The 56,328-nt window shown below is 65.0% G+C and carries 55 protein-coding genes (2 of these 55 running past the window's edge); 20 read left to right on the forward strand and 35 right to left on the reverse strand.

What is annotated here, in order from left to right:
- The 6 genes from AB0J29_RS15995 to mftA form a co-directional block, all read right to left on the reverse strand.
- Positions 1-237, reverse strand: the beginning of a protein-coding gene (locus AB0J29_RS15995) for a non-ribosomal peptide synthase/polyketide synthase (RefSeq protein ID WP_364785695.1). It extends 17,460 nt beyond the left edge of the window; 237 of the gene's 17,697 nt are visible here — the first part of the coding sequence; the start codon lies at positions 235-237; its stop codon lies beyond the left edge, outside the window.
- A gap of 430 nt (positions 238-667) precedes the next feature.
- Positions 668-2,023, reverse strand: coding sequence for a GAF domain-containing protein (locus AB0J29_RS16000; protein WP_364785699.1), 1,356 nt, complete (start codon positions 2,021-2,023; stop codon positions 668-670).
- Positions 2,024-2,152: 129 nt separating this feature from the next.
- Positions 2,153-3,580 (reverse strand): mycofactocin system GMC family oxidoreductase MftG, encoded by a 1,428-nt coding sequence (gene mftG, locus AB0J29_RS16005; protein ID WP_364785702.1) that lies wholly within the window; start codon positions 3,578-3,580, stop codon positions 2,153-2,155.
- Between the two features lie 42 nt (positions 3,581-3,622).
- Positions 3,623-5,023 carry a mycofactocin biosynthesis glycosyltransferase MftF gene (gene mftF, locus AB0J29_RS16010; protein WP_364785705.1) on the reverse strand — a complete coding sequence of 467 codons (1,401 nt, stop codon included), beginning with the start codon at positions 5,021-5,023 and terminating at the stop codon, positions 3,623-3,625.
- Between the two features lie 230 nt (positions 5,024-5,253).
- On the reverse strand, positions 5,254-6,807 hold the full coding sequence (gene mftC, locus AB0J29_RS16015; protein WP_364785901.1) for a mycofactocin radical SAM maturase: 1,554 nt from the start codon (positions 6,805-6,807) through the stop codon (positions 5,254-5,256).
- A 14-nt stretch (positions 6,808-6,821) separates the two neighbouring features.
- Positions 6,822-6,896, reverse strand: coding sequence for a mycofactocin precursor MftA (mftA, locus tag AB0J29_RS16020; protein ID WP_245720762.1), 75 nt, complete (start codon positions 6,894-6,896; stop codon positions 6,822-6,824).
- Positions 6,897-7,267: 371 nt separating this feature from the next.
- Between mftA and mftR2 the strand changes: the two genes are divergently transcribed.
- Entirely contained in the window at positions 7,268-7,906 is a 639-nt protein-coding gene (mftR2, locus tag AB0J29_RS16025; protein ID WP_364785708.1) for a mycofactocin system transcriptional regulator MftR2, read from the forward strand.
- A gap of 43 nt (positions 7,907-7,949) precedes the next feature.
- Complete coding sequence (locus AB0J29_RS16030) at positions 7,950-9,005, forward strand: ferredoxin--NADP reductase (RefSeq protein WP_364785711.1); 1,056 nt, start codon at positions 7,950-7,952, stop codon at positions 9,003-9,005.
- 77 nt (positions 9,006-9,082) lie between these two features.
- On the opposite strand, the gene AB0J29_RS16035 is transcribed toward AB0J29_RS16030, so the two are convergent.
- The 3 genes from AB0J29_RS16035 to AB0J29_RS16045 form a co-directional block, all read right to left on the reverse strand.
- Positions 9,083-9,823, reverse strand: coding sequence for a DNA alkylation repair protein (locus AB0J29_RS16035; RefSeq protein ID WP_364785714.1), 741 nt, complete (start codon positions 9,821-9,823; stop codon positions 9,083-9,085).
- 80 nt (positions 9,824-9,903) lie between these two features.
- Positions 9,904-10,665: an aspartate/glutamate racemase family protein gene (locus AB0J29_RS16040; RefSeq protein ID WP_364785717.1), complete on the reverse strand. Its 762-nt coding sequence runs from the start codon at positions 10,663-10,665 to the stop codon at positions 9,904-9,906.
- Positions 10,666-10,744: 79 nt separating this feature from the next.
- Positions 10,745-11,944: an FAD/NAD(P)-binding oxidoreductase gene (locus AB0J29_RS16045; RefSeq protein ID WP_364785720.1), complete on the reverse strand. Its 1,200-nt coding sequence runs from the start codon at positions 11,942-11,944 to the stop codon at positions 10,745-10,747.
- Between the two features lie 397 nt (positions 11,945-12,341).
- Between AB0J29_RS16045 and AB0J29_RS16050 the strand changes: the two genes are divergently transcribed.
- The 3 genes from AB0J29_RS16050 to AB0J29_RS16060 all read left to right on the forward strand — a co-directional run bounded on the left by AB0J29_RS16050 (position 12,342) and on the right by AB0J29_RS16060 (position 14,631).
- Positions 12,342-12,698: an SPW repeat protein gene (locus AB0J29_RS16050; protein ID WP_364785723.1), complete on the forward strand. Its 357-nt coding sequence runs from the start codon at positions 12,342-12,344 to the stop codon at positions 12,696-12,698.
- A 5-nt stretch (positions 12,699-12,703) separates the two neighbouring features.
- Positions 12,704-13,327, forward strand: coding sequence for a helix-turn-helix domain-containing protein (locus tag AB0J29_RS16055; protein ID WP_364785726.1), 624 nt, complete (start codon positions 12,704-12,706; stop codon positions 13,325-13,327).
- A 146-nt stretch (positions 13,328-13,473) separates the two neighbouring features.
- Positions 13,474-14,631 carry a lipase family protein gene (locus AB0J29_RS16060; RefSeq protein ID WP_364785905.1) on the forward strand — a complete coding sequence of 386 codons (1,158 nt, stop codon included), beginning with the start codon at positions 13,474-13,476 and terminating at the stop codon, positions 14,629-14,631.
- Between the two features lie 73 nt (positions 14,632-14,704).
- Here AB0J29_RS16060 and tuf read toward each other — a convergent pair whose 3' ends face one another.
- The 6 genes from tuf to AB0J29_RS16090 all read right to left on the reverse strand — a co-directional run bounded on the left by tuf (position 14,705) and on the right by AB0J29_RS16090 (position 20,590).
- Positions 14,705-15,895, reverse strand: a complete 1,191-nt coding sequence (gene tuf, locus AB0J29_RS16065) for an elongation factor Tu (protein ID WP_364493719.1) — start codon at positions 15,893-15,895, stop codon at positions 14,705-14,707.
- Between the two features lie 117 nt (positions 15,896-16,012).
- Positions 16,013-18,115 carry an elongation factor G gene (fusA, locus tag AB0J29_RS16070; protein WP_364785729.1) on the reverse strand — a complete coding sequence of 701 codons (2,103 nt, stop codon included), beginning with the start codon at positions 18,113-18,115 and terminating at the stop codon, positions 16,013-16,015.
- A 230-nt stretch (positions 18,116-18,345) separates the two neighbouring features.
- Positions 18,346-18,816, reverse strand: coding sequence for a 30S ribosomal protein S7 (rpsG, locus tag AB0J29_RS16075; protein WP_014353063.1), 471 nt, complete (start codon positions 18,814-18,816; stop codon positions 18,346-18,348).
- A 1-nt stretch (position 18,817) separates the two neighbouring features.
- On the reverse strand, positions 18,818-19,192 hold the full coding sequence (gene rpsL / locus AB0J29_RS16080; protein WP_014353064.1) for a 30S ribosomal protein S12: 375 nt from the start codon (positions 19,190-19,192) through the stop codon (positions 18,818-18,820).
- Positions 19,193-19,487: 295 nt separating this feature from the next.
- Positions 19,488-20,045: a DUF3558 domain-containing protein gene (locus tag AB0J29_RS16085; RefSeq protein WP_364785732.1), complete on the reverse strand. Its 558-nt coding sequence runs from the start codon at positions 20,043-20,045 to the stop codon at positions 19,488-19,490.
- A gap of 11 nt (positions 20,046-20,056) precedes the next feature.
- Positions 20,057-20,590 (reverse strand): DUF3558 domain-containing protein, encoded by a 534-nt coding sequence (locus AB0J29_RS16090; protein WP_364785735.1) that lies wholly within the window; start codon positions 20,588-20,590, stop codon positions 20,057-20,059.
- 29 nt (positions 20,591-20,619) lie between these two features.
- Between AB0J29_RS16090 and AB0J29_RS16095 the strand changes: the two genes are divergently transcribed.
- Complete coding sequence (locus AB0J29_RS16095; RefSeq protein WP_364785738.1) at positions 20,620-20,937, forward strand: hypothetical protein; 318 nt, start codon at positions 20,620-20,622, stop codon at positions 20,935-20,937.
- A 96-nt stretch (positions 20,938-21,033) separates the two neighbouring features.
- Here AB0J29_RS16095 and hppD read toward each other — a convergent pair whose 3' ends face one another.
- Positions 21,034-22,242 carry a 4-hydroxyphenylpyruvate dioxygenase gene (gene hppD, locus AB0J29_RS16100; RefSeq protein WP_364785741.1) on the reverse strand — a complete coding sequence of 403 codons (1,209 nt, stop codon included), beginning with the start codon at positions 22,240-22,242 and terminating at the stop codon, positions 21,034-21,036.
- A gap of 159 nt (positions 22,243-22,401) precedes the next feature.
- Between hppD and AB0J29_RS16105 the strand changes: the two genes are divergently transcribed.
- Both AB0J29_RS16105 and AB0J29_RS16110 read left to right on the forward strand, forming a co-directional pair.
- Positions 22,402-22,926: an Lrp/AsnC ligand binding domain-containing protein gene (locus AB0J29_RS16105; protein WP_364494026.1), complete on the forward strand. Its 525-nt coding sequence runs from the start codon at positions 22,402-22,404 to the stop codon at positions 22,924-22,926.
- Between the two features lie 44 nt (positions 22,927-22,970).
- The gene (locus AB0J29_RS16110; protein ID WP_364785744.1) at positions 22,971-24,137 is read left to right on the forward strand and encodes a low temperature requirement protein A; all 1,167 of its coding nucleotides are present in this window, start codon (positions 22,971-22,973) and stop codon (positions 24,135-24,137) included.
- Between the two features lie 40 nt (positions 24,138-24,177).
- Here the strand turns inward: AB0J29_RS16110 and AB0J29_RS16115 are convergent, their stop codons facing one another.
- Together AB0J29_RS16115 and AB0J29_RS16120 are read right to left on the reverse strand one after the other, a co-directional pair.
- Positions 24,178-24,513, reverse strand: coding sequence for a hypothetical protein (locus tag AB0J29_RS16115; protein WP_364785747.1), 336 nt, complete (start codon positions 24,511-24,513; stop codon positions 24,178-24,180).
- Positions 24,514-24,594: 81 nt separating this feature from the next.
- Positions 24,595-25,569, reverse strand: coding sequence for an NADPH:quinone oxidoreductase family protein (locus AB0J29_RS16120; protein ID WP_364785750.1), 975 nt, complete (start codon positions 25,567-25,569; stop codon positions 24,595-24,597).
- Positions 25,570-25,716: 147 nt separating this feature from the next.
- Between AB0J29_RS16120 and AB0J29_RS16125 the strand changes: the two genes are divergently transcribed.
- Together AB0J29_RS16125 and AB0J29_RS16130 are read left to right on the forward strand one after the other, a co-directional pair.
- Positions 25,717-26,040: an ESX-1 secretion-associated protein gene (locus AB0J29_RS16125; protein WP_364785753.1), complete on the forward strand. Its 324-nt coding sequence runs from the start codon at positions 25,717-25,719 to the stop codon at positions 26,038-26,040.
- Positions 26,037-27,179 (forward strand): transglycosylase SLT domain-containing protein, encoded by a 1,143-nt coding sequence (locus AB0J29_RS16130; protein ID WP_364785756.1) that lies wholly within the window; start codon positions 26,037-26,039, stop codon positions 27,177-27,179. Before AB0J29_RS16125 ends, AB0J29_RS16130 begins: the two co-directional genes overlap by 4 nt.
- Here the strand turns inward: AB0J29_RS16130 and AB0J29_RS16135 are convergent.
- On the reverse strand, positions 27,173-27,373 hold the full coding sequence (locus tag AB0J29_RS16135) for a DNA-binding protein (RefSeq protein WP_364785759.1): 201 nt from the start codon (positions 27,371-27,373) through the stop codon (positions 27,173-27,175). The genes AB0J29_RS16130 and AB0J29_RS16135 overlap by 7 nt on opposite strands.
- Before the next feature lie 136 nt (positions 27,374-27,509).
- On the opposite strand from AB0J29_RS16135, the gene AB0J29_RS16140 reads away from it, so the two are divergent.
- Complete coding sequence (locus tag AB0J29_RS16140) at positions 27,510-28,277, forward strand: acyl-ACP thioesterase domain-containing protein (RefSeq protein WP_364785762.1); 768 nt, start codon at positions 27,510-27,512, stop codon at positions 28,275-28,277.
- A gap of 43 nt (positions 28,278-28,320) precedes the next feature.
- Here the strand turns inward: AB0J29_RS16140 and AB0J29_RS16145 are convergent, their stop codons facing one another.
- Positions 28,321-29,991: an FAD-dependent oxidoreductase gene (locus tag AB0J29_RS16145; RefSeq protein WP_364785765.1), complete on the reverse strand. Its 1,671-nt coding sequence runs from the start codon at positions 29,989-29,991 to the stop codon at positions 28,321-28,323.
- A 182-nt stretch (positions 29,992-30,173) separates the two neighbouring features.
- Between AB0J29_RS16145 and AB0J29_RS16150 the strand changes: the two genes are divergently transcribed.
- Positions 30,174-30,665 (forward strand): histidine phosphatase family protein, encoded by a 492-nt coding sequence (locus AB0J29_RS16150; RefSeq protein WP_364785768.1) that lies wholly within the window; start codon positions 30,174-30,176, stop codon positions 30,663-30,665.
- Positions 30,666-30,677: 12 nt separating this feature from the next.
- Here the strand turns inward: AB0J29_RS16150 and AB0J29_RS16155 are convergent, their stop codons facing one another.
- Positions 30,678-30,881, reverse strand: coding sequence for a hypothetical protein (locus tag AB0J29_RS16155; RefSeq protein WP_364493755.1), 204 nt, complete (start codon positions 30,879-30,881; stop codon positions 30,678-30,680).
- Positions 30,882-30,975: 94 nt separating this feature from the next.
- Between AB0J29_RS16155 and AB0J29_RS16160 the strand changes: the two genes are divergently transcribed.
- The 6 genes from AB0J29_RS16160 to AB0J29_RS16185 all read left to right on the forward strand — a co-directional run bounded on the left by AB0J29_RS16160 (position 30,976) and on the right by AB0J29_RS16185 (position 34,958).
- The gene (locus AB0J29_RS16160; protein WP_364785771.1) at positions 30,976-31,344 is read left to right on the forward strand and encodes a VOC family protein; all 369 of its coding nucleotides are present in this window, start codon (positions 30,976-30,978) and stop codon (positions 31,342-31,344) included.
- Positions 31,345-31,488: 144 nt separating this feature from the next.
- Positions 31,489-31,959 carry a MerR family transcriptional regulator gene (locus AB0J29_RS16165; protein WP_364785775.1) on the forward strand — a complete coding sequence of 157 codons (471 nt, stop codon included), beginning with the start codon at positions 31,489-31,491 and terminating at the stop codon, positions 31,957-31,959.
- Between the two features lie 109 nt (positions 31,960-32,068).
- The gene (locus AB0J29_RS16170; protein WP_364785778.1) at positions 32,069-32,362 is read left to right on the forward strand and encodes a putative quinol monooxygenase; all 294 of its coding nucleotides are present in this window, start codon (positions 32,069-32,071) and stop codon (positions 32,360-32,362) included.
- 87 nt (positions 32,363-32,449) lie between these two features.
- On the forward strand, positions 32,450-33,238 hold the full coding sequence (locus tag AB0J29_RS16175; protein WP_364785781.1) for a GNAT family N-acetyltransferase: 789 nt from the start codon (positions 32,450-32,452) through the stop codon (positions 33,236-33,238).
- Positions 33,235-34,224, forward strand: coding sequence for a pirin family protein (locus tag AB0J29_RS16180; protein WP_364785784.1), 990 nt, complete (start codon positions 33,235-33,237; stop codon positions 34,222-34,224). Before AB0J29_RS16175 ends, AB0J29_RS16180 begins: the two co-directional genes overlap by 4 nt.
- 89 nt (positions 34,225-34,313) lie before the next feature.
- Complete coding sequence (locus AB0J29_RS16185; protein ID WP_364785787.1) at positions 34,314-34,958, forward strand: hypothetical protein; 645 nt, start codon at positions 34,314-34,316, stop codon at positions 34,956-34,958.
- On the opposite strand, the gene AB0J29_RS16190 is transcribed toward AB0J29_RS16185, so the two are convergent.
- Entirely contained in the window at positions 34,948-35,805 is an 858-nt protein-coding gene (locus AB0J29_RS16190; RefSeq protein WP_364785790.1) for a helix-turn-helix transcriptional regulator, read from the reverse strand. The two genes, AB0J29_RS16185 and AB0J29_RS16190, sit on opposite strands and share 11 nt — an antisense overlap.
- 100 nt (positions 35,806-35,905) lie before the next feature.
- Between AB0J29_RS16190 and AB0J29_RS16195 the strand changes: the two genes are divergently transcribed.
- Entirely contained in the window at positions 35,906-36,913 is a 1,008-nt protein-coding gene (locus AB0J29_RS16195; RefSeq protein WP_364785793.1) for an aldo/keto reductase, read from the forward strand.
- A 41-nt stretch (positions 36,914-36,954) separates the two neighbouring features.
- Here AB0J29_RS16195 and AB0J29_RS16200 read toward each other — a convergent pair whose 3' ends face one another.
- Both AB0J29_RS16200 and AB0J29_RS16205 read right to left on the reverse strand, forming a co-directional pair.
- Positions 36,955-37,425 carry a DUF4442 domain-containing protein gene (locus AB0J29_RS16200; RefSeq protein ID WP_364785796.1) on the reverse strand — a complete coding sequence of 157 codons (471 nt, stop codon included), beginning with the start codon at positions 37,423-37,425 and terminating at the stop codon, positions 36,955-36,957.
- A 70-nt stretch (positions 37,426-37,495) separates the two neighbouring features.
- Entirely contained in the window at positions 37,496-37,816 is a 321-nt protein-coding gene (locus AB0J29_RS16205; RefSeq protein ID WP_364785799.1) for a CD225/dispanin family protein, read from the reverse strand.
- 233 nt (positions 37,817-38,049) lie between these two features.
- On the opposite strand from AB0J29_RS16205, the gene AB0J29_RS16210 reads away from it, so the two are divergent.
- A complete protein-coding gene (locus AB0J29_RS16210; protein WP_364785802.1) occupies positions 38,050-38,733 on the forward strand; it encodes a hypothetical protein in 684 nt (227 codons plus the stop codon).
- Here AB0J29_RS16210 and AB0J29_RS16215 read toward each other — a convergent pair whose 3' ends face one another.
- The 11 genes from AB0J29_RS16215 to AB0J29_RS16265 all read right to left on the reverse strand — a co-directional run.
- Positions 38,734-39,783 (reverse strand): glycerophosphodiester phosphodiesterase family protein, encoded by a 1,050-nt coding sequence (locus tag AB0J29_RS16215; RefSeq protein WP_364785805.1) that lies wholly within the window; start codon positions 39,781-39,783, stop codon positions 38,734-38,736. It lies immediately after the preceding gene.
- 80 nt (positions 39,784-39,863) lie between these two features.
- Positions 39,864-43,817: a DNA-directed RNA polymerase subunit beta' gene (locus tag AB0J29_RS16220; RefSeq protein WP_364785808.1), complete on the reverse strand. Its 3,954-nt coding sequence runs from the start codon at positions 43,815-43,817 to the stop codon at positions 39,864-39,866.
- A 106-nt stretch (positions 43,818-43,923) separates the two neighbouring features.
- The gene (gene rpoB / locus AB0J29_RS16225) at positions 43,924-47,427 is read right to left on the reverse strand and encodes a DNA-directed RNA polymerase subunit beta (RefSeq protein ID WP_364785811.1); all 3,504 of its coding nucleotides are present in this window, start codon (positions 47,425-47,427) and stop codon (positions 43,924-43,926) included.
- A gap of 422 nt (positions 47,428-47,849) precedes the next feature.
- On the reverse strand, positions 47,850-48,569 hold the full coding sequence (locus tag AB0J29_RS16230) for a hypothetical protein (protein ID WP_364785814.1): 720 nt from the start codon (positions 48,567-48,569) through the stop codon (positions 47,850-47,852).
- Between the two features lie 11 nt (positions 48,570-48,580).
- Positions 48,581-49,282, reverse strand: coding sequence for a hypothetical protein (locus AB0J29_RS16235; RefSeq protein WP_364785817.1), 702 nt, complete (start codon positions 49,280-49,282; stop codon positions 48,581-48,583).
- 124 nt (positions 49,283-49,406) lie between these two features.
- Positions 49,407-50,648 carry an MlaD family protein gene (locus tag AB0J29_RS16240; protein WP_364785820.1) on the reverse strand — a complete coding sequence of 414 codons (1,242 nt, stop codon included), beginning with the start codon at positions 50,646-50,648 and terminating at the stop codon, positions 49,407-49,409.
- A complete protein-coding gene (locus AB0J29_RS16245) occupies positions 50,645-51,832 on the reverse strand; it encodes an MCE family protein (protein ID WP_364785908.1) in 1,188 nt (395 codons plus the stop codon). The genes AB0J29_RS16240 and AB0J29_RS16245 overlap by 4 nt, the downstream gene beginning before the upstream one ends.
- Before the next feature lie 53 nt (positions 51,833-51,885).
- Positions 51,886-53,160, reverse strand: a complete 1,275-nt coding sequence (locus AB0J29_RS16250) for an MCE family protein (RefSeq protein WP_364785823.1) — start codon at positions 53,158-53,160, stop codon at positions 51,886-51,888.
- A gap of 1 nt (position 53,161) precedes the next feature.
- Positions 53,162-54,172 carry an MCE family protein gene (locus tag AB0J29_RS16255; RefSeq protein WP_364785826.1) on the reverse strand — a complete coding sequence of 337 codons (1,011 nt, stop codon included), beginning with the start codon at positions 54,170-54,172 and terminating at the stop codon, positions 53,162-53,164.
- Positions 54,172-55,239 (reverse strand): MCE family protein, encoded by a 1,068-nt coding sequence (locus tag AB0J29_RS16260; RefSeq protein WP_364785911.1) that lies wholly within the window; start codon positions 55,237-55,239, stop codon positions 54,172-54,174. The genes AB0J29_RS16255 and AB0J29_RS16260 overlap by 1 nt, the downstream gene beginning before the upstream one ends.
- Positions 55,240-55,247: 8 nt before the next feature.
- Positions 55,248-56,328: the 3' portion of an MCE family protein gene (locus AB0J29_RS16265; protein WP_364785829.1), read on the reverse strand. It continues 272 nt past the right edge of the window; the window shows 1,081 of its 1,353 coding nt (coding positions 273-1,353); its start codon lies beyond the right edge, outside the window; it ends in the stop codon at positions 55,248-55,250.

Raw genomic sequence — 56,328 nt, forward strand, 5'->3', positions numbered from 1 at the left:
TTCCCGCGCCGCGATGACCGTGACCTCCCGCAGGATCGCGGTATCCAGCACGCCGGGCACGTCGACGTATTGGGCCACATTGATCGGCACGTCAGGATCGAGCAGTTGCGCGTACCAGACCCCCAGCTGTGCCGGTGCGAGCGGAAACGGCTGGTCGTCCGGAGCGTCCGATAAGCAGTCACTCGCCAAGGGCGCGGCCCCGTCCGATCGGGCCCCATCCAACTCCGTACCGTGCACCAGAGCCTCCTTGTTCGGCGTAAAACAGCAGACCGAACGCTTTCAGGCAGCACGAATAAGCCTCTGAGGCAAGGTTTTTCAGCGTTGCCACATGGCTTCGACGCCACCACAAGATGATTCGGCGAATGCGCGGGGCATGACGACACCCACGCAGGATCGAAACAGATTGCGCCCCGCTTGCGCCTAGCTCTTGATCGCTCCTCCAACTTCGCTGCCGCGGTGCGGGCGCCGCGGCGGTGTCAGCTGCATCACACGGATGTGATCCGCATTGCGAACACTAGGCGCTAAGTGAATAAAAAGGAACTTTTTGATCTAAAAAAGTTGGTCAGGCGTCCAGTGCGCTCAGCTGCGCCGACGCGGCAGGGCAAAGCTGTGTCCGCGATCACAATTCGATCGCTAGTGTGAGCCACAACGCTTTCAGATGTGCACACTATGAGCGCGAACGTTGCATCCGCGTTGCATCGGCGCCGAGCCGCCGATCGAGCACCCGAATCTTGGCCTCGATCTGCGCATACAGTGGCGAATCGCGATCTACCGTCGCCCGGTACGCGCCCCAGGCCGCGGCATCGTCACGCCCCTCCGCGCATGCGGTCCACCGACGCAGCACCGCGGCATCACCGGAACCGAGTACCGCGGCGCGCAGCCGAACCCGAAGTTCATCGCGGATGTCGATAATTCCCGGCGCGGTCGAGCGCGGCAGCACCGGACCCGCGTACAGCCGTAATGCAGTATCGACATCACCGGAATCGAGCGCGGCCCGTAGTGCCTCGATATCGGTTGCGATATGCGCCCGCAACCGATATGGGCGCGAACCGAATGCGTTCGGGCCGACCACCGCACGCAAACGCGACATGGCGGCGCGGATGGTGCCGTTATCCAGATCCGTGTCGTCGAGCAGCAGTGCCAGATGATCTGCGCCGAGCCCCTCCGGATGTTCGGCGAGCAGCAGCAGAATCTCGGCGTGCCGCTGCGACAACGGAACTCGATCGCCCGCGACGGTCAGCAGCGGCTGTCCGAGTCCGAGCACATCCAAACCCAAGCGCGCCGCCGCGAATTCGCCGGTCGAACTCACCGCCCCACGCTGCCCTGCACGCATCGCGGTCAGCAACAGGTCCATTTCGGCCGCGGTCGAGGTGGCCTTCACCAAGGCCAGAATCTCCGGCTTGGCCACCCGCACACCCCCGGCGATCATCAGCACCCCGACCAGCCTGCCGTCGGGATCGTGTACCGGCGCAGCGGCACCGGTGATCTGATGCATCCGGTGCAGAAAGTGTTCGGGCCCATGGATCCACGCGGCCCGCCCGGTGCGCACCACCAGGCCGACGGCATTCGTGCCGATGCGACGTTCGCTCAGATCATCGCCCGCGCGCAGGCCGATTTCGGCGGCGGCACCGACCTGATCGGAATTGCCGTGCATCCACAGCACCCGGCCGAACTGATCGGCCACCGCGACGATCAAACCCGTTCTGGCCGTGTCCTGTACGAGCAACTTGTCGATCAGCGGCATCAATGCGGCAATCGGATGCGCGTCGCGGTAGCGCTGCAGATCCGCGCCGCGCAGACCGCGACCGTCGAGCGGATCCATCGGGTCGACGCCGCCGCGCACACTGCGCAACCAGGATTCGAGCACGACGGGACGCAGCAGACCGGCAAGCTGTGCTAGCTGCTCACCACCCGCGCTGAGGTACCCGTGCGCTTGTGCGGCATAGGCTTCCAATGCGCCGAGTTGCGTGCCGGGTTCGACGCCGTGCCGTGGGTGCCGCCCACCTGCAAGATTGCTGACCATTAGCCTTTCTTTCCGCCCCGAACTGTACCGGCGCGCATAACTCGGGCAAGGTCGGTTGCCTTCGTTTGTCCGCCAGGTCACACCACGTTCAGACCTCGTACAAATGTGAACTACCCATATTTCAAACCTCTAGGCCAGGTATTCCGCGACGCGCTCGGCAATCAGTACCGTCGTCGCGTGCGGACCGCGACTCAACGGCACCGGAACAACGGAAAGATCCACCACGGACAAACCGGTTGTACCGTGCACGTCGCACCGCGCATCGACCACCGCGCGCGCATCGTCCGCACCGCCCATCCGGCAGGTACCCGACAAATGTTGCGACGTAGCCGGATTCGCGAACAGCCACGCATCATCCGGTATCGAATCCGGCGCGCGCGCCATCGGAATCTCGTGCAATATCTCGCGCGCCGAGGTAACCGCCTCCCGTAACCGAATCCGATCGGCGGCCTCCGATAAGTACCGGTAATCGATGTGCGGCGGCACGGTCGGATCGGCGGCGCGGAGCCGGAGCACGCCTTGGGAATGCGGGCGCATGAGCGCCACGCCCAAACGTTGGGTATACGGGGTAAACGTTACGGCGTACGGACGGATTTCCACGTCGTCGAGTTCCAGCACGTATTCCAGCGGGACACCCTCGGCGGTCGGGTACGCCGGATCGATGCGGTAGTCGATGCCGATCTCGGGGTGATCGCTGACCCACGCGCCGACGGGCGCGGGATGCACTACCGGAATATCCAGCGCCCGAAGCTGTTCCGGATCGCCGATACCCGAGCGCAACAGCAGCGCCGCGGATTCGATTGCGCCCGCGCACAATACGATGCGATTCGCGTCGAGTGCGCCCGGCTTACCCTCGTGCACGTAGTCCACCCCGATGGCGCGCGTGCCGTGGAAACGGATGCGGGTCACCAGCATCGCACCGGTCATCGTGAGATTCGGTCGCGCGAGCGCGGGCGCGAGATAGGCCGAACCGGTATCCACGCGCCTGCCGTGCTCGATATTGCACGGCACCGGCCCGAACCCGTCCGCCGGACCGGCACCGGGCAGCGCGTTCAGGTCGGGTATCAGCGGAAAACCGAGCGCCGCACAGGCCGAGGCGAATTCGGAGCTCAGCGGCCCGGGAGCAGCGGCACGGCGCACCGGTATCGGCCCGGTTGTGCCATGTCCCGGCTGATCGCCGAAATCATGGTCGCGCTCGAGTCGACGATAGGCGGGCAGGACCGCATCAAAAGACCATCCATCGAGTTCCTTGCTCCACGCGGCGAAATCCGTAGCCGTCGCCCGCACGAAGTAGCCGCCGTTGATCGCACTGGATCCACCGATCACCTTGCCGCGCACGATATTCCCGGTGATTGCACCCGACAGCGTGACGGGATACCGCCACACCCAGGGCGATTCGGGTCCGATCGGCATCCGAGCCGCATCGAGCAGTGCCGCCGGGTCGGTCGACACCGGACCCGCCTCCAACAGCCGCACATGATGCTCTGGATCCGCGCTCAGCCGGGCCGCCAGCACACAACCGGCCGTACCACCACCGATGATCAACGTGTCGATCATCTACATCAGCTCATCGGGTGATATAGCCATTACACGTTCGATTCAACTCCGGGGCGTGCTCGGCTTGAGCGCTTCCAGGCTGCGCGCGCGGAATGCGCCCAGCCACAAGCCCGTTCCGTACGCGATATCGTCCATCCGTTTGTAGGCCACATAGCGGAACGGGTCGAGCCCGCCCGCGTCGCGATGGGTGAACCAGTCGGCCAAGCCGTCCGCGACCGCCATGGTGACCGCGATGCGCCGGATCCGCCGGGACAGAATCATCGCCAACATGGTGACCGGCCAATAGTGCCGGCACATGGCCGAGGCCAGTCGCCAGATACACGCGAAGTAGCCGCGCGCCAGATAGATCGCCGCGATCCGGGTCGGGTTGTCCAGTCCGGTGAAGACCCGGCGTAGTCGGGCCAGCGCGGTCACCATGGTGATGAGTCCGCCGAGCAGCCCCCACTTCGTCAGCGTGGCGAACAGCATGGTCGCGACCACCGTCCAGAACGGCACCGACAGCGGCGTCACCATGCCCGCATGCCGCTCGCCCAGCGGCGCGGCCCCGGTGCCGTAGAACAGCTTGCGACCGAACCACGCGCGGAACGAGATTCGATGATCGTGCGCGACATGCGCCGCGGGCTCATAGCGCAGCCGCCAGCCCGCCTGCTCCAGCCGCCAGCACAGATCGACATCCTCGGCCACCTGCATCGACTCGTCGAACCCGTCCTGCGCGAGCAGCGCCCTGCGGCGCACGAGCAGGGCCGCGCTCGGCACATACGAGACCAGCCCGCGCGACTGCACGGCCGACTCGCGTCGGCCGAGATCGAGCGAGGAGCGGGTGTGTTCATAGCGCGCGAGCGCGTTCGACTCCGGATCCAGCGCGACGATCCGCGGCGCGACCAGCGCGACCTCCGGATCGCTGAAGTGCCCGAGCATCACCTCGAGCCAGCCGCTGCGCGGAACCACATCGGAGTCCAGGAAGGCAACGAAGTCGGTTGTCGCGGCCCGCAATCCGGCATTGCGCGCCGCAGCCGGGCCCTGTGGCCGGTCGTGGCGCAGCACGGTCACCCGGCAGCGGGTGCCGCGGTTGGGTGGGATCTGGACGGGCTGATCCGAGCCGTCGTCGACGACGATCACGTTGTGTCCGCGCAATGCCGCGAGCAATCGAGCCAGGCCGTCGGCATTGTTGTGTAGTGGCACGATCACGGTCACGTCGTCGAGGGACGGCAGCAACCGGGGGCGCGGATTACCGACACCGGAGTCGAGCAGCCGTCTGGCAACAACGGCGGACTTCGGGCCGGTGACCTCGAGATACCCGTCGCCGATCATCTCGGCGGCCTCCGGGGCAAGTCGCAGCAACCGGGCGGGTGAACCGCCGATCAGGATGCGTCCCCCGGAGTATGCGCGTACCCGTGGATCGATCCGCACCCCGAATCCGTCGGGCAGGCGATCGTGGCGCATTCCTGGCATGTTAGGCGGAGATTCGCGCATTGGCACCATCAGTCCGGAAAAAAGGACGGAATTCCGCACGAATCCGCCCGTGCGGCGCAAGAACTCCCACCGAATCGGGTCTTCGGCAGGTCGTGGACGACTCGCCGAAGGCAGCTGGCAACATGAGGGCAATCATCGAATTGCCGCCCCATAGCCATCGCCGATCAACGAGATAGCACATGACTGGCTACCGGCCGGCATCAGTTCAGCGGGCTCTCGTCGCAAGCCCGCGCAGGGCGGCCCTGCGGCGACAGTCGTTCCGCTGCGGGCCGAGATACCGACAGTGTCAGCGGAATCGGGCCTGACTTACGCGATCCGGGCCGGCTCGGCGCGACCCGCCGGGAGTGGTCCACCGATGAGCGCGGGATCATCCGCCCGGCATCGGCCAGCGCCGCCTCGCCGTAGCCCTGGACGCATTCCGGATCCGGTCCGTCGGCGGGCAGGCCGGTGAAGAACTTCGCCGCCATGCAGCCGCCGCGGCAGGAGTCGTAGTGGGCACATCCGGAGCACGCACCACCGCCGCTGGGCTCGCGCAGGTCGGCGAAGAGCTCCGACTCCTGCCACACAGTCTGGAAACCGCCGTCCGCTACCACATTTCCGGCAAGGAACTTGTCATGGATGGCGAATGGGCAGGCATAGACATCGCCAACCGGATCCACCAGGCAGACCACGCGGCCCGCACCGCACATATTCAATCCGGGCAGCGCCTGACCGAAAGCGGACAGATGGAAGAACGAATCGCCGGTGAGCACGCCCTCACCATTACGCACCAGCCAGTCGTAGAGCACCCGTTGCTGTTCCGGCAGCGGATGCAGTTCGTCCCATACATCGGCGCCGCGCCCCGACGGCCGCAACCGGGTCAAACGCAATGTGGCACCGTACTTGTCGGCGATCGCCTTGAACTCGTCGAGCTGGGCGATATTGTGCCGGGTCGCGACGACGGAGAGTTTCGCGTCCGTGAATCCCGCGGCCGCCAGATTCTCCAGCGCCCGGATCGCCATCGCATAGGAGCCCGGCCCGCGCACCGCATCGTTGACCTGGGCGTCCGCGCCATCCAACGAAATCTGTACGTCCACATAGTCACTGGCGGCCAATCGCGCGGCGACCTCCGGCGTGATGCGAACTCCGTTGGTGGAGAACTTCACTCCGACATGGTGCGCGGTCGCGTAGTCGACGAGCTCCCAGAAGTCCGGGCGCACAGTGGGTTCTCCGCCGCCGATATTCACGTAGAAGATCTGCATGCGCTCGAACTCGTCGATCAACGCCTTGCACTGCTCGGTGCTCAGCTCGCGCGGATCGCGGCGACCCGAGGAGGACAAGCAGTGCACACAGGACAGGTTGCAGGCGTAGGTCAACTCCCACGTCAGACAGATCGGTGCGGCCAAACCGGTTTCGAACCTATCGATCAGTCGCCCGCCGGTGGCGGTGGACGGCGGTCCGGCCAGCGGTAGCGGCAGCGGCGCGACAGCGGGTGTCGCAACGCTGCCCGGCGCGGCCTGCCTGATCATGTCGGAGTCGGCCAGCTGATCCAGTGCCCGGACATATTGTCCGGTGCGGTCATCGGTGACGCCCGCCGCATGCAACGCCGCACGCGCCGAGACGTGCGCGGGCAGCGATCGCACGATCTCGAGTATCCGCGGACTCTTCAGAAACGAGAGCTTGCGGGTACCGAAGTGGTAGAGCAGCGCGCCGAAGGACTCCGGCCGCAGCGCCACCCGCGGATGCAGCTCCCATCGGGTATCGAGATCGAGCATGGTCGCCGCGCCCGTCAGTAAACGCCGCACATACCGTCGATGGAGACCTCTTCGATGAGGGTCTCCTCGACCAGCGGCGCTTCCTCGATCGATCGCGACTCGGCCGCCCCGATCCGTCCGGTGTTTTCGGTTTCGGTGTGTCCGATGGATCCGTACTCCGGCATGCCTACCTCCGCGATATAACCGGTTTCCACAGCCACTGGTGTAGCCGCCATCACACAATAACGTCACTAGCTGACAAAATGGAACAGCGGATGTGCACGTCCGCCCGTGCACCCGCGCGGACGCACACCGACCGAGTCGGGGCCGCGCGCTCTAGACTGCGGGTGGCAAGCAGCTGAACAGGACGTGACGGGCGATTCAACCCGTAGTGGCAGAGGTGGCATGGGAGTCGGACGAATACAGACGAGCGGGGGCGGAAAAACCCCGCGGTGCGAACTCGAGGGCCGGAGGCGCCAGCATGCGTAACCACGGAGGCCCTGGGAGCACCACGAATCGAACACTCTCGGAGTCCGAGATCGTCGAGGCCGCGTTGCGGGTGGTCCGCCAGGACGGCGTGGAGAAGTTGTCGATGCGACGACTGTCCCGTGAGCTCGGCGTTTCCCCGATGGCGCCGTACTACTACGTCGCGGATAAGCGCGAGCTGCTCGATCTCGTCGCGACCGCGGCGCTGACCGGAGTTCGCAAGCCACCGGCCGATTCCGGACCGTGGCAGCACCGGTTACGGGATCTGATCGACCAGATCGATGAGAAACTGCGCAAGCATCCCGGACTCGGCGATGTACTGATCGAACAGATGCTGGGAAAACAGCTCGACCTGATCGCCGCGATCATGGAGATCCTGTTCGAGGCCGGCTTCAACGACCGCAATGTGCTCGCCGGATACGCGACGATCCACACCTACCTGTTCGGCCGCCGCCGGGTAAACCCCAGGGAACCGCAGCCGCTGGTGGATATCGCACTGCCCGAGTCAGTGGCACGGGCCATCGAATACATGCCCGATCTGCGCGGAAAGTACGCCTACGACTTCGCCATGGAGGTGCTGATCGCGGGCTTGGAAGCCCAGCTTGTCCGTCAGCCCGATCCCGACGTACGATGAAACTGAAACACGTTCTAGTTTTGGTTCGGTTCGAGAGGACACCATGACCACCGTCGAGGTCCCACACGGTTCGCGTTCGGTCGTGCTGCGGGTAGCCGCGGTTATCGCCGAGACGTCGGACACCTGTTCGCTGGTCTTCGACGTCCCGGACGAGCTGCGCGAACGCTTGCGCTATCAGCCCGGCCAGTTCCTCACCCTGCGCATCCCCAGCGAGCTGACCGGCTCGGTGGCCCGCTGCTATTCGCTGGCCAGCTCGCCGTTCACCGACGACAAGCCCAAGGTGACGGTCAAGCGCACCGTGGGCGGCTACGGGTCGAACTGGGTGTGCGACAACATCAAAGTGGGCGACGCGATCGAAGTGCTGCCGCCCTCGGGCGTATTCACGCCGAAGGATCTCGACGACGATCTGCTGCTGTTCGGCGCGGGCAGCGGCATCACGCCGGTGATGTCCATTCTGAAATCGGCGCTGGCACGTGGCTCCGGCCGAATCGTATTGGTGTACGCCAATCGCGATCCGGAGTCGGTGATCTTCGCGGGCGAGCTGCGCGAATTGGCCGAGAAGCATCCGCAGCGGCTCACCGTGATCCACTGGCTCGAGTACCTGCAGGGGCTGCCGACCGTCGACGGTTTGGCCGCCCTGGTCGCGCCGTACACGAGCTACCACGCCTTCATGTGCGGACCCAAGCCGTTCATGGACCGAGTGCACGACGCACTCGCCCAACTCGAGGTGCCACGCTCGCGCACCCATGCCGAGGTGTTCAATTCCCTTGCGGGAGATCCGTTCGCGGATCAGGCGGCGGTCGAGGTGACCGACGAGGAGGCCGCCGATGCGGCCACCGTCGAGGTCGAACTCGACGGCGAGGTGCACGAGCTGAAGTGGCCGCGCAAGCAGACCCTGGTCGACATCATGCTGTCGAAGGGCCTTGATGTGCCTTACTCCTGCCAAGAAGGCGAATGCGGATCCTGTGCGTGCACCGTGCTCGAGGGCAAGGTCGAAATGGACAATGCCGAAATCCTCGACCCCGAGGACATCGAGAACGGCTATATCCTCGGCTGCCAGGCACATCCGGTCACCGATCACCTGCGCATCCAATTCTGAGCGCCCGTGGGGCGACCCCACCCCCCGAACTGCGGGGCTTCACCCCTTGGACCTGCGCCTCGGGCGGGCGCAACCCGTTACAGCTTGCGGTAGTGCAGGCGTAAGGCGGGATCGAGGCGCTCGGTCGCGTAACTCAGTGCGGTGCGGCCCATGTCCGCCGCATGCTTGTCGAGGAAGCCGGTGAGCAGTCGCTCGTCGACGCGCTTGCCGGCCTCACGCAGCATCCAGCCGAACGCCTTCTGGATCAGATCACGGCGATCGGCGAGGAGTCGTTCGCCGAGTTCGAAGGTGGTCGAGGCATCGCCCGCCTTGATGAACGCCAAGGTCGTCAGCAGTGCCACCCGCCGCTCCCAGAGCGATTCCGCCTGTGCGAGTTCGAAGACCAGATCGCGAGGTCGGTCGAGTAGCCAAGGGCCGATGATGTTTTCGGCGGAGACGTCGACCAGATCCCAGTTGTTCACCCGGCCGCGGCGCACCGCGGCGAGGTAGAGCTTGACCATCGCCGCCTGCGCATCGATATCGAGCGTGCGCGATTTGGTTGCCTTGGCGAATCTGGCATTGAGGATGATCAGCGCGGCAAACCGATCCTCGTGCACGGCACTGTCCAGAAGTACGTCGATCTGGTCGAGCGGAAGTGCCGCAAAGCGTTTCGCGATCGATCGTGTGACGGGCACGCGCACACCGAGGAAGACATCGCCAGCGCCGTACTCACCGGGCCCGGTCTTGAAGAACCGCTGCAGGTGGATGGCACCGGCCGGATCGGCGACCTCGGCCAGCGCCACATGGACCTCGGCGGCCGTCGGTAGGGCTTCAGCCATCAGTGAACCTCCGATCGTCGAGCAGGCCAAAGTCATTCAACACCGTCGAGCAACGGGGCGACCGTCGCGAATCGCCGGTCCTACTCCTGCGCTCGCAGAATCCGCCCCGACTCGAAAGCCGCCGCGCTGGTGGGCAATTCACCCGGCCGACCGCTGTTGCGCACCCACACCTCACCGGCGCCGGTGGTCGGCCTGCCGAGCGCCTCCATACGCCGAATCGTCTGCGCCGCAACGGCTTGTGCGCTGTCGAACAGTCGCACACCGTCCGGCAGCGCGGCCACAATGGCATCGATGACCAGCGGGTAGTGGGTGCAGCCGAGCACCACACCTTCCACATCGTCCGGCGTCTGGTCGGCCGCGCGCGCGATCGAATCATGGGCCGCGACCAGATCACCGCGGTCGATCGAATCCGCCAAACCATGGCAGGCGATGCCGACCACCTTCGCATCACCGCCGAAGCGAGTGATCAGATCCGCCTGGTATCGGCTGGCCGTTGTCGCCGCGGTGGCCCACACCGCGACCGATTTGCATACCGCCGCGGCGGGTTTGATCGCGGGGACCGTGCCGATCACCGGAATGCCCGGCCCGACCTCGGCGCGCACCTCGTCCAAGGCGGTGACGCTGGCCGTATTGCACGGCAGCACGAGGACTTCCGCCCCGAGCCGAACCGAACTACGCGCCGCGTCGACCACCCGGTCGGTCACCCACTGTTCGGGCTTGGGACCCCACGGCGCGCCATCCGGGTCCAACTGGAGTAGCAGGTCGACATCGGGCCGCAGCTTGCGCAGCCAGGCGGCCGTGGGCAGCAACCCCAGCCCGGAATCGATGAGCGCGACGATCACCCGACCACCGTATTACAACCGATAACCACACCCTATTCGGCCGCCGAGCATGATGTTCGGCGCGACCTGGGGGTAATCGCTACGGCTGGCTGGCCGCAAGCAGGTCCGCGATCGGCGCACCCGCGGCGATCTTCGCGCGGACCTTCATCACCTGACCGGTCATTCCGGCGCCGACCACCCCGGTCAAATTGCCGTGCTGGGAGTAGTAGGCGAGGAACTTGCGGCCGTCGTCGGAGACGATGTGGATTTCGTCGTCGGCCTTCGGGGTGCCGAGCGCCTGGATCTTCACGTCGTACTGATCGCTCCAGAAGTACGGCACCCGGGCCGCGGTCGGCGGATCGGCGCCGAGCAGCGCGCATGCCAGCAGCCGCGCCTGCTCACCGGCGTTGGTCCAGTGCTCGACGCGCTTGCGCTGCCCGGTCTGGTGCAGCCAGGCGGCCACATCACCGACTGCCCACACCCCCTCGACCGAGGTGCGCCCGACCTCGTCCGCGAGTATGCCGCCACCGGCCGAGGGCTCGGCGAGTGCGATATCGGAATCGGTGAGCCATTCGGTCACCGGCCGGGAACCGACACCGATGACCACCAGATCGGCGGCCACCTCGTTGCCGTCGGAAAGCCGGGCCCCGCGTACATGATCGTTATCGGAGAGGAAGGTGTCCAGGCCGGTTTCGCAGCGCAGATCGACGCCCTCGTCCCGATGCATGCGAGCGACCAGCGCACCGATCTCGACACCGAGCACCGAGGCCAGCGGCGTCGGCTGCGGTTCGATGAGCACGACCTCGACGCCGCTGGCACGGAAGCTCGCCGCGAGTTCACAGCCGATGAACCCGGCACCGACCACCAGGGCCGTCCCCGCGCCGGACAATTCGTCGCGCAGCGCGGCGGCGTCGGCGTAGTCGCGCAGTACGTGCACGCCGCGCAGATCGGGCAGCCCGGGCAGGCGGCGCGGGCGCAGACCCGTCGCGATGATCAACTGGTCGTAATCGAGCATGCCGCCGTCGGCCAGGCGCACTCGGCGCGCGGCGGTGTCGACACCGACCGCCTCGGTATTCAGCCGCAGGTCGATCTGCTTCTCGTCGAAGAATTCGGCGGGACGCAGAGTGGTGTCGTCGGTTTCGCCGCGGACGAACTGCTTCGACAGCGGCGGGCGATCGTAGGGCAGCCGCGACTCCGCACCGACGAGGATCAACTCACCCTCGTATCCGGCGCGGCGCAGCTCCTCCGCTGTGCGCAAACCGGCCAGACCAGCTCCGATGATCACAATCGGCCCGTTCATTCCTCCACCTCGCTGGCGCTCGGCTCCGGCGTGACCGGATCGCCCGATTGTGTCTTCAGTTCGCTCACTGCGCTCACTCACGCGCCTTCACCTCGCTGGCGCTCCGCTCGGGCGTGACCAGGCCACCCGGCAGTGTCCATGGTTCGCTCGCTGCGCTCACTCACGCGACCTTCCCTTCGGCAGTGCCTGGCACCCGCCGGGTCCAGTTGACATTCGTCACCGAGGTGACACGAAGCTAACCCTAGCGTTTGCTTGGTTGCAGATCGCCGTGAGGACCATCACTTCGCGTTATCCGAACCTATCGGTGCGCAATCGTATCCAGATCTATATTGATCGGGCGGTCAATCAGAGTTAGATCTGAGTCAGGAGAACAGTTCAGAGCCCGAGGAGGCAAGCCATGTTCACCGAAAGTCGCGCGCAGGATCTCCTGGCCGTCCTGCTGGGCATCTTCACCGCGCTGTCACCCCTGTGGGTGAACACGAACACCAATGGCACGTGGTCGCTGATCGTCTTGGGCGTGCTCATCGCCCTTACCGGCCTGACGCAGATGTACCGCGCGACCCTGGCGGCCGCCGACTTTGCCATGGGCCTGTTCGGCGCCTTGCTGTTCGTCTCGCCATGGGCGATGAGCTACAGCGGCTACCATGGCGCATCCTGGACCGCATGGATAGTGGGCGTGGTGACGGTAGCGGTCGCAGTAGCGGCGCTGCCGACGGTGTCGGATCGGTTGCACGAGATGGCACCGCATCACTGATGCACATGCCGAAATCCGAGCGAGCCGGGCGTCGTCGCCGTGCGAAAGTCGACGGCGACGCCCGTCAGCTCATTCTCGATGCCGCGGAACGACTCTTCGCGGCGCAGGGATTCGATGCGACCGCGACAGCAGCCATCGCCGAGGGTGCCGGTGTCCCCAAGGGGCTGGTTTTCTACTACTTCCCCACCAAGGATTCGATCCTGTCCGCCCTGATGGCCGAGCGGGTGCCCGCCCAGCCCATCGCCGATATCGGCACTGTGGTCACACCCGGCGATCCGGCGGCCAGTCTGATCAATCTCGATGCCGCGCTCAATTTGCGCGATCACGATTCGTCGGTGCTGCGCGTGATCATGTGGCGCGAGGCCGATACCCATCCCGACGTCCGCCGCCAATTGCGCCGCCTGCGCGATCAACTGCTCGATGTCACCGTCCGGGTGCTGCAGGCCAGCGCGCCCGCTCCGGTCCAGCCCGGCACGCTGCGCGCGTGCGCCGCGGCCTGGGTTTCGGCGATGTTCGCCATTGCCAGCAGCGATCGGCTGCATGCGCTCGACGGGCTGCCGCTGCCGACCGCGGACGAAATCTGCAATGTGGCCCAGGTCGTCGCGGCGGGTATGACGCAGCTCGGCTGAGCACCGAAATCTGAAAGACTCGTCTTCCCAATGCGGCTCCGCAGCGCGTGATACAAGTTCCAGTTGTGGAGATCAATCGAATCCTTCGAGATCTCACCGGTCTCGCGATGCGCGCAGTGATTGCCGGTTTGCTGGTCAGCGCCTCGATGACTGTCCTGTGCGATACCGCGGCCCAGGCCACACCGATTTATCCCGAACCGGATCCGGACCCCTTCTATGCGGCACCACCTGATCTGGCGAATAAGGAACCGGGTGAGGTGCTCGCGACGCGGCAGCAGCCGCCGATATTGATCTTTCCCGAAACCACCGTCACGCTGATCAAGTTCCGTTCCACAAACTCCACCGGCCAACCGATCGCGGCGACCACCACGGTGCTGACACCGCGCTCACATCAACCCGATGGGCCGGTGCTGTCCTATCAGCACATCATCAATGGCCTCGGTGCACAGTGCGCGGTCTCCCGCGTGCTGTACACCTCCGATCCGAATCTGCAGGTCCGCGAGGCGGTCGTGCTCAATGCCCTGCTGCTGAGCGGGTGGAGCATCGCGCTGCCCGACCACCTCGGACCGACCTTCGCCTACGGTGCGGCCCGGCTCGGCGGCCAGATCACCCTGGACGGCATTCGCGCTGTGCGCCAGGTTCCCGAACTAGCCGCCGCAGACAGCCGAGTCACGATGGCCGGATATTCCGGCGGCGGTATGGCCACCGCATTCGCCGCCGCGATGGCGCCGACCTACGCACCGGAACTCGATATCGCGGGCGCGGCGATCGGTGGCGTACCGATGAATTTGGTGACAATGCTGGAGGGGGTGAGTTTCAATCCGCATCCGGCATTCGGACTGCTGATGGCCGCCGCTATCGGAATGGAGCGGGAATATCCGGACCGTTTTCCGATCAGCGATAATCTGAACCCGAGCGGGGTGGCCGCACGCACAGCCATCGCCAACGGTTGCACCAATGAAATCCTCGTCACCGGCGCGGGACACAGCGTCCGGGATTACGCGAGCAATATGTCCCTCGTCAGCAATCCCAATGCCAGAGCGGTGGTCGAGGAGAACAGTCTGGAACTGTACGACGGAATCCCGAAAATTCCGATATTCGAATGGCATTCGCCCACTGATCCGCTCGTCCCGACCGACGCGATCCTCAATGTCGATCGCCGGTACTGCGCGGCCGGAGTGCCATTGCAGGCCGAACTCACCTACGCCCCCGAACATCTGAGCGCCGCCATCCTCGGTATCCCGGCGGTGCTCGACTGGCTCGCCGCCCGCTTCCGCGGCGAACCGGCACCGAGCAACTGCTAGTCGGCGAATCCCCTAGAACGCCGAACGGCGCCGCCCCTTTCGGAGCGACGCCGTTCGACAGCGATTCAGTGCATCACTTGATGATCTTCGTGACGCGACCGGCGCCGACGGTGCGGCCACCCTCGCGGATCGCGAAGCGCAGACCCTCGTCCATGGCGACCGGCTGGATCAGCTTGACGAGCATCTCGGTGTTGTCACCGGGCATGACCATCTCGGTGCCCTCGGGCAGAGTCACAACGCCCGTCACGTCCGTGGTACGGAAGTAGAACTGCGGACGGTAGTTGTTGAAGAACGGCGTGTGGCGGCCACCCTCGTCCTTGGACAGGATGTAGGCCTGACCCTCGAACTCGGTGTGCGGGGTGGTGGTGCCCGGCTTCACGACGACCTGGCCACGCTCGACATCTTCGCGCTTGATACCACGAACCAGCAGACCGACGTTGTCGCCAGCCTGGCCCTGGTCGAGCAGCTTGCGGAACATCTCGATACCGGTGACGGTGGTCTTGGTGCTCTTCTCGCGGATGCCGACGATCTCGACTTCCTCGTTCACGTTGATGACACCGCGCTCGACACGACCGGTGACAACGGTGCCACGACCGGTGATCGTGAAGACGTCCTCGACCGGCATCAGGAACGGCTTGTCGGTCTCACGAACCGGGTCCGGGATGGACTCGTCGACCGCGGCCATGAGCTCCAGCACCGACTCGGTCCACTTGGGGTCGCCCTCGAGCGCCTTCAGACCGGAAACGCGCACGACCGGCGCTTCCTCGTCGAACTCCTGCGAGGCCAGCAGTTCGCGGACCTCCATCTCGACGAGCTCGAGGATCTCGTCGTCGTCGACCATATCGGACTTGTTCAGCGCGACCAGGATGTAGGGCACGCCGACCTGGCGGGCGAGCAGCACGTGCTCACGGGTCTGCGGCATCGGGCCGTCGGTCGCGGCGACCACGAGGATGGCACCGTCCATCTGCGCCGCACCGGTGATCATGTTCTTGATGTAGTCGGCGTGACCCGGCGCGTCGACGTGTGCGTAGTGGCGCTTCTCCGTCTGGTACTCGACGTGGGAGATGTTGATCGTGATACCACGAGCCTTCTCCTCCGGCGCCTTGTCGATCTGATCGAACGCGAACGCCGCGTTCAGATCCGGGTACTTGTCAGCCAGCACCTTGGTGATCGCTGCGGTCAGCGTGGTCTTGCCGTGGTCGACGTGACCGATGGTGCCGATGTTGACGTGCGGCTTCGTCCGCTCGAACTTCGCCTTCGCCACTTGGTGTCCTCCTGGACTTGTTGGTGCGTGCAGTTGCAGCAGTGCGGTTTACATATTTGGGGGTCGTGCATGACTCCCGGCTGATCAGGGCAAGTCTTGCACCTGCCCCGATCGGACTTATTCGCCGGTCGCCTTGGCGATGATCTCCTTCGACACGTTGGCCGGAACCTCCGCGTACGAGTCGAACACCATGGAGTAGTTCGCCCGGCCCTGGGTCTTCGACCGCAGATCGCCGATGTAACCGAACATCTCCGAGAGCGGAACCAGCGCCTTGACGACACGGGCACCACTGCGTTCCTCCATGGCCTGGATCTGGCCACGGCGGGAATTCAGGTCGCCGATCACATCGCCCATGTAATCCTCGGGCGTGATGACCTCGACCGCCATCAGCGGTTCGAGGATCACCGGACCGGCCTTACGGGCCGCTTCCTTCAGGGCCTGCGAGCCGGCGATCTTGAAGGCCATTTCCGACGAGTCGACGTCGTGGTACGCGCCGTCGAGCAGCGTGACCTTCAGGTTCACCAGCGGGTAGCCCGCGAGCACACCGTACTGCATGGCATCCTGCGCGCCCGCGTCCACCGAAGGGATGTATTCGCGAGGCACGCGGCCACCGGTGACCTTGTTCTCGAACTCGTAGGTCGCACCATCCTCGCCGACGAACGGGTCGAGAGCGATGATGACCTTCGCGAACTGGCCGGAGCCACCCGTCTGCTTCTTGTGGGTGAACTCGAGCTTCTCGACCGACTTGGTGATCGTCTCGCGGTAGGCAACCTGCGGCTTGCCGACGTTCGCCTCGACCTTGAACTCGCGCCGCATGCGGTCGACGAGGATGTCCAGGTGCAGCTCGCCCATGCCGCCGATGACGGTCTGGCCGGTCTCCTGATCCAGCTTCACCGAGAAGGTCGGGTCCTCCTCGGCGAGCTTCTGGATCGCGGTGCCCAGCTTCTCCTGGTCGGACTTGGTCTTGGGCTCGATCGAGACCTCGATGACCGGGTCCGGGAAGGTCATGGACTCGAGCACGATCTGGTTGTTCGGATCGCACAGAGTGTCGCCGGTGGTGGTGTCCTTGAGGCCGATCACCGCGTAGATGTGACCCGCACTCACCTGAGGAACCGGGTTCTCCTTGTTGGAGTGCATCTGGAACAGCTTGCCCAGGCGCTCCTTCTTGCCCTTGGTCGCGTTGATGACCTGGGCGCCGGAGTCGACCTTGCCCGAGTACACGCGAATGTAGGTCAGCTTGCCGAAGAACGGGTGCACGGCGATCTTGAACGCCAGCGCGGCGAACGGCTCGTCCGCACTCGGCTTGCGCGTGATGACCTCGTCCTCCTTGCCGGGGACGTGGCCCTGCACGGACTCGACATCCAGCGGCGAGGGCAGGTAGTCCACGACGGCGTCGAGCATGGGCTGCACACCCTTGTTCTTGAACGCCGAACCACACAGCACGGGGTACAGCTCCGAGGTCACCGTCAGCTTGCGGATGGCACCCTTGATCTCGTCGATCGTGAGGTCCTCGCCACCGAAGAACTTCTCCAGCAGCGCCTCGTCCGACTCGGCGACGGTCTCGAGCAGCTCCTGGCGATACTGCGCGGCCTTCTCCGCGAGATCCGCCGGGATTTCCTGGACCTCGTACTTCTCACCGAGCTTGGTCTCGCCGGTCCACACCTTTGCGTTCATCTCGACCAGGTCGACGATGCCCTCGAAGGTGTCCTCCGCGCCGATCGGCAGCTGGATGACCAGCGGCCTCGCGCCGAGGCGGTCCTTGATGGTCTGCACGGTGAAGTAGAAGTCCGCACCGAGCTTGTCCATCTTGTTGACGAAGCAGATACGCGGCACGTCGTACTTATCGGCCTGACGCCACACCTGCTCGGACTGCGGCTCGACACCTTCCTTGCCGTCGAAAACCGCGACGGCGCCGTCGAGCACGCGCAGCGAACGCTCCACCTCGACGGTGAAGTCCACGTGGCCCGGGGTATCGATGATGTTGATCTGGTTCTGGTTCCAGAAACACGTCACCGCCGCCGAGGTGATGGTGATGCCGCGTTCCTGTTCCTGTTCCATCCAGTCGGTGGTCGATGCACCGTCGTGGGTCTCACCGATCTTGTAGTTCACACCGGTGTAGAACAGGATTCGTTCGGTTGTCGTCGTCTTGCCCGCATCAATGTGGGCCATGATGCCGATGTTGCGGACCTTTTTCAGGTCGGTGAGCACGTCCTGTGCCACGGAAATCTTCCCCGCTCTGCTCTGTTAGCGATCAGCTAGTTGGGATTCTCGGGGACGACCGGCGAGGTCGTCACTATGTCAACGCCGGAAGCGGCACCGAAGTGCCGCCGCGGCCGTATCTGACCCGGCATGTTCGGGACCCTGCGTGGTGACGACCGGCTGTCGCCTCCGGGCCTGACCTCACATGCCGTATGCCTGCCGCCCCCACCAACGATGGGCCGGGGCAGACCTCACCAGCGGTAGTGCGCGAATGCCCGGTTGGACTCGGCCATCTTGTGCGTGTCCTCGCGGCGCTTCACCGAAGCGCCGAGGCCGTTGCTGGCGTCGAGCAGCTCGTTGGCGAGACGCTCGACCATCGTCTTCTCACGCCGTGCCCGGGAGAAGTTGACCAGCCAGCGCAGCGCCAGGGTATTGGCGCGACCCGGCCGGACCTCGACGGGCACCTGGTAGGTCGCGCCGCCGACGCGGCGGGGCTTCACCTCGAGCGACGGCTTGACATTGTCGAGCGCGCGCTTGAGGGTGACGACCGGATCGGTGCCGGTCTTCTCGCGCGCCTGCTCCAGCGCGCCGTAGACGATGCGCTCGGCGGTGGACTTCTTGCCGTCCAGCAGGATCTTGTTGACCAGCTGAGTAACCAGCGGCGAACCGTAGACCGGGTCGTTGATCAGCGGACGCTTGGGTGCGGGGCCCTTGCGTGGCATATCAGCTCTTCTCCTTCTTGGCGCCGTAACGGCTGCGGGCCTGCTTGCGGTTCTTCACACCCTGGGTGTCGAGCGAGCCACGGATGATCTTGTAGCGGACACCCGGCAGGTCCTTCACACGACCGCCGCGGACGAGCACCATCGAGTGCTCCTGCAGGTTGTGGCCCTCACCCGGGATGTAGGCCGTGACCTCGACCGCGCTGGTCAGGCGAACACGCGCGACCTTGCGCAGCGCGGAGTTCGGCTTCTTCGGGGTGGTGGTGTACACACGGGTGCACACGCCACGACGCTGCGGGCTCCCCTTGAGGGCCGCGGTCTTGGTCTTGGCGACCTTGTCGCGACGACCCTTGCGGACCAGCTGGTTGATGGTTGGCATAGACCGGCTTTCCTTAATTAGTTAACGCGGTGTCTGGAACTAACGTCTTTGTCATCGAGCGTTCACTCGCACGTCCGGCCGCGTTTCTCGCGTCCCGAGGTCGGGCGTGTCGCGCGCAAGACATATCCCGAATTCCGGGCACGCCGGAAAGGTCGGCCGCTTTCGCTGGCCTACGTTTGCGCACAAACTTGCCCGCATGCTTCCGGGCACAGCGATCCACGATACCCGTGGGCGCGACACAGGGTCAAAGTGGGGGTCGATCAGACACCCGACAGGCCCACTACCATCTGCGTGGTTACCGCGCGAGATTCAACGTCAGCTCGACCAATTTCTGGGCACCCACACACGGATCGGGATGCCCGCCGGGATGGTAGTTGACCCACCAGCCGATGATGCCGGTATCGGCTGCGCCCGCACTCACGCCGCACGAGTCCGGATCATTCGGACGTGTCGTCTTCAGACCGCGCCGCCCCTGCACGGTGATGTTCTCGGTGTTGTAGCCGAGCTTGTCGTTAGTGGACTTCTCGTTGTTCAGCGAGCCTTCCTCGTACCAGTTCAGGGTTACCATGGCGTTTCCGCCGGGCGCGCCGGCCACGTCCCACATGCAGACAGCCCCATAGAACGACGGTTGGGGGAAGGCGCCTTCACCTACGGCCGCACCGATCTGATCCATCGCCACCGCATCGCATTCTCGCAGCAGCTTGTCGAAATTCGTGTTGACCGTCGTAGTTCCGCTACCCCCAGCGGGATGCGCCGAACCCTTGACCGTCTTCCCACAACCCGCCGTGAATACGGCTATTGCGAGCACGGTGAGAGCGATGGCGGCGACCCGAATGCCTGATCGTGAACTCATGCTTTCGTCCCTCATTGCAGCCGCTGCACGGTCAACTCGGCAAGCTTGCGCATTCGATCACATGGATTTCCCGATGCGCCGAAGAACCCGAACGACATTGACCATTCGAAGAAGTCGTCATCGAGTTGCACAGCGAGATCGCACACTTGACCGCTGGGATCGAGTGCCTGGAATCCAGTGCGGCCACCGACTTCGATCTTCTCGGGGCCCCGCCCCTGGGTGGACACCCACGCTCGCTCGCGGTCGATGGGGCTCCCCCGATAAGAAGCGAAGGTAACGCTGGGCGAACTTTGACCAGCCGATTGCCAATTACATCCGACCGAGTTCTTGAATACCCGCGATATCTGCGGCAGTCCCGCGACGGCGCGGATCTCGTCATCGGTGACATGGCCACACTCGCCAGCGAACGGACCTAGTGACGCGACCTTCGGCGGGGGACGCAGCGACGGACTCGATGAATCGGAGTCGCCGCCCGAACCGCATGCCGACAACGCCAACGTCAACGCCAAGGAGGTGCCGATGACGATTGCCGACGGGATCCGCATGCCGTGAACTCTACCTACCAGGACTCGACATGGCCGGAGACACGGTCTCCGACATCGCCGGGTTCCACAGCACGCCCATACCCGCTACGCTGAAACTGCTTGACTACGTTAACCATTGGGGGGGAACCATGTTGAAGAGGTTGGCTGTTGCCGTCTTGATCGTCGCGGGGTTGTCGGGCGGCCTCGCCGGAACGGCTTCCGCCGGAGGGGACTTCCTCGGCCGCTACTACTGGCTGAACGACTGCCTCGATGCCGCGAACCAACAGCAACGGAATGGGAATCCACATGCCCATTGTGAGCCGACGGTGATCAATGGCGTAGAAGTTTACAACCTCTACGCAAATTGACAGCTTGCGCAAGAGTTCTCTGCGCGCATCTTGATCTACCGGCGGAACCCGGGGTGCAGCCCGCTGTGCGGTGCGGGCCGCACCGACCGGGCAGGATCAGAGGTTGCCGCGCACCGCTTGTTCGCGTTCGATCGCCTGGAACAGGGCCTTGAAGTTGCCCTTGCCGAAGCCGAGTGAGCCATGGCGTTCGATGAGTTCGAAGAAGACGGTCGGGCGGTCGGTCAGCGGTTTGGTGAAAATCTGCAGCAGGTAGCCGTCTTCGTCGCGGTCGACCAAGATGCCGCGGCGCTGTAGCTCCTGCACCGGGACGCGAACGTGGCCGATACGCGCCCGCAGTTCGGGATCGGAGTAGTAGGTGTCCGGAGTCTCGAGGAATTCGACGCCCTCGCGGCGCAATACGTCGACGCATTCGAGGATGTCGCTGGTGGCCAGCGCGATGTGCTGTACGCCGGGGCCGCGGTAGAACTCGAGGTATTCATCGATCTGGGAGCGCTTCTTACCGATCGCGGGTTCGTTGAGCGGGAACTTCACTCGGTGATTGCCATTGGCCACCACCTTGCTCATCAGCGCCGAGTATTCGGTGGCGATATCGTCGCCGACGAATTCGGCCATATTCGTGAATCCCATGACGCGGCGGTAGAACTCGACCCACTGGTCCATCATGCCGAGCTCGACATTGCCGACGACATGGTCGATGGCCTGGAACAGCCTGGTCGGGGTGCCGGCGCGCGGCTGATACCCGGAGTGGCGGGCGACATATCCGGGCAGATATGGCCCGTAGTACTTGGAGCGGTCGATCAGCGTATGCCTGGTCTCGCCGTAGGTGGCCAGGGCGGCCGAACGGACCGTCCCGAATTCGTCTGTGTCGGCGTGTGGTTCGACGAGGATCGTCGCGCCGTGTGTGCGCGCCCAGGCGATGCAGCGGTCCACATCCGGAACCTCGAGTGCGATATCGACAATGCCGTCGCCGTGCCGATCGTGGTGCGCGACCAGCGGGCTGTCCGGGGCGACCGCGCCGGTGATGACGAATCTGGCCGCACCGCTGCGCAACACATACGCCTTGTGATCACGATTGCCGGTCTCCGGACCGGAGTACGCCTCCAGCCGCATACCGAAGGCGGATTCCATGAAGTGTGCGGTCTGGGTTGCGTTGCCGACCACCCAGACCAGCGCGTCCCAGCCGATGACCGGGAACGGATCGACGCTGTCGTCGTGATCGACCAGCCCGACCAGGCGGCGCAACTCACCGTCGGTGGGCTGCGGGACGCTCGGTCGCTGGGCGTTCGGCAGATGCTCGATGGTCATGAACCAAGGAAATCGCCAGCCCCTCGAATAGGCAACATCATCGGTTTCGGTTAGCCACTATGGCGATATCGGCTAGCAAGTCGCCCCTGATGCTGGACAATTTGAATAGCACCACAAGTGACCCGCACCACGCCGGTCGCGCCCCGAACGGAGGCCGTCATGTCGCGCACGCCCGCGAAACTGGATGAACTCGATCTCGCCATCCTCACCGCGATGCACGAGTATCAGAAGGCGGGCATTCTCGAGCTGTCCCGGCGCACCCGGGTTGCCAGGGCCACCGTCCAGTCGCGGATCGGCCGGATGGAGGAGTCGGGCGTCATCTCCTCCTATGATCCGCAGATCGACGTCACCGCAGCGGGTTTCGATGTGCAGGCCTTCGTCACCTTGGAAATCGCACAGGGTGCACTGGATACGGTGGCGGCCGAACTCGACGCGATTCCCGGTGTACTGGAGGCATATGCGACCACCGGCTCCGGCGATGTGCTGTGCCGGATCGGCGCGGATTCCCATGCCGGACTACAGGCGGTGCTGTTGAGCATCGACCGGACGAGTTCGGTCGTGCGCTCGCACAGTGTGATCGTGCTTTCGACGGTGGTCGCGCATCGGACGCTGCCGCTATTGCGCACACTGACACCCACCGGGACCACCAAAGCGCCCGCATACCGGGACAACTCGGAGCGCTGAACCAGCTAGGCTCGCACTGCGCTGTCACCGAGTACAGGATTTCCATGAGCGAGCCTGCCGAATCCACCACCGCCACACCGCATGCCCGCGCCACCTGGGCTGAGCTGTTCTTCGATCTGGTGCTGGTCTTCGCGGTCACTCAGACCGCGCATGTGCTGGGCCAGCACACCTCGATCGCCGCCCTCGGCCACGCCCTGGTCCTGCTCGCGCCGCTGTGGTGGGGCTGGGTCGGCGTCATCATCCTGGTGAACACCGTCGAGGAGACCAATGCCCAACGTCTGGTGCTGTTCTGCAGCGGGTTGTTCATTTTCCTGATGGCGGTGGCCGCACCCGCCGCGCTCGACCAACCACGTGGGGCCGCAATGGTTTTCGCGGGTGCGCATCTGCTGTTGCGAATCGTGCTGTTCATCGCCGTCACCCGGACCAATGGCTTCGCGACCACCATCAACCCGTTCAGCATCGGACTGGTCACCGGCATAGCGATTTTCGCGAGCGCGCCGCTGCCGCAACATTCGCGCATCTGGGTCTGGACCGGGGCGCTCGTCGTGCAGTTGGGCGCACCGCTGCTGTACGGCAGGGCCGTGCGCAACCGGACGATCGGGGTCTCGCATCTGGTAGAGCGGTTCGGCCTGTTCATCATTATCGCGCTGGGCGAATCGGTGGTCGACGCGGGCGCGCAGGCAGCCTCGACCGACCTCGATCCGGCGGTGGTAACCACGCTGGTGCTGGCCTTCCTGGTCGGCGCTGGGCTGTGGTGGATCTATTTCCATCGCTCGGCGCGGCTGCTCGAACATGCGCTGGCGACCATGCCCGAGCCCGGCTTGATCGTGCGAGATGTGCTGAGCTATGGACATTTAGGACTGGTGGCCGGGCTGGTCGCGGTGGCCGTCGGGCTGGGGCATGCGGTCGCCGATCCCGGTCACACCGCGCACGGTGTCGCCGCCGCGCTCGCGCCGGGCGGCGCGGCACTGTTCCTGATCGCCCTGCTGGTGAACCGGTGGCGCTTGCTCGGCAATGTGGCCACGACTCGCGTCGTCGCGGCATTGGGTTTGATCGTGATCGCGGCGGTGTCATCGGCGCTGCCCGCCATGGCCGTGGTCGGGCTGACCGCGGCTGTGCTCGTCGCGACCGATATCGCCGAGCAGGTGGTGGCTGGACCCGGTCAACCCTTGCCCGCGGTGCGGGTCGGACGTCGATCACGCTCGACGTAGCGCTGGCCGCGCGGCACGGGGCGCTCGATGCGCCCGCTGGTCATGGACGCAAATCGGCGCCCACGTCCAATATTTCGACGCTCGGCCGCTTGTCGGCCTCCAGGAATGCGACCAGCGCGTTGGCTTCGGCGTCCACCGCGTCGCGCTCCACCGCCGTCCATTTCCGGGTCGGAGTGATGCGCTCCAGCCCCGCCGAAACCGTCTCGGGATCGAAATCCGCTATGCGGCTCCACAATCCGACGAACGGTCGTGGCGAATCCTGAGCCTGCAACCCCACCGAATGCTCGCACATCTCGAAGGCGCTCAACGCCGAACGCTCCAGCAGATGCTGGCGCGCCAGCAACGTTCGATTCAATACCCGGTTGGCGAGCTTCATGATCAGATCACCGTGCCGGCGCGCACGATGTGTCGCGCCGCGCATCGAATAGTCGAAGAATTCGGCTACAACGGCTCGAGGTCAGCGCAGGGTGACGACGACCTTGCCGGTGGCAGTGCGATTGTCGAGGGAGGCCACGGCCTCGGCGGCGCGCTCCAGCGGGTAGCGCACCGGGTCGGGCGGCGCGATCTTGCCGGAGGCCAGCAAAGCCTCGACCTCTTCCCACTGCTCGGTCAGGTAGCCCGGATGGGTCATCACCCATTCGCCCCAGGCCGCGCCGATCACCTCGACATTCTTGAGCAGCAGTCGATTCACCCTGACCGTCGGAATTTCCCCCGCGGTGAAGCCGACCACCAGCAGCCGGCCCGCCGGGGCGAGGCTGCGAATGCTGTCGGTGAACCGGTCGCCACCGACCGGATCGAGCACGATGTCCACACCGCGACCACCGGTCAGCTCCTTGACGGCCGCGAGCCAGCCGTCGGTCGACACCACATCGGTGGCGCCGTTGGCGCGCGCGACCGCCGCCTTCTCCTCGGTGCTGACCACCGCGATGACCCGGCCCGCACCCAGCGCCGCCGCCATCCGCAGCGTCGAGGTGCCGATACCGCCCGCGGCGCCGTGCACCAGCACGGTCTCCCCCTCGGCCAGCCTGCCGCGGTTGCGCAGGCAGAAATGCACGGTCAGATCGTTGAACAGGATCCCGGCCCCGGCCTCCAACGACACATTGTCCGGCAGTCGGAACACCATCTGCGTTGGCGCGACCGCGACCTCGGCGATGGCGTTGCCGAGCATGGTCAGCGCGACCACCCGATCCCCCACCGCGACATGCGCGCCCTCCGGCGCCGAACGCACGATCCCGGCCACCTCGCCGCCGACGACGAACGGCAGCTCGGGCTTCATCTGGTACAGACCCCGCGTCATCAGCACATCGGGAAACGCCACCCCGGCCGCGTGCACGTCGATGACCACGCCCCCGGGATATGCCGCGGGCTCCGCAATCGCGACGACCTCGATCGCTTCCGGCCCCTCCAGCTTGCTGACCTGGGCTGCGCGCATATGCCGACCTCTCTGTCCATTCGGCGACACTCGCATCATCACCGATGTCCTGACCAACCTAGCCACCCCCGCTCGGTCCCCTGTCCACACCACCTGTTTTTGCTATGCTGACCGCGATCTGAGGTGGGGACGAAGGGGGAGTTTTTCGTGGTGGACCAGATAAACCCGGGAACGTTGCGGGTCGACGCGGGCGCGCTGCAGACATTCGCCAAGAATCTCGGCGATGAGGCGGGCGGCATCAAGAAGCTCAATGCCGGTGACGGCTTCAACGTCGCGGCGAACGCACTGCCCGGCACCCCATTCGGCACCGCGGTGCCACCGGCCACCGATGCCGTCAACCGCAGTCTGACCCGAATCGGCGAGCGCCTCGAGAAAATCGCCTCGATCACCCACAACGCCGCGGGCGCCTTCGAAGTCGCCGAAACCGACTTCACGAACAACCTGAAGAAGATCGGCCTGGAACTGCCATGACCCTCTCCCTCGACGATGTCGCGAAGTGGGAGCCGGAACACCTCACCACCGCCGGAAACAACGCGCTCCAGCTCTCGACGGATCTGGATGCCGCAGTCCGCAAAGGAACGGAAGACACCGCGAAGCTCGGAACCGACAGGATCTGGTCCGGTGCCGCCGCCGCTGCGGCCAACACGCGGATGGGAACCGAGCAGACCCGCACCTCCGAAGTCAGTACGCGGTTGCACGAACTCCAGACGGCGTTCCAGGCCGAGGTGGGTCGACTGCAGTACCTCAAGGACGAGATCGTCAAGCTGCGCAATACGATCCAGACCGCCTCGCCGATTCCGGCGGACGGCCAGGGTCTCATCACCGGCTTCCCGGTGAACCCCGACGGAACCATCGATCCCACAGCCCGGATCGCCGAGCTGCTCGGCCCGTTGTCCGACCAGGACAACCAGAACGCGGACACCCAAAACCTCACGATACGTGCCAAGGCCGACGCGGCGAACTGGTCGAACCAGATCACCCTCAAACTGCAGGAAGCGGAGCAGGCCGCCAGCGACGCAAAAGTCGAGGTCGACACCGCCGTACAGAACCTGGAGAAGGCCTTCAACGGCCTCGGTGACCCGAATGCCGTTGTGCCGCAGCCGAAGTACACCAGCACCACACCGAGCTCGACCACGACGTCGAAGCCCAGCTACATATCCGGCAACCACAATGGCGGCGGCTCCGGAACCTCCTCCGGCAGTTCGTATTCGGGCGATACCACCTCGTACAACGTCCCCACCACCATGCCCACCGGCGATCAGAAGAAGTGGATCGAGGAAGCCATCAAGGCACTGCGCGAAAAGGGCTACAACATCAGCGACAGCGACGCCGCGATCATCGCGACCATTATCGAGAAGGAATCCGGCGGCAACCCCAACGCCATCAACCTCTGGGACAGGAATGCCGCGGCGGGCATTCCATCCAAGGGCCTGATGCAGACCATCGACCCGACCTTCAACGCCTACAAGTTGGACGGCCACGACGACATCTGGAACCCGGTCGACAACATCATCGCGGGCACTCGCTATGCGATCGAGCGCTACGGCGCGCTCTCGAATGTCCCGGGTATCGCGGCGATGAGCCAGGGCAACGGCTACGTCGGCTACTGACGCGGCGCGAAGCTCTGGTCCCGTTCGGCGAGGGCGGTGCGGAGTTCGGCGATGGCGGTGGGACCGACGCCATGCAGTGCGGCAAGATCACGTTCGGTCCATGCGGTCAGGTCGGCCAGGCGCTGGATTCCGGCGGCGGCCAGGGCGCGTTCGGCCGGTTTGCCGAGTTCGGCGGGCAGGTCGGTGCCGGGCATGGCCCCATGCTGCTCCGGGGGACCGACATCGGTGGGTAGAGGCGGCTCGACGCGAGGGTGTGACGTACGCCCCGTAAAGTCGTCTCAGAACAGCAGCGTAAAGAACGCGGCACACCGTGCAGCGCGAGGAGCACCAGTGTCACTCGATCAGCCACTCGCCCCGCTTCCCCAGGAGGGCATGGGGTTTGCGTCGGCGTGGCCCATCCGGGCTGGCGATGTCGATCCGTACAACCGCTTGCGGTTCGACGCCGTCGCACGTTATCTGCAGGACATCGCCTGGGAACAACTGCAGCAGACGAATCTGCATACCACCGATCCGAGCTGGATCGTCCGTCGTACGGTCATCGATGTCATCCGGCCGATCCTGTGGCCCGACGAGGTGCGGCTGCTGCGGTGGTGTTCGAGCATGTCCACCCGGTGGACGAATATGCGGGTGCGCATTACCAGCGCGAACGGCGGATTGATCGAGACCGAGGGCTTCTGGATCAATATCAGCGAGTCCAACAATATGCCCGCGAGAATCAGCGACGATGGCCTCGCCTACCTGGCACAGACCACCCATGAGCACCGCTTGCGCTGGCGGCCGTATCTCACCGACGCCACCCCACCGGAATCGGATACCGATATGCCGTTCCCGGTGCGGGCTACCGATATCGACCAGTACAACCACGTCAACAATGCCTGTTACTGGCAGGCCGTGGAACAGTTCCTGGTCGAATACCCCAAGCTGGTCGCGGGACCGCATCGCGCGGTGATCGAGTATGTCGCGCCGGTGCTGGCGCGTCAACATGTCACCGTGCGCAGCCGCTACGAACCGGGGGACCGCTACGGGCGACCGGTGCTGCGCTTGTGGTTCGTGGTCGGCGGCACCACCACGACCGTCGTGCGCATCATGCCACTGTAAGAAAGACCGGCTCGGTTCACCGGGAACGGAGCCGGTCTCCGGCTCAGCCGCGCGCGGCCTCGAGCAGATCCGCACGCGTGGTGAACTTGACCCGCGGACGGCCCGAGGCCTTACCCGCGGACTTCTCCGCGGTATCGATCGCCTTCCAGCCCGCACGGTCGACCAGATCGGCCTGCCGCTGTTCGAGCAGCGCCTTCAGCGCGGCCCGATCCGCCTGTGGCACACCGAGTTTGCCCGTGGTGAAGTCGGCGATGAGCTGCTCAACGGTCTCCTCGGAGTCGGTACGGTTGGTACCGATGACACCGCGCGGACCGCGCTTGATCCAGCCGCTCACGTACACACCGGGCAGCGGAATACCGTCCGCGCCGATGACACGGCCGTGCTCATTGGGGATGACAGCGCGGCGCTCGTCGAAGGGTAGACCCTTGATCGGTTCGCCCTTGTAGCCGATGGAACGCAAGACCAATCCGGCGTCCAAGGTTTCGGTGCGATCGGTCGTGCGCGCCACCAATTGGCCATTCTCGCTGACCAATTCGTTGTGTGCGAACTCCACCGACTCGACATGATCGGCACCATGCAGTGCCGTCGGCGAGACCAGATAGCGGAAGACGATCCGCTTATTGGCCGGATCGCGCCGCCCCGCCGCGTATTCCTCGGCGAGGGTGTACTTCAGCTCCAGCGACGGCTCGACCTCGGGATCGTCCAGCAGCGCCTGGCTGCCCGGATCGAGCGCCAGATCGGCCTCCTCGACGATGATATCGACGCCCTTCAGATGCGTCAGTGCCAGGAACTCCGGCGAGGTGTAGGCCGCCTGCAGCGGACCGCGCCGACCGAGCACGACGACCTCGCGAATATTGCTGCCGCGCAGCGCATCCAGGGCGTGGTCGGCGATATCGGTCTTGGCGAGTTCGTCCGGGTCCACCGTCAGTACGCGGGCGACATCCAGCGCGACATTGCCGTTGCCGACGATGACCGCGCGCTCGCCGGACAGGTCGAACTCGCGATCCGCGTAGTCCGGATGTCCGTTGTACCAGGCGACGAATTCGGTCGCGGAATGGCTGCCGGGCAGATCCTCGCCTGGCACACCGAGGCGCCGGTCCGAGGAAGCGCCGACGGCGTAGATGACCGCGTGGTGATGGGCGAGCAGTTCCTCATGGGTGATGTGCGAGCCCACCTCCACATTGAGGTAGTACTGCAGCGTCTCCCGTCGGAAGGCCGATTCGAACAGCCCGGAGACCGTCTTCGTGCCCGGGTGGTCGGGGGCGACGCCCGCACGCACCAGACCCCACGGTGTCGGCAGCCGATCGAACATCTCGATCTCGACATCGCAGCGGCGCAGCAGTTCGTCGGCCGCGTAACAGGCCGCGGGCCCCGCTCCGACGATCGCGACGCGCAGCGTGCCGAGTTCCTTGGGCGGACGCGCGGGCGTGACGATCGGATCGAAGTTCGATTCGAGTGGATGGCGCTGGAAGTAGGCGGCATTGATGTCACGGAACCTGGCCAGCGACGCGGTCAGATCATCCTCGGCGAAGATGGCCTCCACCGGACACGCGTCAACGCAGGCACCGCAGTCGATACAGGTGTCGGGGTCGATGTAGAGCATCTCGGTCGTCGCGAATTCCGGCTGGTCCGGGGTGGGACGGATGCAATCGACCGGGCACTCGGTGACGCAGCTGGCGTCGTTGCAACAACGCTGCGTGATTACGTAGGCCATATTGTGCAGATCCTCGAAAATGTACCTGGGCTATAGCCACCCAAGGGGGTCGGGAGTGGTCGGGAGCGTCAACGTCGCGGTGCCGGCGGAGGGTGCCCCAGAAGGCGCCGTGATGTGATGCCGGTTTCAGTTTGCCTCGAGTATGTTCGAAGCCTCTCCTCCGGAGGGCTTACGGTATGTCCATGGTGCGGACTCTTATCCTCATGCGGCACGGTAAGTCTGCCTATCCCAACGGTATCTCCGATCACGAGCGCCCGCTGGCTCCGCGTGGTCAGCGCGAGGCCGGACTTGCCGGTCAGTGGTTACGCGAGACCCAGCCGCCGATCGATGCGGTACGCTGCTCGACCGCCACGCGCACCCGGGAAACGCTGGCCGCCACCGGAGTTACCGCGCCGGTGGTCTACGAGGCCGGCATTTATGAGGCGTCGCCGCGCACGCTCATCGAATTGGTCCAGCTCAGCCCTGACGATGTCGCGACGCTACTGGTCATCGGGCATGCGCCCGGAATGCCGTGGATGGCATGGGAGTTGGCGAGCAATCGCGATTCCGAACCGGCGATCGAGCTCAGCCGGAAGTTCCCCACGTCGGCGCTCGCGGTACTCGAATTCGACCGGCCGTGGGCGCAGGTGGACGAGGGCACCGGTGATCTGGTGCGCTTCCATATCCCGCGCTGATCGCGGGTGCTGTCAGTGCAGTAGTTTGCCGCCGACGACCACGACGACGCCGAGGACGACGAGCAGCACGAACGCGGCGAATCCGCCGAGCAGCCACCACACGACGCCGAGCGCCAGCACGAATGGCGCCACCGCGACGGCGGTGATCAATGGGCTTTCCTTGACCGTGGCCCAGGCCGAACGGGCCCTGATCCGGTCGATGTCCTTACCTGGCATGTCACCAGGGTAGGTGCGAAAACCAGTTCTCGCCGTAGAGCCGATGCGATGCCTTCCACAATGACTGCTCGCAGGTCACTGCAATGATCAGCGGATGGAATGGAAAATCGAACTCGTCGCAATTCCGGTGACCGACGTGGACCGCGCCAAGGACTTCTACACCAAGATCGGCTTCAACGCCGACCACGACCACCGCGTCAGCGAGAGCCTGCGCTTCGTCCAGCTGACCCCGCCCGGCTCCGGCTGCTCCATCTGCATCGGCGAGGGCATCACCGAAGCCGCACCGGGCAGCGTCGAAGGCATGCAGATGGTCGTCGCCAGCGCCGAGGACGCCTACCGGCAACTGGTCGCGGCGGGTGTTGAAGCCACCCCGGTGCAGGATATGGGCTGGGGCCTGTTCACCTTCTTCGCCGATCCGGATGGCAATAAATGGGCCGTACAGGAGCTCCCTCAGCGCGACTGAGGATCTCAGCCGCTCGCAACGTGCTGCTGTCGTTCTTCCCCAACCAGCTGCAGCCGATTCCGTGATTCGGCAGAATTGAGGCTTGCTTGGAGTGCGCTCCAGGTAACTACCGTCGGTTCTGTTCATCGAGGAAGGGCGAGTGCAGTGGGTCGAGCCGTAGATCAGGTTGTCGGTGATCAGCAAGTTATCGATGCGGATCAGGAGAAGCCGCAGTATTCGATCGGCGAGGCGGCCGATCGGTCGGGACTGAGTCGGGACACGCTGCGCTGGTACGAGCGGATCGGGCTGATGAACTACATCGGGCGCGACCACGCCGGGAAGCGGCGGTTCAGTAATCGCGATCTGGAGTGGTTGGCATTGATCGGCAGGTTGCGCACCACCGGGATGTCGGTCGCGGACATGGTCCGTTATGCCGAATTGGTGCGGGAGGGGGAATCCACCGTGCCCGAGCGGTTGCAGATGTTCCGTGATACCCGCGCGGAAGTACTCGCCAAGATCGACGAACTTCGGCAGACCCTGGCCGTACTCGATTACAAGATCGACCTGTACGAGGGCAAGATCGCCGGCGTCAAACCGGCCGCACTCACACAACCATGTGAACGGATCAAAATATGAGCGCGCTGGAGCCGATCGCCGACGACCTGGCCGGAGACCGGTACGCGGATAACTCATTCACCTTCGTCGGCCGGGTATGACCGACCGCGCAGCAGATCAGGAGTCATCGATGTCCACACTGACGCTCAATGTCCGGTTCACCGCCAAGCCCGGTCACGAGACCGACCTGCGCGAGGCGCTGGAGGATATGGTCACGCCGACGCTCGCCGAGGCAGGCTGTGTCGCCTACGCGCTATATCTGCACCCGAGCGATCCGAGCCGCGTCGTGCTGCTCGAAGAGTGGGTCGACGAGGCGGCGCTCGCGGCGCATTTCGAAACCCCGCATCTGAAGGAGTGCGCCGCCATTCTGGAGGAGATCCTGATCGAGCCGTTCCAGATCCGGCGGTTCCACGAGATCGCCTGACGCCCAGGGCACCCAAGATTCCAGGAACCCAGCGCATCACGTCATCCGGACCGCAGTCCGATTCCGTGCTGCTCTATTATCCGGATCATGGAGTCCACCGGTAGACGTGTGTTCATCGATAGGCAAACACCCGAAGCGTTTCGAGCGTTGAACACCGTGGCCAGCGCGGTCCGCGCCGCCGGCGCCGGGGCCGGACTCGACCGCAAGCTCATCGAACTGATCAACCTGCGCGTCTCGGAGATCAACGGCTGCGCCTACTGCCTGGACGTGCACCATCGCGCGGCCGTTGCGGCCGGTGCCAGCGAGCGCGAACTCGCCGTCCTGTCGGCGTGGCGGCGCACCGAGCTGTTCACGCCGCGGGAGCGGGCCGCGCTGGCACTTGCCGAACTCACCACGACGCTGCCGGACGAGGCCACGTTGGACCGTGACTACGCTCTGGCACGGGAGCATCTTTCGGATGAGCAGGTTTCGGCGATCCTCTGGGTCGCCACCACGATCGGCGCGTTCAACCGCGTGTCGATCCTGAGCAAGCACCCGGTACGCCCGACGAAGGAGAAGCCGACCATGACCGAATCGACGCCCGAGAGCAAGGTCGTCCGCAACGACGAGAAGAAGCGCTACGAGGTGTACTACGGCGGCGAACTGGCCGGGTTCAGCGAGTACGAGGAGCGCGACGACGAGACGGTATTCATCCACACCGAGATCGATGGCGCGTTCTCCGGCAAGGGCCTCGGCACCGTCCTGGCCAAGCACGCGGTCGAGGATGTGATCGCCCGCGACCGGGTGATCCGGCCGTTGTGCCCGTTCATCAAGGCCTACCTGGAGAAGCATCCGCAGTACGACGAGCATGTAGTCGGCAAGGGCGTGACACGATGAGTGATCTCGATCCGCATCCGGAGGAGGCGGTCTGCGAGGCGACCCCGGGTCCCGGTCCGGTCGCGGAGCTCTATCCGGCCCGCGAGGTTCCGCTCGGCGGGGTGCGCGGCGTCTACGTGGAACGTGTACTGCCGCAACGTGATCTGCCGACCGTCGGCGCCTGGTGCTTCCTCGATCATTTCGGCTCGCCCACGGTGACCAAGACGGGTGCGTCACCGGATATCGATCCGCATCCGCATATCGGATTGCAGACGGTGACCTGGCCGTTCGACGGACGCATCCGGCACCGCGATTCGGTCGGCTCCGATGTGGAGATCGAGCCGGGACAGCTGAATCTGATGACCTCCGGCCGCGGCATCGCACATTCCGAATACGGCGTCGCGGGGGCGCACGCCGGGCACGGCCTGCAACTGTGGATCGCCTTGCCCGGCAACAGCCTCGGCATCGATCCGCATTTCGAACAGCATCGTGAGCTGCCGGTCTACCAGGCACCCGGATTGCGCGCCATCGTGCTGATCGGCACATTCGCCGGACTCACCTCGCCCGCCAAGGCGTATACACCGATCGTCGGCGCTGATGTGCGGCTCGAACCGGGCACCGACACCACCATCGCCCTTGATCCCGATTTCGAGCACGCGCTCATGGTGATCGAGGGCACTGTCACCGCCGATGGCACCGAAATCGCCGCGGGCCCACTGCTCTACCTCGGCACCGAACGCGACGAGTTGCGGCTCAACAGTGCCGAGGGCGCGCATTTCGCGCTCATCGGCGGCGAGCCGTTCGGCGAGGAATTGGTGATGTGGTGGAACTTCGTCGGCCGCAGCCATGAGGACATAGTCGCGGCCCGAAACGATTGGGAGAAGCAGGATGTCGAACGTTTCGCCGATATCGCGGGCCACACACCGCAGCAGCGCATCCCGGCCCCGCCGCTGCCCGGTCTGCATCTGAAGCCGCGCAAGCGGCGGATCGGTTCGGCCAGGACCTGAATCCGAAGCACCGCAAAACAATCCGAACCAAGGTATTTTCTTCCGCAGCAAACCGGCATTCCATGCCGGTGCTCGGATGAAAGAGCAGGATGAGGATCTCCAGAATCACCGCGACGGCATTGCTCGCGCTCGCGGCCACCACGATCGGCACCAGCGTCGTACACGCCGAACCCGCACCGCCCGTACCGAATTCGACCGCCGACGCACCGCTCGATCTGCAGGGTTCCTTCCAGCACATCGGCTATCGCGTTGCGGCGACGGAGAATCGCCACGCCGTGGTGACGACCATTTCGGAAGGTCACTGGGATCTGGTCCGCGACAATAAGGTCATCTCGCTGACCGATCGCAACGGACAGGTGGTCGCCGCGCTGCCGACCGCGCTGAAGATCGCCGGACATCGGATCGATCTAGTGCCCGCCATCGACGACGCGGGCACGCGGCTCTCGCTGACCCCGATCAGGACGGCCGACGATCCGGTACGTGAGGTGAGCACCCAGGAGCGCTTCTTCGATCAGGTCGAGAAGTCCATGCCGCAGGTGCTGACCGGAGCCGCGATCGGTGCGGCCATCGGATTCGTCCTCGGGTTCCCGCTCGGCCTCTTCGTCTTCGACGTGGTCACCGTCCCGATCACCACCGTGGTCGGCGGGGCCATCGGCGCGTTCGCGGGCCTTTCGGTCGGTGGTGGCGAACCCGCGATTCAGGCTGCGGTGGATTACTTCGATCTCAATCCCTGAGCGAGCCGTGTGGTAGCAGGCGCTGTGTCCCGATGACGCGCAATAGATCCAGCTTCTCCGCGGCATCGGTGCCCGGACGCGGCATAAAGACGAGTAGACGCTGCGCCGCGTTCGGGGTCAGCATGGTCTCACAGACTGTATCGATCGCACCGACCTCGGGGTGCAGGATCCGCTTGATATCCGAAGTACGCACCGCCACTGCGTGTTCGTGCCACAACTGCTCGAATTCCGTACTCGCGGCACGCAATCGGCTCACGTATTCGGTGACGTCGGCATCGCCGGATCGGCGCGCCGCGGTGGCGCGCAGATCCGCGACGTGGTTGCGCCCCAACCGCTCCCAGTCTTCCTCCGGGAAGATCGAACGCGACTGCGGATCGGCAAACCAGCGCCAAGCATAGAACCGGTCCCAGCCGCGCCGATTCGCGTGGTCGCCGACGAGCAGGGTGTGCATCCGGTTCTGCACCAGCACCTCGCCGAGGTCGGTGATAACCGTGGCCGCGGTGTCGTCCAGTTTCGCGAGCACATGCATGATCCCGGGACCGACATGTTTGTCGGCGGATTCGCGTCCGGGCGGGGCGTGGTCGCACAGGTGATACAGATAGTCGCGCTCGTCATTGCTCGAGCGCAGCGCCCGCGCCAGCGACGCCAGCACCTGGGTGGAGGGCCGAGGACCGCGGGACTGCTCGAGGCGGGTGTAGTAGTCGGTGGAGATGCCCGCCAGCATTGCCACCTCGTCTCGGCGCAGGCCCGGCGTGCGGCGGCGTACCCCCGGTGGCAGCCCGACATCCGCGGGCGTCAACTGTTCGCGACGCCTGCGCAGGAAATCGGCCAGTTCAGATCGGTCCATAACACCACTGTCCCGCATGACGCGCGGTCCAGCCAGGGATCGCCGATCCCCCGATAAGCCATCACTGCCGCCGCCCGCGCTCAGGGGCCAAGCTTGTCTCATGACGACATCGAAGCTCACCACCAAGCTCGGCAATACCGGCCCGGCGGTCAGTCGCATCGGACTCGGCGCCATGGGCATGTCCGGCATGTACGGCGTCACCGACGACGCCGAATCGATTGCCACCATCCACGCCGCATTGGACTCCGGCGCCAACCTCATCGATACCGGCGACTTCTACGGCGCCGGTCACAACGAGATGCTGATCGGCAAGGCCATTGCCGAGCGTCCCCGCGCGGACATGGTGCTGAGTGTGAAGTTCGGCGTACTGCGCGGACCGGGTGGCACCTGGGGCGGCACCGACAATCGTCCCGTCGCACTGCGCAACTTCCTCATCTACAGCCTGCAGCGGCTCGGCGTGGACTACATCGATATCTACCGGCCTGCCCGCTTGGACCCGAACGTCCCGATCGAGGAGACGATCGGCGCCATGGCCGAACTCGTCGAGGCGGGGTATATCCGGCACATCGGCCTGTCCGAGGTCGGCGTCGACACCATTCGCCGGGCCGCCGCTGTGCACCCGATCGCGGATCTGCAGATCGAGTATTCGCTGATCTCCCGGGGTATCGAGGCCGAAATCCTGCCCGCGGTACGGGAACTCGGCATCGGCATCACCGCCTACGGTGTGCTGTCGCGTGGCCTGCTCAGCGACTCGGTGCGTCCGGGTGCGACCTTCGCGCCGACCGACTTCCGCGCGCACAGTCCGCGCTTCCAGGGTGAAAATCTCGACCAGAATCTGAAATTGGTCGAAGCCCTCGCGAAAATCGCTGCGGAGAAGGATGTTTCGGTAGCGCAACTCGCCATTGCCTGGGTGCTGACCCGGGGCGCCGATATCGTGCCCATCCTCGGCGCGCGTACTCGCCAGCGCTGGTCGGAATCCCTCGGGGCCGTGGATATCCAGCTCAGCGCCGAGGAACTGGCGACCATCGAGGCCGCCGTGCCCGCGGAGCAGATCGCGGGTGACCGTTACGCTGCCGCACAGATGGCACTGCTCGATAGCGAGCGCTGAAATCCGGTGCGGGAGGGCGGGTTCGGACCGCCCTCCCGGGGTCAGTTCCGGCGCGGCCGAATGACGGCCGTGAACGCTGATGCGGCAACGGACTTTCCGGTGCTGTCGGTGATATCCACCGGCACCGCCAACTCGACATCGACCCGCGCCGCGATATCGGCGCGCACCTGTGCCACAGTTTCGGCGGTCAACCGGGAGGTCGCGAGGAACGGACCCGCCTCCCCTCTGGCCCGCGCCAGATATTCGATCCGGCCGTCACGGGCGACGATGAAAGTCTCACCCATCAGATCGACAATGCCCGAGATCGACGCGCCCATCGCCGCGGTCTCGGCCAGGCCGAACAGCACCGCGGCATGCAGATCACCGTTGTGGTTGAGATGTTCGGGCTTCGGCGCGATCGTCACGACATTGCGGCCCGCACTGAACTCCACACCTTCGATACCGGCGAACTGGACAAACCCAAGCTTCTGAAATCCGGCCATCACCAGATCGCCCATGGTCCCGTCGTCCATCGCATCTCCCGCCGAACTGAAACGTGTTCCAATTTCATACCCCGCGGAGTAGCGGCTGTCCACCGCGGGGTCAGTAGGAAGACGATTGGGTGAGCGTGACGACCAGGTAGCCGAGCCCGAGTACCGCGCACAGCACATTCGCGACCATGGCGCCGATCGCCCAGCCCCGCGCCTTTTTCGACGCGTCCAGAGCACCGGCGACATCGCTCGCGATCCACTTCGAATGCACCTGGGTACCGAAGACGATCGCGACCAGCCCGAGCGCCGTCCCCACCAGACAGGTCAGTGTTCCGATCACCGTGGCGACGACCGCGAAACCCAGATGCGCTTTCGGCTCGAACTGCGGCTGGGGCGGCGGGTAGCCATAGCCGGGCTGTTGTCCATAGGTCATGGGTGTGATCCCGTCTCGAAGTCGGCGGCCGGGCCCGGCACTCAGGGCCACACCAGCCTACGAATCCGGCAGCGCACTGCGCACGGGGCCGGCGGACGATCGCGCGATCGGCTCGGCTTCGGCACAATAGACAGCGGTGGCACAGCTATCGCGATGGGATATTGCATGACGGCGTTGGCCAGGAAGGCCGAGGGTAAGCCGATGTGTCCGCAACCGATCGGACGGTAGGGCCGATGTACGACCCGACCTCCGATATCGATCGGATCATCGCGGAGCAGGTGGGTTGGTCCACGATGGACGACCATCTGCTGTACACCTGCGGTGTCATCGACTTCCTGCTGCATGACCGGCTTGCCGAACTGCCGCCCCGGGCAACCATGGTTCGAACCGAACCGGACGAAATATGCCTGGCCGAGGGGCCCGCCGTCTGGTTCCAATGGCGGGCGGTCGGGGACGGAATCTGGAATCGGAACACCGTGACGGCGGTCGGCTCATTGTCCTTCGTGGCGGCGGCCCAGCTCGGCAATGCCATGACGAACCGTTCGCGACGCCGCCGAGCCCAGGCCGGACTGCACCCGCGCTGGGTGGCCGAACGCCCCGGCTCGGTCATGGTTTCGGACCGACGGATGTACTGCTACAACGCCGATCATTCGTTCTCGGTGCATTGGGCGAGACTGGAAATGGTGGATATGCCCGGTCCCGATCGGCTGATCTGCCGTTATCCGGACCGAACCGGCAATCCACATCTCCTCCAGGTCCACAGCCCATGGGCCGTGCTGATTTTCGCACTCGCAGCGCACACTCAGTTCCCCAGCCATCCGCTCTTGCTGTCCGGCAACTGGCTACCCGCGGGGTTCGAGGAGAAATGCCACATCGCCGGTAAAACCTGCCCGCGAGTGCGGCATCGGGACCGATAGTCAGCGGTGATACGCCCTGGGCAGCCGGTAGCCGCGTTCGGCCAGGATGGTGCGCAGTAGGTCGGGGCGATTGGTGATCAGACCGTCCACGCCCAGATCGATCAGCGCGGTCATGGTGGCGCGATCATCCACCGTCCACGGCACCACCGTCATGCCACGCTCATGTGCGGCGCGGACCAGTTCGGCCGTCGTGAACGCCGTGTAGCCCGGATCCTCGACCGTGCCGTCCTGCGGACTGCCGTGGACCGGCGACAGCACATTCGCGCCGAACGACGCCGCGGCCGCGACATATTTCTGCGGCAGTGTGCCAGGAAAGTCATCGATATCGATCCCACCCAACCACGGTGACGCACCTGGCTGACCTTCCTGCAGAAATTGCTGCCCATTGGTCAGCGCGACGATCGGCAACTCCGGCTCGACCTGTCGCATCCGCATCAGCGCGCCCCAATCGAAACTCTGTATGGTCACCCGGTTTTCGAAATGCGCCCGATGCACTTCCGCCGCAACCACCTGCACGAATTGCTCCCGCGGCGCGGTCTGCTCCGGCGCTCCCGCCTCCACCTTCGTCTCGACATTCAGCATCACATCATCGGCGCGGTAGGCCCGCACCAGATCGAATACCTCCGACAGCAACGGCATTCGCTCCCCCGGCGCGATGCGCTGATCCGGAAATGCGGCCAATTGCTTCGATCCGCAATCGATCGTCCGCACCTGCGCCAATGTCAGATCCCGAATGAACTGCGTACCAGGCACATACGGAAACTTCGGATCACCAGGAAACGCGGGCGCGGTATCGACGCATTTCTCCGGACTCGGATCCCGATCATGCGTGACCACCGCGAATCCATCTGCCGTAATCTGCACATCCAATTCCAATGTGCTGACCCCCAATTCCAGCGCATTCGCGAACGCGGCCAAGGTGTTCTCCACCACCAGCCCCGCCCCACCCCGATGCGCCTCCACATCGAAGGCGCGCCCCGGCCCATCCGCCGCTGCCACATCGGCGGCGGCCAATAACACCCCGACCAGGCCCGCCGCACACCACCGCATGCGCCTCATCGTGACATACGGGCCTGCAACGCGAACGGCCCCCGCTCCAAGCAGAGCGGGGGCCGAATGCTGCTACCGGGTCAGCGGTAGTCGCTGAAACCGTAATCGTCGAGCGGGACCGCGGCACCGGTGGTGGCGCCGAAGCTTTCCGGGCTGTAGTAGGTGTCGTCGTAGGACGGCACCGCGTACGCCGCGGCACGAGCCTCTTCGGTCGGCTGGACCTGGATATTGCGGTAGCGGTTGATACCGGTACCGGCCGGGATCAGCTTGCCGATGATCACGTTTTCCTTGAGGCCGATGAGCTTGTCCGAGCGGCAGTTGATCGCCGCGTCGGTCAGGACTCGAGTGGTCTCCTGGAAGGATGCCGCCGACAGCCACGAATCGGTCGCCAGCGACGCCTTCGTGATACCCATCAGCACCGGGCGACCCGCCGCGGGCTCGCCGCCCTCGGCGACGACGCGACGGTTGGAGGCCTCGAACTCGGCGCGCTCGGTGAGCGAGCCGGGCAGGAACTCCGTGGCACCGGAATCGATGATCGTCACGCGACGCAGCATCTGGCGCACGATGACCTCGATGTGCTTGTCGTGGATCGACACACCCTGCGAGCGGTAGACCTCCTGGACCTCGTGGACCAGGTGGATCTGCACCTGACGGGGGCCCATCACGCGCAGCACCTCATGCGGATCCGCCGCGCCTTCCAGCAACTGCTGGCCGACCTCGACGTGGTCACCGTCGGAGAGCAGACGCTCGGTGCCGTCGTCGTGCTTGAACACACGCAGCCGCTGACGCTTCGAGAGCTTGTCGTAGACAACCTCTTCGCCACCGTCATCCGGGATGATGGTGATCTTGTAGAAGCGATCGTCGTCCTCGAGCCGCACCCGACCCGAGACCTCCGCGATCGGCGCCTTGCCCTTGGGCACACGAGCCTCGAAGAGCTCCTGCACACGGGGCAGACCGCCGGTGATGTCGTCACCCGCGACACCACCCTGGTGGAAGGTACGCATGGTCAGCTGGGTACCGGGCTCACCGATGGACTGCGCGGCGACGATACCGACGGCCTCACCGATATCCACCAACTTGCCGGTCGCCATCGAGCGGCCGTAGCAGGTGGCGCAGACACCGGTGCCGGTGGTGCAGGTCAGCACGGAGCGGACCTTCACATCGGTGATGCCGGCGTCGAGCAGCGCCTCGATGGCCGGGTCACCGAGGTCGGCGCCCTTCTCCACGATGACATTGCCGTTCGCGTCGATCGCATCGGCCGCGAGCGTCCGCGCGTAGGCGGAGGTCTCCACATGCGCGTCCCGGATCAGCGAGCCGTCGAACTGCTTCTCCGCGATCGGCACCAGGATGCCGCGCTCGGTACCACAGTCGTGCTCGCGCACGATGACGTCCTGCGAGACGTCCACCAGACGACGGGTCAGGTAACCCGAGTCGGCGGTGCGAAGCGCGGTGTCGGCCAGACCCTTACGGGCACCGTGGGTGTTGATGAAGTACTCCAGCACCGTCAGGCCCTCACGGAAGGAGGACTTGATCGGCCGCGGGATGAATTCACCCTTCGGGTTGGTAACCAGGCCCTTCATACCGGCGAGGGTACGAGTCTGGGTGAAGTTACCGGTCGCGCCCGAGTCGACGATCGTGATGATCGGGTTGTCGGCCGGGTAGTGCGAACGCAGCGCCTTACCGACCTCTTCGGTCGCTTCCTGCCAGATCTTGACCAGGGCGTTGTTGCGCTCCTGGTGGTCGAGAGCACCACGCTGGTACTTCTTCTCGATCTGATCGGACTGCGCCTCGTAGCGCTCCATGATCTCGGTCTTCTCCGGCGGAACGAGCACGTCCGACATCGAGACCGTCACACCGGAACGGGTGGCCCAGTAGAAGCCAGCGTCCTTCAGCTTGTCGACGGTCTGCGCGACCACGATCATCGGGTAGCGCTCGGCCAGATCGTTGATGATCGTGGCCTGACGCTTCTTCGGCATCTGCTCGTTGATGAACGAATAGTCCGCCGGGAGCAACTCGTTGAACAGCACGCGACCGAGGGTGGTCTCGGCGATCCACGCATCGCCGCGGCTCCAGCCGTCCGGGAACTGCTCCACCTCGACGGCCTTCGGCGGCCGCTGGTCGGTGAGCCGCACCTTGATCAGCGAACGCACGGTCAGCTCACCACGGTCCACCGCCATCTGCGCCTCGGCGGGCGAGGAGTACACGCCCTGTTCCGGCGCGTCCTTGGTGGCCGCCTGGTACTCGCCCTTCGCGCCATCTTCGAGGCGGGTCAGGTAGTACAGACCGGTCACCATGTCCAGACGCGGCATGGCCAGCGGGCGACCCGAGGCGGGCGACAGGATGTTGTTCGAGGACAGCATCAGGATGCGGGCCTCGGCCTGCGCCTCCGCGGACAGCGGCAGGTGCACGGCCATCTGGTCACCGTCGAAGTCGGCGTTGAACGCCTCACAGACCAGCGGGTGCAGCTGGATGGCCTTACCTTCCACCAGCTGCGGCTCGAAGGCCTGGATGCCGAGGCGGTGCAGGGTGGGCGCACGGTTCAGCAGCACCGGATGTTCGGCGATGACCTCTTCGAGGACATCCCACACCTGGGGACGCTGCCGCTCGACCATCCGCTTCGCGGACTTGATGTTCTGCGCGTGGTTCAGGTCGACCAGACGCTTCATCACGAACGGCTTGAACAGCTCCAGCGCCATCAGCTTGGGCAGACCGCACTGGTGCAGCTTCAGCTGCGGACCGACGACGATGACCGAACGGCCCGAGTAGTCGACGCGCTTACCGAGCAGGTTCTGCCGGAAACGACCCTGCTTACCCTTGAGCAGATCGCTCAGCGACTTCAGCGGGCGGTTACCCGGTCCGGTGACCGGACGGCCGCGGCGGCCGTTGTCGAACAGCGCGTCCACGGACTCCTGCAGCATCCGCTTCTCGTTGTTGACGATGATCTCGGGCGCGCCGAGATCGATCAGTCGCTTGAGGCGGTTGTTGCGGTTGATCACGCGGCGGTACAGGTCGTTCAGGTCGGAGGTGGCGAAGCGGCCACCGTCGAGCTGAACCATCGGGCGCAGCTCCGGCGGGATCACCGGAACGGCGTCGAGCACCATGCCCATGGGCGAGTTGCCGTTGGCCTGGAAGGCCGCCACAACCTTGAGCCGCTTGAGCGCGCGCAGCTTCTTCTGGCCCTTACCGCTGCGGATGGTCTCGCGCAGCGTTTCGGCCTCGGCGTCGATGTCGAAGTTCTCCATCAGCTTCTGGATGGACTCCGCACCCATGGCGCCGGTGAAGTATTCGCCGTAGCGGTCGATCAGCTCACGGTAGAGCACCTCGTCGACGATGAGCTGCTTGACCGACAGCTTGGTGAAGGTGCTCCAGATCTCGTCGAGCCGGTCCAGCTCGCGCTGGGCGCGGTCGCGCAGCTGACGCATTTCGCGCTCGCCGCCGTCCTTGACCTTGCGGCGGACATCGGACTTCGCACCCTCGGCCTCGAGCTCGGCCAGATCGGCCTCCAGCTTCTGGGCGCGGGCCTCGAGATCGGCGTCGCGCTGATCGGCGACCGCCTTCTTCTCGACCTCCATCTCGGCTTCGAGCGTGGAGAGCTCGTTGTGACGCAACTCCTCGTCGACGCCGACGATGACGTAGGCGGCGAAGTAGATGATCTTTTCCAGATCCTTCGGCGCCAAGTCGAGCAGGTACCCGAGGCGCGAGGGCACGCCCTTGAAGTACCAGATGTGGGTAACCGGAGCGGCCAGCTCGATGTGGCCCATCCGCTCACGGCGCACCTTGGCACGAGTCACCTCGACGCCACAGCGCTCACAGATGATGCCCTTGAAGCGGACGCGCTTGTACTTACCGCAGTAGCACTCCCAGTCCCGGGTGGGACCGAAGATCTTCTCGCAGAACAGGCCGTCCTTCTCCGGCTTGAGCGTGCGGTAGTTGATGGTCTCCGGCTTCTTCACCTCGCCGAAGGACCACTGGCGGATGTCTTCGGCGGTGGCCAGACCGATCCGGAGTTCATCGAAGAAGTTGACGTCTAGCACGTAACTTCCTTTCCCCTATTCGGGTCGAATTCGAGCAAAAAGTTCACTAGTTGGTCGAGCGCGGAGGCCGGATATCGTCGGCGTGCACGACATCCGGCCCTACCGCCTAGTTCGCCAGATCGTCGACGGTCGCGGCTTCGTTCCTGGACAGGTTGATGCCCAGGTTCGCGGCCGCGCGCTCCAGATCCTCATCATCGCCGTCGCGCATCTCGATCGCCGCACCGTCCGAAGACAGCACCTCGACGTTGAGGCACAGCGACTGGAGCTCCTTCAGGAGCACCTTGAACGACTCCGGAATGCCCGGCTCCGGAATGTTCTCGCCCTTGACGATCGCCTCGTACACCTTCACGCGACCGACCACGTCGTCGGACTTGATGGTGAGCAGTTCCTGCAGCGTGTAGGCGGCGCCGTAGGCCTGCATGGCCCAGCACTCCATCTCACCGAAGCGCTGACCACCGAACTGCGCCTTACCACCGAGCGGCTGCTGGGTGATCATCGAGTACGGACCGGTCGAACGGGCGTGGATCTTGTCGTCGACCAGGTGGTGCAACTTCAGGATGTACATGTAGCCGACCGCGACCGGGTACGGGAACGGCTCACCGGAACGCCCGTCGAACAGCGTGGCCTTGCCGTTGTCGTCGACCATGCGCTCACCGTCGCGGTTCGGCAGGGTCGAGGCGAGCAAGCCGGTCAGCTCCTCTTCGCGAGCGCCGTCGAACACCGGGGTGGCGATATTGGAATCGGCCGGAGCCGCCAACATCTCCTCCGGCAGTGCCCTGGCCCAGTCCGGACGGGAACCATCCGAAGCGCCGACATCCCAGCCCGCCTTGCCGATCCACCCGAGGTGGGTCTCCAAGATCTGGCCGATGTTCATACGACGCGGCACACCGTGGGTGTTCAAGATGATGTCCACCGGGGTGCCGTCGGGCATGAACGGCATGTCCTCGGTCGGGAGGATCTTGCCGATAACACCCTTATTGCCGTGCCGACCGGCCAGCTTGTCGCCGTCCTGGATCTTGCGCTTCTGCGCCACGTACACCCGGACCAGCTCGTTGACACCGGGTGGCAGATCGTCATCGTCCTCGCGCGAGAACACGCGGATGCCGATGACCTTGCCGGACTCACCGTGCGGCACCTTCAGTGAGGTGTCGCGCACCTCACGCGCCTTCTCACCGAAGATCGCGCGCAGCAGCCGCTCCTCCGGGGTCAGCTCGGTCTCACCCTTCGGGGTGACCTTGCCGACCAGGATGTCGCCGTCGCGCACCTCGGCGCCGATACGCACGATGCCACGCTCGTCCAGATCCGCCAGGACCTCGTCGGAGACGTTCGGGATATCCCGGGTGATCTCCTCGGCACCGAGCTTGGTGTCGCGGGCGTCGATTTCGTGCTCCTCGATATGGATCGAGGTGAGCACGTCCTCCTCCACGAGGCGCTGCGACAGGATGATCGCGTCCTCGTAGTTGTGGCCTTCCCACGGCATGATCGCCACGAGCAGGTTCTTACCGAGCGCCATCTCACCGTTCTCGGTGCACGGACCATCGGCGAGCACCTGACCGGACTCGACGCGCTGACCCTCGTCGACGATCGGGCGCTGGTTGGCGCAGGTGCCCTGGTTCGAGCGGGCGAACTTGCGCATCCGGTAGCTCTTGCGGGTACCGTCGTCGGCCATCACGGTGACGTAATCGGCCGAAACCTCTTCCACCACACCGGGCTTCTCGTTCACCACGACATCACCGGCGTCGACCGCGGCGCGCAGCTCCATACCGGTGCCCACGATCGGGGATTCGGAACGGATCAGCGGCACGGCCTGGCGCTGCATGTTCGCACCCATGAGGGCACGGTTGGCGTCATCGTGCTCGAGGAACGGAATCATCGCGGTCGCGACCGAAACCATCTGGCGCGGCGAAACATCCATGTAGTCGACCTCGTCGGCGGGGACGAGTTCGTTCTCGTCATTGCCCCGACGGCAGAGCACGCGCTCCTCGATGAAGCGGCCATCGGCGTCGACCGGCGAGTTGGCCTGCGCGCGAACGTGGCGGTCCTCTTCGTCAGCGGTGAGGTACTTCACCTCATCGGTGACCACACCGTTGACCACCTTGCGGTAAGGCGTCTCGATGAAGCCGAACGGGTTGACCCGCGCGTACACCGACAGCGAACCGATCAGGCCGATGTTCGGGCCTTCCGGGGTCTCGATCGGGCACATGCGGCCGTAGTGCGAGGTGTGCACGTCGCGGACTTCCAGACCGGCGCGCTCACGGGACAGACCACCCGGGCCCAGCGCCGAGAGGCGACGCTTGTGGGTCAGACCCGACAGCGGGTTGTTCTGGTCCATGAACTGCGACAGCTGCGAGGTTCCGAAGAACTCCTTGATCGCGGCTACGACGGGACGGATGTTGATCAGGGTCTGCGGCGTGATGGCCTCGACGTCCTGGGTGGTCATCCGCTCGCGGACCACGCGCTCCATGCGGGACAGGCCGACCCGGATCTGGTTCTGGATCAGCTCGCCGACGGTACGCAGGCGACGGTTGCCGAAGTGGTCGATATCGTCGACCTCGACCGGCACCTCTTCGCCGCCCGGCGCGGTCATCGCCTTATCAGCGGCGTGCAGACGCACCAGGTACTCGATCGTGGTGACGATGTCTTCCTTGGTGAGCACCGATGCGGTGATCGGCTCGCCGAGGTGGATGCCGAGCTTCTTGTTGATCTTGTAGCGACCGACGCGCGCCAGGTCGTAGCGCTTCTCCTTGAAGAACAGGTTCTCCAGCAGGGTCTGCGCGGACTCCTTGGTCGGCGGCTCGCCCGGACGCAGCTTGCGGTAGATGTCCAGCAGCGCCTCGTCCTGACCGGCGGTGTTGTCCTTCTCCAGGGTCGACATCATGATCTCGGAGAAGCCGAAGCGCTCGACGATCTCCTCGGTGGTCCACCCCAGCGCCTTCAGCAGCACGGTAACCGGCTGCCGACGCTTGCGGTCGATGCGCACACCGACGGTATCGCGCTTGTCGACATCGAATTCCAGCCAAGCACCACGCGACGGAATGACCCGCACACTGTGCAGATCCTTCTCGGTGCCCTTGTCGACCGAGTGATCGAAGTACACACCCGGCGAACGCACCAGCTGCGAAACGACCACGCGCTCGGTGCCGTTGATGATGAACGTGCCCTTATCGGTCATCATCGGGAAATCACCCATGAAGACCGTCTGGCTCTTGATCTCACCGGTGTTGTTGTTGATGAACTCGGCGGTCACGAACAACGGGGCCGCATAGGTCATGTCCTTGTCTTTGCACTCGTCGATAGAGGCCTTGACCTCCTCGAAACGAGGATCCGAGAAAGACAGGGACATCGACCCGGAGAAGTCCTCGATCGGCGAGAGCTCCTCGAGCACCTCCTCCAGACCGCCCGTTAGTCCGCCGTCGCCGCGAGCCGCGGCTTTTTCACGCCACGAGGGCGAGCCGATCAACCATGCAAATGAGTCGGTCTGTAGATCGAGAAGTCCGGGCACCTCCAAGGGCTCACGGATCTTCGCGAAAGACACCCGCAACGGGGCTCCGGGGATTCCGGCAACTGCCTTGGTCTGGGTGGAGACTGCCAAGATGCGTCCTTCCAGCACCTCACGCGGGTCGCGTGGTGGTCCGCGACCGTCGCTTGTCTGCTACGAATTCCGCTGGTCACAACCCGAACGAAACCCGAACAGGCAACAACAGAAGTAACACCGGAAGGTGGAACTTACGTGTGCAAATTGAGGTATGGACAGGAGGCAGCCAGCGCAACGTCCAACCGTACACCCATACGCAAGGCGGTGTCAAAGTACCACCCGAACCAGCCGCCGCGTGGCGGCTCGCCGCGACCGTTATAACCGCGTGTCATGCCCGAATCGCTGGCTGCGTCGGGATAGCCACGGGGCTCATGAAGCCACTGTGACAGCTGCCGCTGTTGTGAATAGCGTGACGTGTCCGGCGAAACTCGTCAAGTGGCGGGACCGATGCGATGATCGTCCAGATCCCCTGCCCCGCTGGGCTTATGCCGCCGACATCATTGATCGACGATGGCCGCGGCCAGCCACTTGCCGTCCACCTTCTGCATTTTCAGCACGATCGGGCCGGACGCGCTCTGCTGGGCGACTCCGTTTTTGTTCGCGCTGACCACGAAGTTCACCAGCAGCTCGGCCCTATCCTCGGTGAGCAACGTCACCCCGATCGGGTCGGCGATGGCATCGGCGCTGGTCTGCGCCTGTTTCAGGGCGGCGAGATTGGTATCGGCGTACTTGTCGAAATCGGCCAGCATCTGCCCGGTGACGACCCCGTGCACCGCATCCTTGTAGCCGTCGAGCTTGTTCACGTCGTAGGCGTAGATGGTCTTCAACGCATGCGAGGCGGCCGCGGTCACCTCTTCGGTGGCCTTGCTGTTCACATAGGCCGCATTCGAATCGTCGATGCCGGGACGCAAGGCCGCGACCGTCGCGAATGCGCCAAGAAGCACAGCGACGACGAGCAAGGCCGCGGCCACGCTCCAACCCGCCGTGGGACGCAGCCGCTGCGACCACGGCCGCGACGGCTCGGCGGGACCTGGAGCCGGGCTGGTCGATTCCGCGGTACCGGCGACCCCGGCGACCTTTGTCCGACGCTTCGTGGTCGCTTCGTCGCTCGCGCGGGTGCTGCGCCGCGTGGTGCCGGACCCGGTGTTCGCCGCGGTGCGGCCGACGGTGGGACGGTTGCGGGGAGTGACCCGATTGACTGGTCGACGAGATGCCATGACGGGTTCTCCTACGATCCGGGCTTGGGCGCCGCGCCCTCGGACGGTGTCGCACCGGGTTGTCCGGCAGTCGGCTGATTCAGCGGGATGGGCTGACTCAATGGACTCGCCTTCTCGGCCTTCCAGACCTCACCCTGCTTGACCAGATCGAGGGCCCAGGTCTGACGATAGGAATACGGCGTGACATCCGGGACTGTCCTGGTGGTCTGCAGCACGATCAGCGCGGAAGCGTGGTCGCGCTCGGAGTTCAGCGCGGTCAGCGAGGAGCCGATGACCTTGGACTCCAGCCTGGTCTTGGCCTGCTTGGCCTGCTCGCGGAACTGATCCTGGGTCTTGGTGGCATCGTCGAGCAGCGATCCGGTCATCGACGACTGGATCAGCTCGAGCGAACCGTCGACATCATTGGGATCCAGCGACATCAGATTGATCGCGGCCTGCCTGGCATCGGCGAGCGCGGTATCGCGTGCCTCGGCGCGCGGACCGTCGGTGAAGAATGCCGCGCGCACCCAGCCGGTGCCGAACCAGGCCGCGGCGATCAATGCGACGACCAGCGCGGCGGCCGCGACCATGGTGACCGTGAGTCGGCCACCTGGGGCATCCGCGACCGTCGGGCGCTCGCGATCCGATGCCGTCGCGTCATGCGCCGCGGCATCGGCTTCCATGGAATCCGAGCCGGTAGCAGCCGGCGTTTCCTTGGACATGTCGATGCTCACGGCCGTACCTCGCTCGGCACGGTCGTGCCCATCATGGGCGCTGTGCCCTTGGTTCGCTCGCTTCGCTCCCTCACGGCGTCACACCCTAACGTCAGTTACTGCGGAGTAGCCGCATAGGTCCTGCTCACCGCTTGGGCGTGACCCCCAGCAGGGTGGCCATCTGCACGGCGATCGGGTTCAGATTCAGCTTCTCGGGATCGGTCTTGGGGGTGGCATCCCAGGGCTGCACAATGTTCGGATCCGCCAGGTCGGCGCGCATTCCGCCGCGCACCGCGGTCGGATTGCCGAACGGCACAGTGCATTTCGCGTCCTTGTTGAACGGGAAGTCGTCGCGGGTGTCGTCGAAGTCCGGATTCTCCCGCTTCATCTGCGCCAGGATGGCCTGGGTGCCCTCGTAGCCCTGGGTGCAGGCGGGCGGATTGTTCACCTCGAGCACCAGGCCGAAGTGGCTGGTGCCGTCGCCCGGCGCGGTGGACGACGCGCCGATGGACAGCTGCGGCAGCATCTGCAGCAGCGGGCGCAGCGCGTAGAACTTCGGCGAGATGGACAGCAGCAGCTGACGCAAGTTGGTCAGATCCTCGGTGAGCGCACCGCCGCTCTCGTCCAGCAGCGCGGTGATCTGTTGACCGGCATCGGTGCCGGTGCCGATGAGGCGGCGGATATCCGGATCGCTGGAGCGCAGCTGGGCGGTGAGTTCGTCCAAGCCCTGGCTGAACTGCCGGATGTAGCCCGACTGCTCGGCCTGGGTGCCCAGTGCGATCCGGCCGTCGCGGATCAGCTGAATCGTCTGCGGCAGTGTGTCGTTGAACGTCGCGGTGAACTTGTTCAGCGAATCGATGAAGACCTCGAGGTCGTCGCCCTTGCCGTTGAAGGCCTTGCCGAGTTCGGTGACGGTGGTTTTGAGCGCGGTGAGATCGACCGAGCGGGTGAAGGTATCCACACTCTGGACCAGCTGCTCGACCGAAATCGGTGTCGTCGCCGAGGTGATGACCGAACCGTCACGCAGATACGGGCCCTTGTCGGAATCGGGCTGCAGATCGACGTACTGCTCACCGATGGCCGAGCGGTTGGCGATCACCGCGCGGGCCGACTCCGGCACCTTCGGCGCACTCGAATCGAGAACGAGATTGATCGCCACACCCGTGTCGGTGAGTTCGAGACTGCCGACCCGGCCGACCGGGACACCCCGGTAGGTCACCTCGGCGCCCTTGTAAATGCCGCCGGTCTGCTTGGCGTCGACCTGCACGGTGTACTCACCGATGCCGAGCATGTGATCGAGCCGAACATATTTGGCACCGACGAAAACCACGCCGAGCACCGCGATCACGACGAATGCGACCAGCTGATAGCGCATCAGACGAGTCATCGCTGCCCACCTCCGATCTGGTCGAGAATCGCCCCGAGCGGATCGGTCGGCAGCTGCGGCAGGCCGGCCGGAAAGCGAGGCATATTGGGCGGCAGCGGCAGCAGCGAAACCGTCGGCCAACCCGGTCGCGGACCATTGCCGCCGTAATACGGATTGGTCGGATTCACCGGCACCTCGGGGCCGTAGGGCGGCGGGATGTACACCGGATCGCCCTTGCCGACACCGAGATTGCTGAGCGTGACACCGATCTGCTGATCCACCGAGAGCCAGGTGTTCACCTGACCACCGAAGGTGCCTTCCAGCGTCGAGTCCGGGAACGGATAGGTCGGCACCAGCGGTAGCGCGGTGACCAGATCCGGTGCGGCCTTGCCGAGTTCCTGCAGCGTCGGACGCAGCGAGGTCAGATCCTTGATCAGGTCGTCCTTCGAGTGGTTCAGCACGTCGAACCCGGCCTGGCCCACCCGATCCAGCTGTTGCAGCAGCGCGATCAGTTGTGGCCGTTGCTCGTTCAGGATCTTGATGCCCCGCGGCAGCTCATCGATGATCCGGCTGATCTGATCGGTCTGGGTGCTCACCCGGTTGCTCAGCGTGGCGAGTCCGTCGATGGCCCTGGTGATGTCGTCGACCTGCTCGTTCAGTCCGGAGATCAGGATATTGGCCTGATCCAGCAGCGAGCGCACCCGCTCCTCGCGGCCGCCGAGGGTCTTGTTCAGCTCGGTGACGATCGGCTGCAGCTGTGCGACACCACCGCCGTTGAGCAGCAACGACAGCGCACCGAGCACCTGCTCGACCTCGGTCGCGTGCCGGGTGTGGTCGGCCGGGATGACCGAGCCATTACCGAGCTTGTTGCTGTCGGGTTCCTCGGCGGGCTTGGACAGCTCGATGAACTTCTCGCCGAGCAGATTCGTCTGCCGTACCTCGGCCCGCGCATTGGCGGGCAGATCGACCGCGGAATTCACCAGCGCGCGCACCCTGGCGGTCCAGCCGTCCGGTGCCAGTGCGATCTTCTCGACGCGGCCGACCGCCACGCCCTCGACCTTGATCGCGGACTGCGGCACCAGATCGAGCACATCGTCGAAGCGGATGTCGATGGTCATCGGATGGTCGCCGACATCGGCGCCGCCGGGCAGCGGCACCGCGTAGATGCCCTCGGACGAACACGAGGTCACCAGGACCGCGCTCATGCCGACCACCAGCACAGCGCTGAAAGTGCGTGCCGTGGAACGGATTCGCATATTCATCGCTGCCCGCCTCCCTGCGAAGGCGGAAGTTGATCGGACGGGGTGCCAGGGACCGTGCCCGGCACGGGGGCGCGCTGCTCGTTCTCATTGCTGAGGATGCCGAACGGCAGGATCAGCGTCGGCGTCTTCACACCGGCAGTGATCTGATCGGTGATCTCCTTGCAATGCTCCAGGATCGGGCGCATCTGCTTGCCGAGTGCCTCGAACTTCGGATCGCCCGGCATCAACTTGCTCAGATCCAGCATCTTGCACACCACACCGAACGGATCCTGCAGATCGGTGAGATTCGCGCGCATATCGAGGGTGCCGGATTCGGCATTGTGGATATTGATCAGGTTGCTCAGCGCCAGCGGCAGCACCGGCAGCGCCGCGGCCAGATCGTCGCGCTGCTTGGCCAGCGTCGCGGTGAGCGTCGTCAAGCCCTGGGCATTCTGCTGGACCAGATCCCGGTTCTCGTCGATGAACCGGGCGACATCGCCCAGTGCCACCGACAGCAGATTCAGTGCCGCACCGAGATCCTGACGTTCCCCCGCAAGGAAGGTCGACAGATCCGCGAGCTGGGCATTGAATTGCCGCACCTGCTGGTCGTTCTGGGCCAACATGGTGACGAAGGTCTGCAGATTCTTGACGGTGTCGAAGATATCGCCGCGGGCATCACCGAGGTACCGCGCCGCGCGCGAGAGCTGAGTGATGCTGTTGGCCAACGCCTCTCCGTTGCCCGCCAGATTCGCCGCGGAGGTACGCACCAGTTCGTTCACCGCCCCCTCGGCATTGGCACCGTTGGGGCCCAATGCATCCGAGAGTTCGGTAATGCTCTTGTACAGCTGGTCGACTTCGACCGGGGTGACCGTGCGATCGCGCGGAATGGTCGCCGTGCGGCCCATTTTCGGTCCGCCGGTATAGGCCGGGGTCAGCTGGATGTAGCGGTCGGAGACGATCGACGGCGTGATCTGCGCGGCCTCGGCCTCGGCCGGCACGTCGTAGCCGCGGCCTACGCGCATCACCACCTTGACCTGATCGCCCTGCGGCTCAACGGAATCCACCTTGCCCACCGGCACGCCGAGGATGCGCACATCCGAACCCTCGTAGATGCCGACGGAGCGGTCGAAATACGCGGTGATCTTGGTCGTGGTCATCCGGTCGAAGAGCCACCAGAGGGCACCGGCCAGGACCAGCGCCGCGATCACGCCGATCGCGATGCCCACCTTGGTGCCGCGACGCGAGGTCCGCAGCGCGGTGAGCGGCTCCTTACGGGGCCAGTTCACCCCCATGTCAGTTACCTCCCATGGTGCGCACCGGCGGCCGGTCGCCCGGAATCTCCGGCAGACCCGGCGGGACCAGGTTCACGATCACCGCGTCGAACCAGCGACCGGTGCCGAGCACATTGGCATACAGGCCGTAGAACGGCGCCGCGAGTTCCAGCGTCTTGGAAATGTTCTGCTGGTTCTTGTTCAGCAGATCGATGGAGGCCTCGAGGTTGGTCAATGCCGTGCCCATCTGCTTCTCGTTATCGGCGACCAGCGCGCTCAGTTCGGCCGACACCGTCTTGGCGCCGGTGAGCAGCTGTGCGATGGACTGCTGGCGAATATTCAACTCGGCCAACAGCTGTCCGCCATTGGCCAGCAGCCGCTCGAACTGCTGATCGCGGTCCGCGAGCACACCGGTGGTCTGCCTGGCCGCCGCGAAGAGCTTCTTCAGCTCCTCATCGCGCTTGCCAAGGGTTTCCGAAAGCCGGGCGACACCGTCGATGGAGTTGCGGATCTGCGGCGGTGTGGTCTCGAACGCCTCCGACAGCACCCGCATGCTGGTGGCCAGCTGCGCGGTGTCGATCTGATCGATGTTCTTGGCCGCATCGCTGAACGCGTCCACCACATCGTACGGAGATACCGTGCGCGACAACGGAATCACCTTGCTCGGATCGGCGGGACCGGAACCCTTCGGATCCAGCGCAAGATACTTCTGACCGAGCACGGTCTTGATCTGGATGGAGGCAGTGGTCTCGTTGCCGATCCACGCGTCCTGGGTGCGGAAGTCGACGAGCACCTTATTGCCGTCGAGCCGAACATCCGATACCGCACCGACCTTCACACCGGCGATGCGAACCTCATTGCCCTTCTTGAGGCCGGCGGCCTCGGAGAACTGCGCGGTGTACTTGGTGGCCGCGCCGATGATCGGCAATCTGTCCAGGAAGAACGCGGAGATCGTCGCGAGCAGCACCATGACGATGCCGAGCACACCCAGGAACGCGGGGCTGCGCTTGCCGAGCAGGATCCGGTCGTCCATCAGTGACCACCCTTCCCCTGGCAGCGCGGCGCGGCATTGGTGTAGAGCGGCTGATTGACCGTCGGCAGCCCGGCCGGGAGGTTGAGCTGCGGCGCCTCCACCGCGCCCGGTCCGACCACGAGGTCGATACCGCACAGATAGAACTGGAACCAGGAGCCGTAACTGCCGGCGCGGCCGAGCTTTTCCATCTTGATCGGCAGATTCGTCAGCGCGGTATTCACTTCGTCCTTGCGCTCGTCGATGGTGCCGGTCAGCTGGCTGAGCCCGGCGATCGAACCTTGCAGCGTCGGGCGGGTCGGCACGAGCAGATCCGCGGTGGCCGAGGCCAGATTGCCGAGTGAGGTGACCGAGCTGCCGATGGTGTCGCGATCGGCGGCCAGTCCGCTGACCAGCGCCTCGGTATTGACGATCAGCTGATCGAACTGCCCCTCGCGCTCGTTGACCGCATTGAGTACGGCCGTCAGGTTGCGCACCAGATCACCGATGACGGCGTCCTTGTCGGCGATCTTGTTCGTCAGGTTCGCGGTGGTCGCGACCAGATCGTGGATGGTGCCCTGCTCCCCCTGGAAGACCTGGATGATCTCGTAGGACAGCTTGTTCACATCATCGGCGGTCAGCGTCTGGAACAGCGGACGGAAGCCGTTGAACAGTGTGGTCAGATTCAGTGCGGGCCTGGTGTGCTCGAGCCCGATGGTCGCGCCCTTGCTGAGTTTGCGGCCCTGCTCGCCCGTGCCCTGTTCGAGCGCGATATAGCGCTGGCCGACCAGGTTGCGGTACTTGATGGTCGCGGTCGTGGAGGCAGGCAGCCAGTTGCGGTCGGTCAGTTCGAATCCGACCTCGGCCTGGCGCTTGTCCACGATCGAGACACTGGTGACCTTGCCGACCCGGACACCGGCGATGCGCACCTCGTCACCGGGATTGAGCGAGGTGACATCGGTGAAGCGCGCCTTGAACGCGGTGCCGCCGCCGGCGTAGTTGGCGATCGACAGTGCCAGGATCGTCGTCGCCAACAGCGTGACGACGACGAAGATGATGAGCTTGGTCAGCGGCCCGCCGAGGCCGCGCATCTGCTGCTTCATCGCACGCTCACCTCGCTGCCACGGAATGCCGGCGCACCGATCCGGGTGACCCAGTTGGGCACCTGGTCGGGCGAAACACCGTTCGCCGCACCGTAGATCGCGCCGAGGGTCTGCTGTTCGGCCGGTGAACCGGCCGTGGTCGGCACATTCGCGGCCGGGTACCTGCCGAACTGCGGCACCGGCAACTTGCCGCTGTCCTGATCACCCGGGTTGCGGCTCGGTACCGCGTAGGAACCGTCATTATTGGGACCACCGGTGTACTGGCCGGGATCGGTGAAGACCGGGTACTCCGGCACGCACCAGGGCCCACGCGTGTCCAGCCAGCGCGGCTCGTCCTGGTTGGGCAGGTACGTGCCGCGGGTGTTGGTCAGCTCGATGCTGACTCGGGAGCCGGGACGCGAAGTGCCCATGCCCATGATCTGGTCGATGCGCGGCTTCATCTTGGCGAAGTTGGCCAGTGCGCAGGCGTAGCTCGGCGAGTAGGTCGCCAGCTGTTCCAGCGCGGGCCGCGAATCGGCGGCCACATCGATGATGTTGTCGCGGTTGGCGATCAGGAAGTCCGCGGTGGTGGCGGCGGTCGGATTCAGCGTGGCCAGCAGGGTGTCGATCTGCGGGCGGCGCCCGACGATGGTCGCATTGGTCGTGCGCAGGTTGTTGAATGCGTCGACCAGCTGCGGCAGCGCATCGGAGTAGGTGGCGGCCACATCGGCGAAGCTCACCAGATCCTGCTTCAGATCCGGCATGACCCCATTGACCTCGCGGAAGATGTGATCCAACTTCTCCACCGTCTCACCGAGCGCCACGCCCTGCCCCGAAAGCGCTTGGGACAGTGCACCGAGTGTCGAGGCGAGATCCTGCGGCGGAATCGCCTGCAGCAACGGCAGCACATCGTCGAGCAGCTTGCTGATCTCGATGGCATTGCCGCTGGTGTCCTGATGCAGGGTCACGCCTTCGGTCAGGTGCTGCTTACTCGGCTCGTCCGGGATGACCAGATTCACATACCGCTCGCCGAACAGCGTCTTCGGCAGCAGCCGGGCCGTCGCATTGACCGGAATCTGCTGTGCCTTACCGGGATCG

Origin of the sequence: Nocardia sp. NPDC049707 (assembly GCF_040674855.1) — a bacterium.
Classification (GTDB): domain Bacteria; phylum Actinomycetota; class Actinomycetes; order Mycobacteriales; family Mycobacteriaceae; genus Nocardia.

What these genes read in the sequence shown, in the direction of transcription:
- mftF (WP_364785705.1), bottom strand. Translation starts at nt 5,023, where the DNA reads ATGCGCCACGATCGCCTGCCCGACGGATTCGGGGTGCGGATCGATCCA.
- AB0J29_RS16185 (WP_364785787.1), top strand. Translation starts at nt 34,314, where the DNA reads ATGAGGATCTCCAGAATCACCGCGACGGCATTGCTCGCGCTCGCGGCC.
- hppD (WP_364785741.1), bottom strand. Translation starts at nt 22,242, where the DNA reads ATGACCATCGAGCATCTGCCGAACGCCCAGCGACCGAGCGTCCCGCAG.
- AB0J29_RS16130 (WP_364785756.1), top strand. Translation starts at nt 26,037, where the DNA reads ATGACCCTCTCCCTCGACGATGTCGCGAAGTGGGAGCCGGAACACCTC.
- mftC (WP_364785901.1), bottom strand. Translation starts at nt 6,807, where the DNA reads ATGCTCGATCTCGATACCCGATGGGAGCTGCATCCGCGGGTGGCGCTG.
- AB0J29_RS16250 (WP_364785823.1), bottom strand. Translation starts at nt 53,160, where the DNA reads ATGGGGGTGAACTGGCCCCGTAAGGAGCCGCTCACCGCGCTGCGGACC.
- AB0J29_RS16145 (WP_364785765.1), bottom strand. Translation starts at nt 29,991, where the DNA reads ATGGCCTACGTAATCACGCAGCGTTGTTGCAACGACGCCAGCTGCGTC.
- AB0J29_RS16045 (WP_364785720.1), bottom strand. Translation starts at nt 11,944, where the DNA reads ATGAACGGGCCGATTGTGATCATCGGAGCTGGTCTGGCCGGTTTGCGC.
- AB0J29_RS16110 (WP_364785744.1), top strand. Translation starts at nt 22,971, where the DNA reads ATGAGCGAGCCTGCCGAATCCACCACCGCCACACCGCATGCCCGCGCC.
- AB0J29_RS16175 (WP_364785781.1), top strand. Translation starts at nt 32,450, where the DNA reads ATGGAGTCCACCGGTAGACGTGTGTTCATCGATAGGCAAACACCCGAA.
- AB0J29_RS16115 (WP_364785747.1), bottom strand. Translation starts at nt 24,513, where the DNA reads ATGAAGCTCGCCAACCGGGTATTGAATCGAACGTTGCTGGCGCGCCAG.
- AB0J29_RS16215 (WP_364785805.1), bottom strand. Translation starts at nt 39,783, where the DNA reads ATGCGGTGGTGTGCGGCGGGCCTGGTCGGGGTGTTATTGGCCGCCGCC.
- AB0J29_RS16240 (WP_364785820.1), bottom strand. Translation starts at nt 50,648, where the DNA reads ATGACTCGTCTGATGCGCTATCAGCTGGTCGCATTCGTCGTGATCGCG.
- AB0J29_RS16055 (WP_364785726.1), top strand. Translation starts at nt 12,704, where the DNA reads ATGCCGAAATCCGAGCGAGCCGGGCGTCGTCGCCGTGCGAAAGTCGAC.
- AB0J29_RS16190 (WP_364785790.1), bottom strand. Translation starts at nt 35,805, where the DNA reads ATGGACCGATCTGAACTGGCCGATTTCCTGCGCAGGCGTCGCGAACAG.
- AB0J29_RS16255 (WP_364785826.1), bottom strand. Translation starts at nt 54,172, where the DNA reads ATGGACGACCGGATCCTGCTCGGCAAGCGCAGCCCCGCGTTCCTGGGT.
- AB0J29_RS16195 (WP_364785793.1), top strand. Translation starts at nt 35,906, where the DNA reads ATGACGACATCGAAGCTCACCACCAAGCTCGGCAATACCGGCCCGGCG.
- AB0J29_RS16160 (WP_364785771.1), top strand. Translation starts at nt 30,976, where the DNA reads ATGGAATGGAAAATCGAACTCGTCGCAATTCCGGTGACCGACGTGGAC.
- AB0J29_RS16090 (WP_364785735.1), bottom strand. Translation starts at nt 20,590, where the DNA reads ATGCGGATCCCGTCGGCAATCGTCATCGGCACCTCCTTGGCGTTGACG.
- AB0J29_RS16050 (WP_364785723.1), top strand. Translation starts at nt 12,342, where the DNA reads ATGTTCACCGAAAGTCGCGCGCAGGATCTCCTGGCCGTCCTGCTGGGC.
- AB0J29_RS16085 (WP_364785732.1), bottom strand. Translation starts at nt 20,045, where the DNA reads ATGAGTTCACGATCAGGCATTCGGGTCGCCGCCATCGCTCTCACCGTG.
- AB0J29_RS16060 (WP_364785905.1), top strand. Translation starts at nt 13,474, where the DNA reads ATGACTGTCCTGTGCGATACCGCGGCCCAGGCCACACCGATTTATCCC.
- AB0J29_RS16035 (WP_364785714.1), bottom strand. Translation starts at nt 9,823, where the DNA reads ATGGCTGAAGCCCTACCGACGGCCGCCGAGGTCCATGTGGCGCTGGCC.
- rpsL (WP_014353064.1), bottom strand. Translation starts at nt 19,192, where the DNA reads ATGCCAACCATCAACCAGCTGGTCCGCAAGGGTCGTCGCGACAAGGTC.
- AB0J29_RS16245 (WP_364785908.1), bottom strand. Translation starts at nt 51,832, where the DNA reads ATGAGCGCGGTCCTGGTGACCTCGTGTTCGTCCGAGGGCATCTACGCG.
- AB0J29_RS16205 (WP_364785799.1), bottom strand. Translation starts at nt 37,816, where the DNA reads ATGACCTATGGACAACAGCCCGGCTATGGCTACCCGCCGCCCCAGCCG.
- AB0J29_RS16150 (WP_364785768.1), top strand. Translation starts at nt 30,174, where the DNA reads ATGGTGCGGACTCTTATCCTCATGCGGCACGGTAAGTCTGCCTATCCC.
- rpsG (WP_014353063.1), bottom strand. Translation starts at nt 18,816, where the DNA reads ATGCCACGCAAGGGCCCCGCACCCAAGCGTCCGCTGATCAACGACCCG.
- AB0J29_RS16135 (WP_364785759.1), bottom strand. Translation starts at nt 27,373, where the DNA reads ATGCCCGGCACCGACCTGCCCGCCGAACTCGGCAAACCGGCCGAACGC.
- AB0J29_RS16000 (WP_364785699.1), bottom strand. Translation starts at nt 2,023, where the DNA reads ATGGTCAGCAATCTTGCAGGTGGGCGGCACCCACGGCACGGCGTCGAA.
- AB0J29_RS16230 (WP_364785814.1), bottom strand. Translation starts at nt 48,569, where the DNA reads ATGGCATCTCGTCGACCAGTCAATCGGGTCACTCCCCGCAACCGTCCC.
- AB0J29_RS16260 (WP_364785911.1), bottom strand. Translation starts at nt 55,239, where the DNA reads ATGCGCGGCCTCGGCGGGCCGCTGACCAAGCTCATCATCTTCGTCGTC.
- AB0J29_RS16105 (WP_364494026.1), top strand. Translation starts at nt 22,402, where the DNA reads ATGTCGCGCACGCCCGCGAAACTGGATGAACTCGATCTCGCCATCCTC.
- AB0J29_RS16180 (WP_364785784.1), top strand. Translation starts at nt 33,235, where the DNA reads ATGAGTGATCTCGATCCGCATCCGGAGGAGGCGGTCTGCGAGGCGACC.
- AB0J29_RS16200 (WP_364785796.1), bottom strand. Translation starts at nt 37,425, where the DNA reads ATGGACGACGGGACCATGGGCGATCTGGTGATGGCCGGATTTCAGAAG.
- AB0J29_RS16120 (WP_364785750.1), bottom strand. Translation starts at nt 25,569, where the DNA reads ATGCGCGCAGCCCAGGTCAGCAAGCTGGAGGGGCCGGAAGCGATCGAG.
- mftR2 (WP_364785708.1), top strand. Translation starts at nt 7,268, where the DNA reads ATGCGTAACCACGGAGGCCCTGGGAGCACCACGAATCGAACACTCTCG.
- AB0J29_RS16095 (WP_364785738.1), top strand. Translation starts at nt 20,620, where the DNA reads ATGGCCGGAGACACGGTCTCCGACATCGCCGGGTTCCACAGCACGCCC.
- AB0J29_RS16210 (WP_364785802.1), top strand. Translation starts at nt 38,050, where the DNA reads ATGTACGACCCGACCTCCGATATCGATCGGATCATCGCGGAGCAGGTG.
- AB0J29_RS16155 (WP_364493755.1), bottom strand. Translation starts at nt 30,881, where the DNA reads ATGCCAGGTAAGGACATCGACCGGATCAGGGCCCGTTCGGCCTGGGCC.
- AB0J29_RS16170 (WP_364785778.1), top strand. Translation starts at nt 32,069, where the DNA reads ATGTCCACACTGACGCTCAATGTCCGGTTCACCGCCAAGCCCGGTCAC.
- mftG (WP_364785702.1), bottom strand. Translation starts at nt 3,580, where the DNA reads ATGATCGACACGTTGATCATCGGTGGTGGTACGGCCGGTTGTGTGCTG.
- AB0J29_RS16030 (WP_364785711.1), top strand. Translation starts at nt 7,950, where the DNA reads ATGACCACCGTCGAGGTCCCACACGGTTCGCGTTCGGTCGTGCTGCGG.